59 protein-coding genes (1 of these 59 only partly in view) are annotated in these 55,197 nt (G+C 67.8%); 26 read left to right on the top strand and 33 right to left on the bottom strand.

The genetic code is table 11. The annotated features are described in order from the left end of the window. Window positions 1-1,163, bottom strand: the 5' portion of a protein-coding gene (locus AB0M24_RS22970) for a LuxR C-terminal-related transcriptional regulator (protein ID WP_363771163.1). The gene continues 73 nt to the left of window position 1, outside the view; only the first 1,163 of its 1,236 coding nucleotides appear in the window; its start codon is at window positions 1,161-1,163; its stop codon lies off the left edge, out of view. Window positions 1,164-1,302: 139 nt separating this feature from the next. On the opposite strand from AB0M24_RS22970, the gene AB0M24_RS22965 reads away from it, so the two are divergent. Together AB0M24_RS22965 and AB0M24_RS22960 are read left to right on the top strand one after the other, a co-directional pair. Further along, window positions 1,303-2,208 carry an NADP-dependent oxidoreductase gene (locus tag AB0M24_RS22965; RefSeq protein WP_363771160.1) on the top strand — a complete coding sequence of 302 codons (906 nt, stop codon included), beginning with the start codon at window positions 1,303-1,305 and terminating at the stop codon, window positions 2,206-2,208. 16 nt (window positions 2,209-2,224) lie between these two features. Continuing rightward, a complete protein-coding gene (locus AB0M24_RS22960; protein WP_363771157.1) occupies window positions 2,225-3,076 on the top strand; it encodes an NAD(P)-dependent oxidoreductase in 852 nt (283 codons plus the stop codon). On the opposite strand, the gene AB0M24_RS22955 is transcribed toward AB0M24_RS22960, so the two are convergent. After that, entirely contained in the window at window positions 2,982-3,986 is a 1,005-nt protein-coding gene (locus AB0M24_RS22955; protein ID WP_363771154.1) for a polyprenyl synthetase family protein, read from the bottom strand. The genes AB0M24_RS22960 and AB0M24_RS22955 overlap by 95 nt on opposite strands. Before the next feature lie 155 nt (window positions 3,987-4,141). Here AB0M24_RS22955 and AB0M24_RS22950 point away from each other — a divergent pair, with 155 nt between their 5' ends. After that, window positions 4,142-5,107 carry an aldo/keto reductase gene (locus AB0M24_RS22950; RefSeq protein WP_363771151.1) on the top strand — a complete coding sequence of 322 codons (966 nt, stop codon included), beginning with the start codon at window positions 4,142-4,144 and terminating at the stop codon, window positions 5,105-5,107. Here the strand turns inward: AB0M24_RS22950 and AB0M24_RS22945 are convergent. The 13 genes from AB0M24_RS22945 to AB0M24_RS22885 form a co-directional block, all read right to left on the bottom strand. Continuing rightward, window positions 5,104-5,430, bottom strand: a complete 327-nt coding sequence (locus AB0M24_RS22945) for a metalloregulator ArsR/SmtB family transcription factor (protein ID WP_363771148.1) — start codon at window positions 5,428-5,430, stop codon at window positions 5,104-5,106. The genes AB0M24_RS22950 and AB0M24_RS22945 overlap by 4 nt on opposite strands. A gap of 5 nt (window positions 5,431-5,435) precedes the next feature. Beyond that, on the bottom strand, window positions 5,436-5,591 hold the full coding sequence (locus AB0M24_RS22940; RefSeq protein WP_363771146.1) for a hypothetical protein: 156 nt from the start codon (window positions 5,589-5,591) through the stop codon (window positions 5,436-5,438). A gap of 44 nt (window positions 5,592-5,635) precedes the next feature. After that, the gene (locus tag AB0M24_RS22935) at window positions 5,636-6,784 is read right to left on the bottom strand and encodes an ABC transporter substrate-binding protein (protein ID WP_363771143.1); all 1,149 of its coding nucleotides are present in this window, start codon (window positions 6,782-6,784) and stop codon (window positions 5,636-5,638) included. 94 nt (window positions 6,785-6,878) lie between these two features. Next, window positions 6,879-8,069, bottom strand: coding sequence for an acyl-CoA dehydrogenase family protein (locus tag AB0M24_RS22930; protein WP_363771140.1), 1,191 nt, complete (start codon window positions 8,067-8,069; stop codon window positions 6,879-6,881). A 2-nt stretch (window positions 8,070-8,071) separates the two neighbouring features. After that, complete coding sequence (locus tag AB0M24_RS22925) at window positions 8,072-8,908, bottom strand: 3-hydroxyacyl-CoA dehydrogenase NAD-binding domain-containing protein (RefSeq protein WP_363771137.1); 837 nt, start codon at window positions 8,906-8,908, stop codon at window positions 8,072-8,074. Continuing rightward, window positions 8,905-9,624: an acetoacetate decarboxylase gene (locus AB0M24_RS22920; RefSeq protein WP_363771134.1), complete on the bottom strand. Its 720-nt coding sequence runs from the start codon at window positions 9,622-9,624 to the stop codon at window positions 8,905-8,907. The genes AB0M24_RS22925 and AB0M24_RS22920 overlap by 4 nt, the downstream gene beginning before the upstream one ends. A 3-nt stretch (window positions 9,625-9,627) precedes the next feature. Then, on the bottom strand, window positions 9,628-10,368 hold the full coding sequence (locus tag AB0M24_RS22915) for a crotonase/enoyl-CoA hydratase family protein (protein ID WP_363771131.1): 741 nt from the start codon (window positions 10,366-10,368) through the stop codon (window positions 9,628-9,630). Beyond that, a complete protein-coding gene (locus AB0M24_RS22910) occupies window positions 10,365-11,513 on the bottom strand; it encodes a CoA transferase (protein WP_363771128.1) in 1,149 nt (382 codons plus the stop codon). The genes AB0M24_RS22915 and AB0M24_RS22910 overlap by 4 nt, the downstream gene beginning before the upstream one ends. A 115-nt stretch (window positions 11,514-11,628) precedes the next feature. Beyond that, entirely contained in the window at window positions 11,629-12,534 is a 906-nt protein-coding gene (locus AB0M24_RS22905) for a LysR family transcriptional regulator (protein WP_363771125.1), read from the bottom strand. A gap of 16 nt (window positions 12,535-12,550) precedes the next feature. Then, window positions 12,551-13,483, bottom strand: a complete 933-nt coding sequence (locus AB0M24_RS22900) for a hypothetical protein (RefSeq protein WP_363771122.1) — start codon at window positions 13,481-13,483, stop codon at window positions 12,551-12,553. A gap of 147 nt (window positions 13,484-13,630) precedes the next feature. Next, a complete protein-coding gene (locus AB0M24_RS22895) occupies window positions 13,631-13,843 on the bottom strand; it encodes a methyltransferase (protein WP_363771120.1) in 213 nt (70 codons plus the stop codon). Next, the gene (locus tag AB0M24_RS22890; RefSeq protein ID WP_363771117.1) at window positions 13,840-14,106 is read right to left on the bottom strand and encodes a methyltransferase; all 267 of its coding nucleotides are present in this window, start codon (window positions 14,104-14,106) and stop codon (window positions 13,840-13,842) included. Before AB0M24_RS22890 ends, AB0M24_RS22895 begins: the two co-directional genes overlap by 4 nt. Window positions 14,107-14,535: 429 nt before the next feature. After that, the gene (locus tag AB0M24_RS22885; protein ID WP_363771114.1) at window positions 14,536-17,082 is read right to left on the bottom strand and encodes a BTAD domain-containing putative transcriptional regulator; all 2,547 of its coding nucleotides are present in this window, start codon (window positions 17,080-17,082) and stop codon (window positions 14,536-14,538) included. Between the two features lie 63 nt (window positions 17,083-17,145). Here AB0M24_RS22885 and AB0M24_RS22880 point away from each other — a divergent pair, with 63 nt between their 5' ends. From AB0M24_RS22880 to AB0M24_RS22870, 3 genes are read left to right on the top strand one after another with little or no spacing between them, the layout of a single operon-like run. Then, window positions 17,146-18,804 carry a C39 family peptidase gene (locus AB0M24_RS22880; RefSeq protein WP_363771112.1) on the top strand — a complete coding sequence of 553 codons (1,659 nt, stop codon included), beginning with the start codon at window positions 17,146-17,148 and terminating at the stop codon, window positions 18,802-18,804. Window positions 18,805-18,863: 59 nt separating this feature from the next. Then, window positions 18,864-19,328, top strand: a complete 465-nt coding sequence (locus AB0M24_RS22875; RefSeq protein ID WP_363771109.1) for a hypothetical protein — start codon at window positions 18,864-18,866, stop codon at window positions 19,326-19,328. Next, window positions 19,325-20,047, top strand: a complete 723-nt coding sequence (locus AB0M24_RS22870; RefSeq protein ID WP_363771107.1) for an alpha/beta hydrolase — start codon at window positions 19,325-19,327, stop codon at window positions 20,045-20,047. Before AB0M24_RS22875 ends, AB0M24_RS22870 begins: the two co-directional genes overlap by 4 nt. Here AB0M24_RS22870 and AB0M24_RS22865 read toward each other — a convergent pair. Then, complete coding sequence (locus AB0M24_RS22865) at window positions 20,028-20,624, bottom strand: TetR/AcrR family transcriptional regulator (RefSeq protein WP_363771104.1); 597 nt, start codon at window positions 20,622-20,624, stop codon at window positions 20,028-20,030. The two genes, AB0M24_RS22870 and AB0M24_RS22865, sit on opposite strands and share 20 nt — an antisense overlap. A 78-nt stretch (window positions 20,625-20,702) precedes the next feature. On the opposite strand from AB0M24_RS22865, the gene AB0M24_RS22860 reads away from it, so the two are divergent. Together AB0M24_RS22860 and AB0M24_RS22855 are read left to right on the top strand one after the other, a co-directional pair. Next, entirely contained in the window at window positions 20,703-21,647 is a 945-nt protein-coding gene (locus AB0M24_RS22860; RefSeq protein ID WP_363771101.1) for a beta-ketoacyl-ACP synthase III, read from the top strand. A 398-nt stretch (window positions 21,648-22,045) separates the two neighbouring features. Beyond that, entirely contained in the window at window positions 22,046-23,245 is a 1,200-nt protein-coding gene (locus AB0M24_RS22855) for a DUF222 domain-containing protein (protein ID WP_363771099.1), read from the top strand. A 752-nt stretch (window positions 23,246-23,997) separates the two neighbouring features. Here AB0M24_RS22855 and AB0M24_RS22850 read toward each other — a convergent pair. The 4 genes from AB0M24_RS22850 to AB0M24_RS22835 form a co-directional block, all read right to left on the bottom strand. Then, window positions 23,998-25,383 carry an FAD-dependent oxidoreductase gene (locus AB0M24_RS22850; protein ID WP_363771096.1) on the bottom strand — a complete coding sequence of 462 codons (1,386 nt, stop codon included), beginning with the start codon at window positions 25,381-25,383 and terminating at the stop codon, window positions 23,998-24,000. Then, complete coding sequence (locus AB0M24_RS22845) at window positions 25,380-26,204, bottom strand: ferredoxin (RefSeq protein WP_363771093.1); 825 nt, start codon at window positions 26,202-26,204, stop codon at window positions 25,380-25,382. Before AB0M24_RS22845 ends, AB0M24_RS22850 begins: the two co-directional genes overlap by 4 nt. Before the next feature lie 163 nt (window positions 26,205-26,367). Then, window positions 26,368-27,078: a DUF4142 domain-containing protein gene (locus AB0M24_RS22840; protein WP_363771091.1), complete on the bottom strand. Its 711-nt coding sequence runs from the start codon at window positions 27,076-27,078 to the stop codon at window positions 26,368-26,370. Window positions 27,079-27,137: 59 nt separating this feature from the next. Beyond that, window positions 27,138-27,737: a hypothetical protein gene (locus tag AB0M24_RS22835; protein WP_363771088.1), complete on the bottom strand. Its 600-nt coding sequence runs from the start codon at window positions 27,735-27,737 to the stop codon at window positions 27,138-27,140. A 114-nt stretch (window positions 27,738-27,851) separates the two neighbouring features. Here AB0M24_RS22835 and AB0M24_RS22830 point away from each other — a divergent pair, with 114 nt between their 5' ends. The 4 genes from AB0M24_RS22830 (at window position 27,852) to AB0M24_RS22815 (ending at window position 30,197) form a co-directional block, all read left to right on the top strand. Further along, window positions 27,852-28,421, top strand: coding sequence for a sigma-70 family RNA polymerase sigma factor (locus AB0M24_RS22830; RefSeq protein ID WP_030468711.1), 570 nt, complete (start codon window positions 27,852-27,854; stop codon window positions 28,419-28,421). Further along, window positions 28,418-29,161 (top strand): zf-HC2 domain-containing protein, encoded by a 744-nt coding sequence (locus tag AB0M24_RS22825; protein ID WP_363771084.1) that lies wholly within the window; start codon window positions 28,418-28,420, stop codon window positions 29,159-29,161. Before AB0M24_RS22830 ends, AB0M24_RS22825 begins: the two co-directional genes overlap by 4 nt. 82 nt (window positions 29,162-29,243) lie before the next feature. After that, window positions 29,244-29,657: a hypothetical protein gene (locus AB0M24_RS22820; protein WP_363771081.1), complete on the top strand. Its 414-nt coding sequence runs from the start codon at window positions 29,244-29,246 to the stop codon at window positions 29,655-29,657. 15 nt (window positions 29,658-29,672) lie between these two features. Continuing rightward, a complete protein-coding gene (locus AB0M24_RS22815; RefSeq protein ID WP_363771078.1) occupies window positions 29,673-30,197 on the top strand; it encodes a DUF1232 domain-containing protein in 525 nt (174 codons plus the stop codon). On the opposite strand, the gene AB0M24_RS22810 is transcribed toward AB0M24_RS22815, so the two are convergent. Beyond that, window positions 30,132-30,617: a GNAT family N-acetyltransferase gene (locus AB0M24_RS22810; protein WP_363771596.1), complete on the bottom strand. Its 486-nt coding sequence runs from the start codon at window positions 30,615-30,617 to the stop codon at window positions 30,132-30,134. The two genes, AB0M24_RS22815 and AB0M24_RS22810, sit on opposite strands and share 66 nt — an antisense overlap. Window positions 30,618-30,682: 65 nt before the next feature. Between AB0M24_RS22810 and AB0M24_RS22805 the strand changes: the two genes are divergently transcribed. The 3 genes from AB0M24_RS22805 to AB0M24_RS22795 are packed head-to-tail and all read left to right on the top strand — an operon-like array spanning window position 30,683 to window position 33,790. Continuing rightward, entirely contained in the window at window positions 30,683-31,828 is a 1,146-nt protein-coding gene (locus AB0M24_RS22805; protein WP_363771075.1) for a SpoIIE family protein phosphatase, read from the top strand. Beyond that, a complete protein-coding gene (locus tag AB0M24_RS22800) occupies window positions 31,825-33,357 on the top strand; it encodes an ATP-binding protein (RefSeq protein WP_363771072.1) in 1,533 nt (510 codons plus the stop codon). Before AB0M24_RS22805 ends, AB0M24_RS22800 begins: the two co-directional genes overlap by 4 nt. Continuing rightward, window positions 33,350-33,790, top strand: a complete 441-nt coding sequence (locus tag AB0M24_RS22795) for a response regulator (RefSeq protein WP_363771069.1) — start codon at window positions 33,350-33,352, stop codon at window positions 33,788-33,790. The genes AB0M24_RS22800 and AB0M24_RS22795 overlap by 8 nt, the downstream gene beginning before the upstream one ends. On the opposite strand, the gene AB0M24_RS22790 is transcribed toward AB0M24_RS22795, so the two are convergent. The 4 genes from AB0M24_RS22790 to AB0M24_RS22775 all read right to left on the bottom strand — a co-directional run bounded on the left by AB0M24_RS22790 (window position 33,765) and on the right by AB0M24_RS22775 (window position 36,413). Continuing rightward, entirely contained in the window at window positions 33,765-34,205 is a 441-nt protein-coding gene (locus AB0M24_RS22790) for a ClpX C4-type zinc finger protein (protein WP_363771067.1), read from the bottom strand. The two genes, AB0M24_RS22795 and AB0M24_RS22790, sit on opposite strands and share 26 nt — an antisense overlap. A 180-nt stretch (window positions 34,206-34,385) precedes the next feature. Further along, window positions 34,386-35,111, bottom strand: coding sequence for a lysophospholipid acyltransferase family protein (locus AB0M24_RS22785; protein WP_363771064.1), 726 nt, complete (start codon window positions 35,109-35,111; stop codon window positions 34,386-34,388). Beyond that, window positions 35,108-36,112: an MBL fold metallo-hydrolase gene (locus AB0M24_RS22780; RefSeq protein WP_363771061.1), complete on the bottom strand. Its 1,005-nt coding sequence runs from the start codon at window positions 36,110-36,112 to the stop codon at window positions 35,108-35,110. Before AB0M24_RS22780 ends, AB0M24_RS22785 begins: the two co-directional genes overlap by 4 nt. Before the next feature lie 19 nt (window positions 36,113-36,131). Beyond that, window positions 36,132-36,413: a GNAT family N-acetyltransferase gene (locus AB0M24_RS22775; protein ID WP_363771058.1), complete on the bottom strand. Its 282-nt coding sequence runs from the start codon at window positions 36,411-36,413 to the stop codon at window positions 36,132-36,134. A 38-nt stretch (window positions 36,414-36,451) separates the two neighbouring features. On the opposite strand from AB0M24_RS22775, the gene AB0M24_RS22770 reads away from it, so the two are divergent. The 4 genes from AB0M24_RS22770 to AB0M24_RS22755 all read left to right on the top strand — a co-directional run bounded on the left by AB0M24_RS22770 (window position 36,452) and on the right by AB0M24_RS22755 (window position 41,434). Further along, window positions 36,452-37,429, top strand: coding sequence for an LLM class flavin-dependent oxidoreductase (locus AB0M24_RS22770; RefSeq protein WP_363771055.1), 978 nt, complete (start codon window positions 36,452-36,454; stop codon window positions 37,427-37,429). Window positions 37,430-37,474: 45 nt separating this feature from the next. Then, window positions 37,475-37,903, top strand: a complete 429-nt coding sequence (locus AB0M24_RS22765; protein ID WP_363771052.1) for a hypothetical protein — start codon at window positions 37,475-37,477, stop codon at window positions 37,901-37,903. Window positions 37,904-38,166: 263 nt separating this feature from the next. Further along, window positions 38,167-38,922: an ABC transporter ATP-binding protein gene (locus tag AB0M24_RS22760; RefSeq protein ID WP_363771049.1), complete on the top strand. Its 756-nt coding sequence runs from the start codon at window positions 38,167-38,169 to the stop codon at window positions 38,920-38,922. Further along, window positions 38,915-41,434 (top strand): FtsX-like permease family protein, encoded by a 2,520-nt coding sequence (locus AB0M24_RS22755; RefSeq protein WP_363771046.1) that lies wholly within the window; start codon window positions 38,915-38,917, stop codon window positions 41,432-41,434. The genes AB0M24_RS22760 and AB0M24_RS22755 overlap by 8 nt, the downstream gene beginning before the upstream one ends. On the opposite strand, the gene AB0M24_RS22750 is transcribed toward AB0M24_RS22755, so the two are convergent. Continuing rightward, complete coding sequence (locus AB0M24_RS22750; protein ID WP_363771043.1) at window positions 41,425-42,057, bottom strand: helix-turn-helix domain-containing protein; 633 nt, start codon at window positions 42,055-42,057, stop codon at window positions 41,425-41,427. The two genes, AB0M24_RS22755 and AB0M24_RS22750, sit on opposite strands and share 10 nt — an antisense overlap. Window positions 42,058-42,113: 56 nt before the next feature. Between AB0M24_RS22750 and AB0M24_RS22745 the strand changes: the two genes are divergently transcribed. Further along, a complete protein-coding gene (locus tag AB0M24_RS22745; RefSeq protein WP_363771040.1) occupies window positions 42,114-42,548 on the top strand; it encodes a VOC family protein in 435 nt (144 codons plus the stop codon). A 48-nt stretch (window positions 42,549-42,596) separates the two neighbouring features. On the opposite strand, the gene AB0M24_RS22740 is transcribed toward AB0M24_RS22745, so the two are convergent. Next, complete coding sequence (locus AB0M24_RS22740; RefSeq protein WP_363771593.1) at window positions 42,597-43,430, bottom strand: dienelactone hydrolase family protein; 834 nt, start codon at window positions 43,428-43,430, stop codon at window positions 42,597-42,599. A 100-nt stretch (window positions 43,431-43,530) separates the two neighbouring features. Between AB0M24_RS22740 and AB0M24_RS22735 the strand changes: the two genes are divergently transcribed. Together AB0M24_RS22735 and AB0M24_RS22730 are read left to right on the top strand one after the other, a co-directional pair. Then, entirely contained in the window at window positions 43,531-44,718 is a 1,188-nt protein-coding gene (locus tag AB0M24_RS22735) for a CoA transferase (protein ID WP_363771037.1), read from the top strand. 4 nt (window positions 44,719-44,722) lie between these two features. Beyond that, window positions 44,723-46,657, top strand: coding sequence for a hypothetical protein (locus AB0M24_RS22730; protein WP_363771034.1), 1,935 nt, complete (start codon window positions 44,723-44,725; stop codon window positions 46,655-46,657). Here AB0M24_RS22730 and AB0M24_RS22725 read toward each other — a convergent pair. Further along, window positions 46,641-48,341, bottom strand: coding sequence for a discoidin domain-containing protein (locus AB0M24_RS22725; protein WP_363771031.1), 1,701 nt, complete (start codon window positions 48,339-48,341; stop codon window positions 46,641-46,643). The genes AB0M24_RS22730 and AB0M24_RS22725 overlap by 17 nt on opposite strands. 240 nt (window positions 48,342-48,581) lie before the next feature. Here AB0M24_RS22725 and AB0M24_RS22720 point away from each other — a divergent pair, with 240 nt between their 5' ends. Next, window positions 48,582-49,418 (top strand): DUF1996 domain-containing protein, encoded by an 837-nt coding sequence (locus AB0M24_RS22720; RefSeq protein ID WP_363771028.1) that lies wholly within the window; start codon window positions 48,582-48,584, stop codon window positions 49,416-49,418. After that, entirely contained in the window at window positions 49,391-49,870 is a 480-nt protein-coding gene (locus AB0M24_RS22715; RefSeq protein WP_363771025.1) for a hypothetical protein, read from the top strand. Before AB0M24_RS22720 ends, AB0M24_RS22715 begins: the two co-directional genes overlap by 28 nt. Here AB0M24_RS22715 and AB0M24_RS22710 read toward each other — a convergent pair whose 3' ends face one another. From AB0M24_RS22710 to AB0M24_RS22700, 3 genes are read right to left on the bottom strand one after another with little or no spacing between them, the layout of a single operon-like run. Continuing rightward, on the bottom strand, window positions 49,871-50,527 hold the full coding sequence (locus AB0M24_RS22710) for a hypothetical protein (RefSeq protein WP_363771022.1): 657 nt from the start codon (window positions 50,525-50,527) through the stop codon (window positions 49,871-49,873). After that, a complete protein-coding gene (locus AB0M24_RS22705) occupies window positions 50,524-51,399 on the bottom strand; it encodes an ABC transporter ATP-binding protein (RefSeq protein ID WP_363771019.1) in 876 nt (291 codons plus the stop codon). The genes AB0M24_RS22710 and AB0M24_RS22705 overlap by 4 nt, the downstream gene beginning before the upstream one ends. Beyond that, window positions 51,399-51,764: a GntR family transcriptional regulator gene (locus AB0M24_RS22700; RefSeq protein ID WP_363771016.1), complete on the bottom strand. Its 366-nt coding sequence runs from the start codon at window positions 51,762-51,764 to the stop codon at window positions 51,399-51,401. Before AB0M24_RS22700 ends, AB0M24_RS22705 begins: the two co-directional genes overlap by 1 nt. Window positions 51,765-51,829: 65 nt before the next feature. Between AB0M24_RS22700 and AB0M24_RS22695 the strand changes: the two genes are divergently transcribed. Next, window positions 51,830-52,648 carry a hypothetical protein gene (locus tag AB0M24_RS22695; protein WP_363771012.1) on the top strand — a complete coding sequence of 273 codons (819 nt, stop codon included), beginning with the start codon at window positions 51,830-51,832 and terminating at the stop codon, window positions 52,646-52,648. After that, window positions 52,645-53,325, top strand: coding sequence for an SDR family oxidoreductase (locus AB0M24_RS22690; protein WP_363771009.1), 681 nt, complete (start codon window positions 52,645-52,647; stop codon window positions 53,323-53,325). Before AB0M24_RS22695 ends, AB0M24_RS22690 begins: the two co-directional genes overlap by 4 nt. On the opposite strand, the gene AB0M24_RS22685 is transcribed toward AB0M24_RS22690, so the two are convergent. Then, window positions 53,315-53,509: an MbtH family protein gene (locus tag AB0M24_RS22685; protein ID WP_363771007.1), complete on the bottom strand. Its 195-nt coding sequence runs from the start codon at window positions 53,507-53,509 to the stop codon at window positions 53,315-53,317. The genes AB0M24_RS22690 and AB0M24_RS22685 overlap by 11 nt on opposite strands. A gap of 16 nt (window positions 53,510-53,525) precedes the next feature. After that, window positions 53,526-54,773 (bottom strand): SidA/IucD/PvdA family monooxygenase, encoded by a 1,248-nt coding sequence (locus tag AB0M24_RS22680; RefSeq protein WP_363771004.1) that lies wholly within the window; start codon window positions 54,771-54,773, stop codon window positions 53,526-53,528. Window positions 54,774-55,197 lie beyond the last annotated feature (424 nt).

Here is a 55,197-nt window from a genome sequence, read left to right as displayed (position 1 = left end):
ATCTTCGCCACGTGGAACTTCACCGTCGACTCGCTGATGTGGAGCTCCCCCGCGATGTCGCGGTTGCGGCGGCCGCGGGCGAGCTGCCCCAGCACCTCCAGCTCGCGCGCGCCCAGCACGGTCAACGGGTCCTCGCGCGGGCTCTCCGGCGGCCCGAGCGGCACCTCGATCGTCACGGTCGAACCCCAGCCCGGCACCGCGTCGACCTCCACCCGTCCACCGAGCGGTCCGAGGCGTTCGGCGACGCGGCGGGTGTCGAGACTTCCGCACGACAGCGTGCCCGGACCGTCATCCCGCACGGTCGCCCTGAGCACGGTCGCGACGACCTTCCACGCGATGTGGATGCGCCGCACACCCCGTTGGTCGTCGAGCATCGCGTGCACGGCGGACCTGGCCACCGCACTGGCCGTGTACGCGACCTCGGTCGGCAGGACGCGGTCCGCGCCCTCCTCCGCGCCGGGCGTGCCCAGGTCGAGTCGCACGTCGCGGCCGCGCAGCACCCGGCGCAACGACTCGGCGAGCCGCTCGAACGCGTCACCCGCCCGTTCCTCGGTCTGCGCCCGGTCGAGATCGGCCCGCGACCGCAGGTCGACCAGCGCGGTGACGGCGAGGTCGACCGCACGCGACCGGGCCGACTCGTCGTCCACGTCGCGGTCGCGCAGCACGCCGAGCAGGGCGGTCAGCACGGATCCGTACGCGTCACCGAGATCGGAAATCGCCACCGCACGGGCTGCCGCAGCCGCCCGCGACACCGCGAGGGTGGCTGGCACCGCCTCGTTGCGCAGGCCTTCCATGTGCGCGGTCACGACGTCCCACAACTCGTTCGCCGAGGCCAGAACCTCCTGCGGCACAGGCGTGTCGTCGGCACGGAGGAGCACCAGCAACGCGGTCGGTTCGGAGAAGTCGCTCGCCAGCACGACCACCGGCACCTCGACTCCGGCCATGACCGCCCTGCCCTGCCAGGGGCCGTCCACCGGCCGGAGCGCGGCGAGATCCGCGATCGTCACCGGCGCCTCACCGCGGAACTTGAACGGCGCGAACGTGCAGTTGGACAGCTCACCGACCGCCCGGTGCGGAATGGCCTCGGCGAGCGCGGCGGAGAGCTGCGGCAGCGTCTCGCTCAGCGGTGCCTGGATCACTCGGGCGGCCGTCGACAGGTCCATGGTTCGAGCGTAGCCCGCCCAGACGCGTGATCGGCTGGTCTTTCGGCCAGTGGGAACTAGCCGAAGTACGGGCTGGGGAAGACCAGGTTCAGCGCTACGGTTGATGTGTCAACCAAACGACGAACATCCGGAGCAAGAGATGAAGGCGATCACCTACAGCACCTTCGGCGGTCCTGAAGTGCTGGAACTGACGGAGGCCGACGAGCCGCACGCCGGACCGGGCCAGGTGCGGCTGAAGGTCGTGGCCGCGGCGGTCAACCCGCTGGACCACAAGATCCGCAACGGCTGGATGCCGCACTTCGCACCCGCCTTCCCCGCGACTCCCGGCCTGGAAGCGGCCGGGATCGTGGACGAGGTCGGCGAGGGCGTCACCGGGGTCGCGGTCGGCGACGAGGTCCTGGCCTGGACCGTCACCGGCGCCTACGCCGAGTACGCGCTGGCCACCGACTTCGCCGTCAAGCCGGCGAACCTCGACTGGGACACCGCGGCGGCACTGCCCGTGGCCGTCGAGACCTCGGTCCGCGTCCTCGACACCCTCAAGGTCGGCGAGGGCGACACGCTGCTGCTGCACGGCGCCGCCGGTGTCGTCGGCGCGGTCGCGGTCCAGCTCGCGGTGGCCCGCGGCGCCACGATCATCGGCACCGCGTCCGAACGCAACCACGACTACCTGCGCTCGCTCGGCGCCGTCCCGGTCGCTTACGGAGACGGTCTCGCCGACCGGGTCCGCGCCGCCGCACCGCAGGGCGTCGACGCGGTGTTCGACGCCGCCGGTCAGGGTGACCTGCCGGTGTCGATCGAGCTCCGCGGCGGCACCGACCGGATCGTCACCATCGCCGACCCCCAGGCCGCGGACCTGGGTGTGACGTTCTCCGGTGGCGGCGGTCCGTTCGGCGACCGGCTCACCGAGTACGCGAAGCTCGCCGCCGACGGCAAGCTGACCGTGCGGGTGGCGCAGAGCCTGCCGCTGGCCGACGCCGGCAAGGCGCAGGAACTGAGCGCGACCGGTCACGCCGGAGGCAAGGTCGTGCTGCACCCGTCATCGTGAGGCAATAATTTGACTCATGACTCAACGTGTCGCGGTGACCGGAGGAAGCGGCAAGCTCGGGCGAGCCGTCGTGACTCACCTGCTGGAGCACGGCTGGGAGGTCCACAACCTCGACCAGGCCGCTCCCCCGGTCGCGCAGGGGTGCGAGTTCACCCGCGTCGACCTGACCGACTACGGCCAGGTCGTGGAGGCGATCAGCGGGATCGACGACAGGTACGCCGGGCTCGACGCCGTGGTGCACCTGGCCGCGATTCCAGGGCCGGGCGTGGCACCCAACGCAAAGACGTTCCACAACAACGTGACCAGCACCTACAACGTGTTCGCCGCAGCACGGCTCGCGGGCGTGCGCAACGTCGTGTGGGCGTCGAGCGAGACGGTGCTGGGGCTGCCGTTCGACACTCCGCCGCCGTACATCCCGATCGACGAGGAGTACGCGGGCCGGCCGGAGACCTCGTACTCGCTCGGCAAGCTCGTCGACGAGACGCTCGCCCAGCAGTTCTGCCGCTGGGAACCGGAGATGAAGATCATCGGGTTGCGGTTCTCGAACGTGATGGAGCCGCACGACTACGAACGCTTCCCGTTCGACGCCGACCCGTTGGCGCGCAAGTGGAACCTCTGGTCCTACATCGACGCACGCGACGGTGCCCAGGCCGTGCGCAAGGCATTGGAACACGACGCGACGGGCTTCGACGTGTTCATCATCGCCAACGCCGACACGTGCATGACGACGCCGAACGACGAGCTGGTCGCGAAGGTCTATCCGGGCGTGCCGCTCAAGAGGGAGTTCGGTCCTCACGAGACGCTGCTGTCGATTGAGAAGGCACGGAGGGTGCTGGGGTTCGAGCCGGAGCACACCTGGCGGTCGTGACCTCCCTGGCGAGCCCGAACAGCTCGTCCGCCGCCCGTGCCCTCGGCCCTGACTGACGCAGGTGGTCGAGGGCGCGGGCGAGCAGCAGTTCAGCCTGCTGCTCGCACCACTTCCGGCCACCCGCCTCGGCGATCAGCTCCGCCAGCTCGCGCGGCTCGGCGTCCGTTGCGTAGACGTCGGTGCCGAAGTGGATCGCGGCGACGACGGGCAGCGTGCGGCGCTGGTGCAGCAGGTCGTCGTAGAGCGGGCGGCCGCTGACCGTCGCGCCGCCCCAGATCGCGAGAACGTCGTCGACGTGCTTGCGCGCCAGGCCGATGTCGTCGCCGAACTCCCTGAGGTGGTCGGCCTGGCTCCGCGACCCGCCCGCCGACAACGCGCCGAGCTCGCACGCGCAGGCCGTCAACGCGGAGTGCTTCGCCGCCGCCACGCCCAGGTACTCGGCGATGTCGACGTCGTCCCGCTCGTCCATCTCGACTTCCTGGACGTAACCGTCCACAACGGACAGCAGTGCCGCGTTGAGGATCATCACCTCGGACTTGGCGAGCTGCCCGAACGCGAGGGTGATCAGCGCGTCTGCGGCCGAGACCACCCTGTCGTCGCCGAACTCGACCCACGCGCTCGGCTGGTGGCCGCGGCTGACCGCGCGGGTCATCAGGTCCGCGTGCAGCTGTTCGTGCAGGAACGCGAGCTCCAGCGCGGTCGCGACCCGGATCGCCTGCGTCGCGTCGCCGATGCAGTCCGCGCAGAGCAGCGCGAGCGCGGACGTGGAGAAGTCCGGCCGGTGGTACTCGACGACCTCTCGCGTTTCGTCCGGCAGCGTGGCGATCGCCGCCTTCCAGGGGGTGTCGATCATGGCGCGGCTCCACGCCAGCACGTCCCGCGGCGGCGCGACCACCTCGATGCTCGTCACAGGAGGAAGCTAAACCCGCAGGTCAACCGAAGCGGCCCGGTTACCACTGTCGTGTTCAAGAGGGGCACGATCCGGCGAGCGGGACTACGTTGATGTTGAACGGGTTGTTGCCGCCATCACCCGACCGTGATCGCCGTTTTCCTGAGGGGCTGACCGTGCGCTACACCAAGCTCGCCGGCATGGACGTGTCCGAGATCTGTCTCGGCATGATGAGTTACGGAGAACCGTCGCGCGGAGGACATCCGTGGTCGAAGACGGAGGAGGAGTCGCGGCCGTTCATCAAGGCCGCCCTCGACGCCGGGATCAACTTCTTCGACACCGCGAACGTCTACTCGGCCGGTTCCTCGGAGGAGATCACCGGACGTGCGCTGACGGACCTCGCCCGGCGCGACGAGATCGTGCTGGCGACGAAGGTCAACGGCCGCATGCACGCCGGTTCGAACGGCGCCGGCCTGTCCCGCAAGGCGATCTTCGCCGAGATCGACAACTCGTTGCGGCGACTGGGAACGGACTACGTCGACCTCTACCAGATCCACCGCTTCGACTCCTCCGTGCCGCTGGAGGAGACCCTGGAAGCGCTGCACGACGTGGTGAAGTCCGGCAAGGCGCGCTACATCGGCGCGTCGTCGATGTTCGCGTGGCAGTTCGCGAAGTCGTTGTTCACGCAGCGGCAGAACGGTTGGACGCGGTTCGTGTCGATGCAGAACCACTACAACCTCCTCTACCGCGAGGAGGAGCGCGAGATGCTGCCGTTGTGCGCGGACCAGGACGTCGCCGTGATCCCGTGGAGCCCGCTGGCCCGCGGTCGCCTGACCCGTGACTGGGACTCGGTCACCGCGCGCACCGAGACCGACGAGTTCGGGTCCACCCTGTACACCGAGTCGGACAGCGCGACCGTCGCGCGGGTGGCCGAGGTGGCCGCGGCTCGTGGCGTGTCACGGGCGCAGGTCGCGCTCGCCTGGATGCACCGCAACCCCGTGATCACCGCGCCGATCGTCGGCGTGACCAAGCCCGAACACCTGGACGACGCGGTGGCGTCGCTGGACGTCGAGCTGACCGACGACGAGGTGGCGTTGCTGGAGTCGGCGTACGAGCCGCACCGCATCGCCGGCCACAGCTAGCTCTCCTGCAGCTGGGCCAGCAGTTCGTTCTGTCCCACCAGCAGCTCCGTCAGGATGCGTCTGGCGGCTCTGAGCAGGTCGGCGACGTCGGCACCCGCGAGGGCGTAGACCACTGTCGAGCCCTCGCGGGTGGCCGTGACGATCCCCGATCTGCGCAGCACGGCGAGCTGCGCGGAGAGGTTCGAGGCCTCGACCTCGATCTCCGCGAGCAGCTCGCGCACGGCTTTCGGCCCGTCCTGCAGCAGCTCGAGCACCCGGATGCGCACCGGGTGCCCGAGCATGCGGAAGAAGTCGGCCTTGGCCTGGTACAGCGGGACGGGCACCGCTCTCACTTCACCCCGTGCTCTGCGGCGAGGCGCCGGAGGTTGGCGAGGTCGGCACCGTGCGTCTCGGCGGCGTAGGAGTCCTGCTGCTCCTCCGCCTTGCGCACGGCTTCCTCCGCCTGCGAGATGCGGGCGAGGAGGTTGTCCCTGAACTCGTTCACGACACCACAACCTGTCGAATTGAAGAATTCTTCAAGTCGACAGGCTAACCCAGTTTGGCGACCTCGATGAAGTCCGGAATCTGGGCTTTCAGTGCTCCGTTCGGCTGAAATCGGTAGAAGAGCACGGCCGTGCTGCACGCCGAGTTGCCGAACCACGCGTGGTCGCAGGTGATCTGCGGGCCGAGGAAGCTGTCGAGGTTCTTGACGGCTTTGAGCGCCTGCTCCGGTGATCCGTCCGAAGTGGACAGCACCCGCGCGAGGGTCATCATGTCCGCGAACGACACCACCGCGCCCGCGACCGGTTCGTCGTGGCCCGCAGCCTTCATCGCGTCGCGGTACTCCTCGATCTCGTCCTGGTTGGCGGGCGGTGCGGACAGCGGGTCCGTCGGGTGCCAGAAGTCCGACGACAGCTCGACGCCGATCGACTGGTTCCCCACGGACTTCAGCAGACCGGTGCAGGACGCGGCGAGGATCCGGCCTTCGTAGCTGGCTTCCCGGAGTGCTCGAACGAGGTGTGTGCACTGCTCCTCGGTCGCCGCGATGCTGCCGGACGCCTCCGCGGTGTGCACCTGCCGGGCGAGACTGTCCCAACCTGGGTTGTCCGCCGGGTAGTAGACCGAGCGGTAGGCGAGCCCGAACCGCGTCGCCGCCGGGGTGAGCACGGTGTCGGTGAAGGCGTGGGTGGTCGGCGACTCGGGCAGCAGCCACGCGACCGTTTTCACGCCCTGGTCGGCGTAGTACTTGAGCGCCGCAGTGCCGTAGGCAACGGCCGCGGCGCCGAAGAAGTAGGCGTTCTTGTGGTTCATCAGGCCGGGCGTGAACTGGACGTGCCCGACCAGCGGGATCGCGGCGTCGGCGAGCTTGGGCATGGCGGCGTCGGCTCCGGTGTCGACACCCAGCACGACGACGGCGACCTTGTCGTCGACGAATCTCTGCGCACAGGCCGCGGACTGCTCGGGCGTGCCGTCCGTGGGGCAGGTGACGAGCTCGAACGGGCGGTTGCGGACGCCGCCCTTGCGGTTGAGGTGGGCGACGGCGACCTCGGCGCCGGTCTGCAGCTCCGGCACGGCGAACGCGCCGGACGCGTTGTTGAGGTATCCGACCTTGATGGGTTCGCCGCTGGGCCCTCTCTCCGGCTCCGCGGCGCACCCGGTGGCGAGCAGGAGGACAGCGGCCACGACCCGTAAATGCATGACTCCCCTTGTGAGCATCGGCGGTGATGCGAAGCGCCGATGGTCACGAGGGGAGCAGCCACCGTTAAGTCGGGTTTCCCTCAACAGTTAGGACTCAGACGAACGCGCTCTGGCCCGTGATCGCCTTGCCGACGATCAACGTGTTCATCTCGCGGGTGCCTTCGAACGAGTAGATCGCCTCGGCGTCGGCGAAGAACCGCGCGACGTCGTAGCCGAGCACGATGCCGTTGCCGCCGAGGATCTCCCGGCTCCAGGCCACGACCTCGCGCATGCGGGACGTGACGAACGCCTTGGCGAGCGACGAGTGCTCGTCCTGGAAGATGCCCGCGTCCTGCAGCTTCGCGAGCTGCACGAGCATGCCCCACGACGCGGTGATGTTGCCGAGCGACTTCACCAGCAGGTCCTGCACCATCTGGAACCGGGCGATGGGGCGGCCGAACTGCCGGCGCTCCTTCGCGTAGGCCAGGGCGAGCTCGTAGGCGCCGATCATCACGCCGAGCGCCTGCCAGGCGACACCGCCGCGGGTGGCGCGCAGGATCTCGGCCACGTCGCGGAACGAGTTGATGCGCTGCAACCGGTTGGCCTCCGGGACGCGGACGTCGGTCAGGGTGATCTCGGCGTTCTCCACGATCCGGAACGCGATCTTGCCCTCGATCTTGGTGGCGACGAAGCCGGGCGTGCCCTTCTCGACCACGAAGCCTTTGACCTGGTTGTCCTCCTCGTCGCGGGCCCACACGACCACGTAGTCGGCGAAGGTGGCGTTGCCGATCCACTTCTTGGCGCCGTTGAGGATCCAGGTGTCGCCGTCGCGGCGCGCGGTGGTGCGCATGCCGCCCGCGACGTCGGAGCCGCCGAGCGGTTCGGTCATGGCGAACGCGCCGATCTTGTCCATCGCGGCCATCGCCGGCAGCCAGCGGTCGCGCTGTTCCTGCGAGCCGCCCGCGTAGATCGAGTACATCGCGAGTCCGTTGTGGACACCGAAGAACGTGGCGACCGACGCGTCCGTGCGGGTCATCTCCATGGCCAGCATGCCGGTGAGCAGGTTGCTGACGGCCTCCGGGTGCTCGCCGTAGCCCTCGTAGGACAACGCGGTGAGGCCGGCGCCCCGGAACTTCCCGATCAGCTCGTGCGGGAACTCGCCCTTCGCCCAGTACTCGTTGACCATCGGCTTGATCTCGGTGGTCATGAACTCGCGGGCGCTCAGCAGGATCTTGCGCTCTTCGTCGCTGAGCAGCGCCTCGTAGTTGTAGAAGTCGGCAACGAGCTGGTCTTCAAGACGTTCCATGACTAGTTCTCCTCCAATGCCGTCAGAACGGCGAGCTGCTTGCGGTCGCGCGCCTCGGCCAGTGCCGAGTACGTGGAGGAGCCGTAAGCGTCTTCGACTGCTTCGATGAGCTTTTCGGGGTTGTCGGACGGGGTGCCGAGCTGCAAGCCCTGCATGGACTTGCCGATGTGTTCGGCGAGGTGCCGGTAGCCGCCGGGGCCGCCACCGAGGTGGGCGCCGAGGAACGGTCCGACGGTCGCCCAGCGGATGCCGAGCGAGTTGGTCACCACGGCGTCGAGGTCTTCGGGGCTGACGACGCCCTGTTCGACGAGGTAGGCGGCTTCCCGGGACAGCGCGGCCTGCAGCCGGTTGCCGACGAAACCGGGGATCTCCTTGCGTTCCACGACCGGCGTGCGGCCGAGGGAGCGGTAGAACACGACGGCCTTCTGGATCGACTCCTCGCTCGTCTGCTCACCCGGCACGACCTCGACCAGCGGGATCAGGTGCGGCGGGTTGAACGGGTGTCCGATGAGGACTCGTTCGCCGTCGATGCCCTTCGTGAACGCGGTGGACGGGATCGCGGACGACGAGCTCAGCAGCAGAGCGTGTTCCGGGGCCTCGCGGACGATCTCAGCGAAGAGGTTCTTCTTGAACTCCAGGTTCTCCGGGCCGTTCTCCTGCACGAAGTCCGCGTCCCGCACGGCTTCCGCGACGCTCCGCGCGATCTCCACGCCGTCCGGAACGACCTCCGCGAGGTCCGGCCGAGGGTCGGTGATCTTGACGGTCATGCCGTGCTCGGCGAACAAGCGGGCCCACGACAGGCCGATTACACCGGCACCGATCACTGCGACGTTCGTCATGACGCCTCCAAGTAGTTGTGAACCGGCTTGGCGGGAGCGAGCGTCAGGTCGGTGATGAGGTGGCTGGCGGACACGACCTCCAGCACGGGGAGGTCGGCGAGCGGCGCGAGGACGTGCTGGAACAGCTGCAACCGCGCGGGCCCGGTGTAGGCCTGCTTGACCACGACGTCGGTGATCTCGGTGCGCACGAGCTCCTGCACCCGCAGCGTTCCGTCGTAGTCCGGGATCGTCTTGAGCATGAACGTAGGGACGGTGATCTCGCGCTCGGCTTCCCGGCGGTCCAGCTCGAAGTGCTTGTAGCCCATGGTCGCGGTGGCGACCCGCAGCGTGCCGTAGTCGAGAGTGCCGACCAGGGCGCCGTTGTCGGCGTAGAGGTTCGGACTCGCCATCACTTTCGGGTAGGCGCTGACCTCGCGGCCGGACGCGGTGGCGGCGAAGCTGTCGAGGTACATGGCGTGCAGGTACTCGCCGCGCTCGCCGTCGAAGACGACCTGGATCGCCTGACCCGCCTCGGTGTACGGGCCGTAGCCGGTGACGTCGTTCATCTTCATGACCTCGAACCGGACGAGCGGTTCGTCGATCTCCAGCGGCGCCGGGACGACGGCTCGCAGCGCCTCAGGATCGGTCCGGTAGACGATGTTCAGGTACTCGCGGTCGTAGAACCGAGGCTGCACCGCGGGAAACGCGGGAGCGGTGAGTGGTGTGACTCCCAGCATCGTTCAGCGTCCTGTCCACTGTGGAGCGCGGCGCTCGGCGAAAGCGGTCATGCCTTCGCGGACGTCGGCCGTGGTCATCAACTTGGTGGATTCGGCGCGCTGGGCGGCCCAACGGTCGTCCGCACGCTGCACGGCCTTCACGGCGGCGAGCGCGAGCGGGGCGTTCTCGGCGATCTTCTCGGCCAGCTGCAACGCGACCGCGGCGGTCTCGCCGTTCGGCACGACCCTGTTGGCGAGGCCCAGTTCGGCGGCGCGACGGCCGTCGATCGGCTCGCCGGTCAGCAGCATCTCCATCGCGAGGTGGTGCGGAATCCGTTGCGGCAGGCGGACAACTCCCCCACCGGCGGCGATCAGGCCGCGCTTCACCTCGGGCAGACCGAACTTCGCGTCCTCGGCGGCGACGATCAGGTCGCAGCCCAGCGCCATCTCGAACCCGCCGCCCATCGCGAACCCCTCGACCGCGGCGATCAGCGGCTTGCTGAGCTCCGCCTCGGTGAGCCCGCCGAACCCGCGGCCGCCGATCTCCGGCGACTCGCCCTTGAGCGCGGCCTTGAGGTCCATGCCGGCGCTGAACGTGCCACCGGCTCCGGTGAGCACGCCGACGCGCAGCTCAGGGGTGTTCTCCAACTCGTCCAGGGCATTGCTCAGTCCCTGGGCGACAGCGGCGTTGACCGCGTTGCGCGCCTCGGGCCGGTCGATCGTGATCAGCAGCGCCGAGCCGACGCGTTCGGTGCGGACAGTCATGACAGCTCCTCGAGAACCTCGGCGGTGTGCTGCCCCGGCAGCGGGGCCAGGCGGCGGACGGTGGCGGGCGTGCGGGAGAACCGGACGGGGATGCCGATCGAGCGGACCTCGCCCTCGGTGGGGTGCCGCACGACGTCGAGCAGGTGGCCGTCGCGGACGTAGTCGTCCTCGTGCGCCTTGTCGAGCTCCAGCACCGGTCCGAACGGGATGCTGTGCTTCGCGCACACCTCGGCCCATTCCTCGGTGGTCAGGGCGGGCGCGCACTCGTCGGCCAGGGTCATCAGATCGTCGGTGTCGGCGGGGTCGATCCGCTCCCCCGCGACGCGCGGGTCCTCGACGAGGTCCGGACGTCCCGCGGCGGCGAAGAAGTCGCGGAAGTTCTGCGGGTTGTAGGGCACGACGCAGGCCAGGCCGTCCTTGGTGTGCACGGCGTGGTGGCCCTTGGCCATCGAGAGGTTGAAGCCGGTCGGCCCCTCCTCCGGCACGAACGCGTGCCCCGCGAGGTGCTCGACCAGGTTGAACGCGATCATCGTGTCCGCCATGGGAATCTCGACCCGCTGGCCCTCGCCGGTGCGGTTCCGGTGCACCAGCGCGGCGAGCACGCTGTAGGCGATGGTCAGCGAGCTGACCTTGTCGCCGATGATCGTCGGCAGGTAGACGGGCCTGCCGATGGCCCGGTTCGCGATGTCGACCAGTCCGGACGCGCCCTGGATCGTCTCGTCGTAGGCGGCGATGCCGGCCCGGTCGGAGTCGTTCCGGAACCCCTGCGCGTGGGCGTAGATCAGGCCTGGGTTGCGCTCGGCGACGTCGGCGTAGTTGAGGCCGAGCCTGCTGAGAGCGCCGGGCCGCATGTTGGTGATCAGCACGTCGGCCGTGTCGATCAGCTTGAGGGCGGTCTCGCGGTCGTCCTCGTCCTTGAGGTTGAGGGCGACACTGCGCTTGTTCCGGTTGACGTTGAGGCTGAGCGGCGTCATGCCCGGCGTGGTGCGGTAGCGGCCGTTGCGGACGGTGTCCACAGGCGACTCGATCTTGATCACGTCGGCGCCGAGGTCTCCGAGGATCTGGGCCGCGTACGGGCCCATGACCACGGTCGAGAGGTCGATCACCCGCACGCCGTCCAGTGGACCGGTGGTGATGTCCATCATCGTTCGTCCTTTCGCACCTTGCTTCGTTCTGCACATCCGAAGCTAGTGGCGAATTCAGCGAAAGGGAACGATCATGTAGCTCATAATGGTATGACCACAGCGGTCACACCATTGTTCATTTCTCGATGGGCTCCGCGAAAACGATCCTGGCGGCTTCGACGAGATCCTCGAGGTCGGCCGCGCCCCGGTCGTGCCGCCACAGCAGCCCGGTGTCGAGCTGCGCGCGGAAGTCCTCGAACGGCAGCACAGCCATGTTCTCCAGCTGGTAGCCGCGCATCGCGCTGTCCTCGTCGAGCATCGAGACGGAGAACCCGAGCCCGCTGGAGACGATCTCCGACGTGCCCTGGTAGCCGGTGTTGCTCAGCCGGATGCGCTTTTTGATGCCCAGCTCGTCCAATTGCCGGTCGAGCTGCTCGAAATACGCGGGCATCATTTCTTCCGGCGACTTCGCATAGGCGAGATCGGTCAGATCGGCCAATTTGACCGATTCGCGCCCCTTGAACAGGTCGGCCGGAACCACGGCGCCGAGGCGTTCCGTCATCACGTGCAGGGTGTCGAGAGAGGCTTCCTGCACGGGCAGCCGCGCCAACGTGAGCGCGAGCCTGCCGTCCTTCACCGCCTCGACGAGATCCGTGGTCGTGCCGGGCCACCGCTTGACCTCGAACCGCTCGTGAACCCGGTCGGCCAGCAGGTTCAGCCGTTCCCGCAGAGCCGGGTGGACTCCGGCGGGCATGCCGACGAACACGGTGGTGCGCACGGGTTTCGTGGCCTGGTCGAGCCGCCACCTGATCGACCCGACGCGGTCCAGCACGTCCCGCGCGATCGGCAGCAGAGCCGTACCGGCGTCGGTGAGGGCGACGTGGTGGGTGCTGCGGTCGAAGAGCTTGCGGCCCAGTTCGTGTTCGAGGTCCTTGATCCGCTGGCTCAGCGGGGAGGCGGCCATGTGCAACTTCCGCGCGGCCGCCGAGAAGTTGAGCTCCTCGGCGACCGCGACGAAGTACCTGAGGTGCAGCAGTTCCACCTGGTCAAGCCTAGGGTCAGACCTTCCTCAGCACGAACTCGTCGCTGCGGCCACCGCTCAGGAGCACGTCCAACCTGCCGGCGACGGCGTACGCGCCACACGGGGTCCGCGTGAGCGTGGTGGGTGCCTTGTCCGGCCACTTGGTCTCGTTCACGACCTCGACGGTCTGCCAGTTGTCGGTCGTGCGGACCTCGACCACGCGGTTCGCGGCGGTGTTGTCGACGAGCAGAAGCCTGGTGCGCCCCAACGCGAGCAGGCCGTCCGGAGCGCCGATCGCCGCCGAGATCGTGGTGACGTTCCGAGGGTTGGCGAGCGGGATCACGGCGAGCTTCCTCGCGCCGGACAACGCCGCGACGAGCTTGTCACCCAGGTAGGCGATGCCGTTGAGCCCCCAGCCGCCCGTCGACGGCTGGGCGAGATCCGGGTGCTGGACGAGGGTGGTGGCGTTCCCGTCGGGGGTGATTTTGTAGATCGTGCCGGAGATGGAGTCGGTGACGTAGGCGGTGCCGTCCGGGGCGAGCGCGACGTCGTTGGCGAAGTGGCCTGGGCCGGTGGCGAGGGTGACGCGGTGGATCGCCTTGCCGGTGCGCAGGTCGTAGATGCCGAGGCCCGCGAACGCCCTGGTGGTCTCGGGTTTGCTGCGGTCCGCGAGGCCCAGGTCGGCGTTGGTGACCAGCAGGCGGCCCCGGTACGGGTCGACGGTCAGGCCCATCGTGGTGATCAGCCACGGGTCGTCGACCAGGGTCTTGGCCTTGTCGCCTTCCACGCGCGACACCGTGCCGTGGGTGACCGAGCCGACGAGGAAGCGGTGCCGGATCGGGTCGTACGTGACGCCCTCCGGGTGGAGGGACGCGCCGGTGCCCATGACAACAGGAGGGCAAGCAGCGGCATGAGCAGGATTCGCCGCGAGAAGCAGCAGGGCGAGCAGCGAGATCAGGATTCTCGTCATCCTCCCGATCCTCACCGCGCGGCCCGCCCCCGACTACCGACTTCAGTCGCTACTTGCCGGTCGCGAGACGGGCTCGCGCAACTCCCGGCCACCGGCTCCTGGCGTTGCTTCTGCGGCGTGAGTCCCAATCCCGCCCTCGCTCCGCCCCTACTTGCGCCCCACGATCGCCGCGTTCGCCCCTGCCGCGTCGAGCCGAACCCGTTGCACGTCCCGGAAACCCGCGCCGGTGAGCCACTCCCGGTACTCGCCCTCGGTCCAGTTGTGGCCGCCCTCGGTCTCCACGAGCATGTTGAGCCCCATCATCGCGGCGGGCAGCGGGCCGGTCTCGTCGTCGTCCAGCACCAGCTCGCAGATGATCACGGCGCACCACCGGAAGGCAGTGCGGCCCAGCACTTCCGCAGGATCTCGCGCGAGGTCTGCTCGTCCCAGTCGTGCAGGATCATGCTGAGCAGAATCACGTCGTGTCCCGCGGGGAACTCGGTGTCGACGAGGAAGTCGCCGCCCTGAGCGGAGATCCGGTCGGCCAGACCGAGAGCCTCCGCCTTCGCGCGGGCCTGCTCGGCGATGGGCGGGAGGTCGTACACCGTCGCGCGCAGGTGCGGGTAGCGGCGGCAGAGGCCCACGGGTTCTCCAGGATCACAGGATCCGCGGTGGCGAAGAAGTTGTCCTGAGTGGAGGGATCCCAGCTCGTGGGCGTGTTGTCGCGCAACGCTTCCTGCAGCCTGCCCCACGCCGGGTAGCCCGCACGGTCGCAGTACTGGACGAACCCGCCGAAGTAGTGCTCCCCGCCGGGAACCAGGAACTCCGCCGCGAGGCCGGTGTTGCGGTAGTCGTCGCCGTCCTTCATCAGCAACTCCAGCGCCGTGCAACAGCGGGCGTGGGTGCAGGCCGAGGTCGGCGGCGAGGTCCTTGAAGGTCGCCGTGCCGCGCCGGTCAACGGCGGTGAACAGTCCGAAGTCGATGGCGGCGGCCATCGTCTTGAAGCGCCAGAAGCCGGTCGTCAGTTCCATCAGGGGCAGCGGAGAAACCACGAGGTCCTCACTTTCGGGTGGTCACGGGGACATGGCTGTCAGGCGGCGTAACGCCTCTGACTCGCCCCACCGGAACCCGATCCGCCGCGAGAGCTCGACGGCCTCTGTGTACGACGACTTCGCCTGCTCGGTGCGACCCGCCAGCTCGTGCACGATGCCGCGGTCGAGCAGCACGCCTGCCTCGATCTGCCTGTCCCCCACCGATCGTGCTAGCTGCAGCGCCTCCTCCGACAGCGCGAAAGCACGGTCCAGCGACCCCATCTGGCGGTGCGCGTCGGCCATGTTCGCGAGCGCGTGCAGCTCGCCGGAACGGTCACCGCACGCCCGGAACGTCGTCAAAGTCTCCTCGTAGCAAGCCAGAGCGGCGGGCAGATCGCCGAGCGCCGCGTGCACCAGGCCCAGGTTCGTGCGCACGTAGGCGGCGCCTTGGGAGTCGGTGAGCTCCTCTCGCAACGCCAGCGACGCCTCCAGCGAGGTGACCGCGGCGGGCAGGTCGCGGCGGCGCCAGTGCACGATGCCGAGGTTGTTGAGCGTCACGGCTTCGAGCTGCCGGTCGCCCAGCGAGCGGGCGAGGTCGAGCGCCGCCGTCCAGTGCTGCTGGGCCTCGGCGAACTTGAAGCCGCGCTCGCAGGCCGCGCCGAGTTCCTTCAACGCCAACGCTTCCGCGCGGATGTCGCCCAGTGTTCTCGCCGCCTCCAGGGCGAGGGTGTTGAGCGCCGCCCAGTCCGCCACCTCGGAGCGGCGGCGGAAGTACCACGACAGACCTGCCGCGAACGCGATCGCGTCGGCGGGTGAGGCCTGGTGCGCGGCGGCGATCAGGTTGTCGCGCTCCTCGGCCAGCCAGAGGTCTGCCGGGTTGTCCGCCAGGGCTTCCAGGTAGTGCTTGTGCAGGCGTTCCAGCGCGAGCGAGCGTTCGGCGGACGACTCCGAACCGCGGCAGCGCTCCCGGGCGAACAACCGCAGCAGGTCGTGCAGCGCGAACCGGCCGGGCACCGGTTCCTCGACGAGGTGGGCGTCCGCGAGCTCGCCGAGCAGTTCCTCGACGTCCGGCACGTCCGTGAGCGCCCTCGCGGCCGCCACGGCGAAATCCGGGCCGTCCAGCAGGCCGAGCAGGCGGAAAACCCTGGCCACCGCGGTGGATCCGAGCTCGGCGTAGCTGACCTCGAACGCCGACCGCACCGCGACGTCGCCTGCCTTGAGTTCGTCGAGGCGGCGCGTCTCGTCGGCCAGTCGCGCGGCCAGCAGCTGTGCCGTCCACTGTGGACGAGCGGCGAGCCTGGCTCCGGCAATGCGCAGTGCGAGCGGGAATCCACCGCACCAGCGCACGAGCTCCGCCGCGTCGTCGACCTTGCCCGCGACTCCCTGCAGCAGCTGGAAGGCGTCCTCCAGCGGCAGTGCGCCGAGCTTGACGTAGGAGGCGCCGTGCAGCGATGTGAGCGGGCGGCGGGACGTGATGAGCACCGCCGACCCGGGACCGGTGGGCAGCAGGCGTTTGACCTGGGACGCCGTGGCCACGTTGTCCAGCACCACGAGCAGTCTGCGCGATGCCGTCAACGACCGGTAGCGCAAGGCTTCCTCGTCGCCGGGTCGTTCACCGAGCGCGCGCAGGAACTGGCTCAGGACGCGTTCGGACGCACCGTCGGAGAGGTCGGCGTAGAGCTGGCCGTCCGGGAACCGCGCGGCGATCTCGTGCGCCGCCCTGACCGCGAGCGCCGACTTGCCGATACCCGCCTGACCGGTGATCACGCACACGGCGACCCGGTCCTGCTTCGTCTGGGCCTTGAGCAGGTTCAGCTCGCGCGCCCGGCCCGCGAACGTGACCACGTCCGGCGGCAGCTGCCGGATCGCCGACACCCCAACGGGTTTCGCACGCAGGATCTCGGCCTGGAGCCTTCTGAGCGACTCCCCCGGCTCGACGCCCAGCTCGTCCATGAGCACGCGGCGGCACTCCTGGTACGCGGCCAGCGCCTCGGCCGGGCGTCCGGCGCGGTGCAGGGCGACCATCTGCTGCTCGCGCAGGCGTTCGTTCAACGGGTGCTCGCGCACCCACTCGTTCAGGTCGGCGACGATCTCGACGTGCCGGCCCAGGTCCAGCTCGGCCTCGGCGCACTCGACGCGGGCGGCCAGCCGCAGCTCCTCCAGCTGTGCCACGACCCCGCGCAGCAGCCCGGCGGCGGCGATGTCGGCGAGGGCGGGACCGCGCCACAACGCGAGCGCCTCGCGGTAGCTCTGCGGGGTGCGTTCCTTGCGGGCCACGTCGAGCAGCGCGGTGAACCGGGTGAGGTCGAGCTCGGCCGGGTCGATCGACATCAGGTAGCCGGGCGCGCGCGACAGCAGCCGCGAGCCGACGATCTTGCGCAGCTGGTAGACGTAGACCTGCAGGTTCTTCAACGCCGTCTTGGGCGGCGCGTCGTCCCACAGCACGCTGATCAACCTGTCGACCGAGAGCACCCTGCCGGGCTGGGCGAGCAGCAGCGCGAGCACCGCCCGTTGCTTGGGTGGGCCCAGGTTCAGGCGCGCGCCGTCATCGGCGTAACACTCCACCGGCCCTAGCACCCGGAACTCCACAACTCCCGATCGTAACTACCGGACGCATACCGGACACATGCCACGCGGCATGACGTTTGACCCATGACGAAAACCTCACTGGCCCCGACGACAGTGGCACTGGCGGTGGCGCTCGGCACTGTGGCCGCAGCCGTGTCCCCCGCCCAGGCTGTCGAGCCCTACTCCGAGAGCCCGTCCAAGTCGTATGCAGTCCGTGCCAGTTCGAACACCGGATACGACGTGATCGTTGGCGGTGTGAAGAGAGCGACGTTCAACGTCAGCGATCCTGCATACACAATCCGGTCTACGTCGACTGCCGACGGTATGCAGTCTGCCGTCATCGCCGACTTCGACGGCACGGTCGGCAGAAGTTTGCATACAGTCGACCGTTATGGCAAGACGCGGTTCGTTGCAGGTGGAGCCATTACATCGGCTGTATACAACGGGTACACACTCGCCTACGTCGACGGTGAGAACGTCGTGGTCGACGGTATGCAGGTCGGCCGACTGAAGGGCCGCGCACCGCAGCTGCTCGGCTTCACCTCCGACGGCACCGGTCTGCTCGCGGTGCAGCACCCGGACGCCGCCGACGACAGCACCTACGTCGGTTCGCTGGTCCGCTTCGACCTCAAGTCCGGCGCCGCGAAGCCGTTGATCACGTCTGACTCCTCGACCTTGTACCGCGACTTCAAGCTCGTCGACGTCAAGGGCGAGCGGCACGTCAGCTTCATCAAGCACAACGAGATCTACCGCTGTGGTGGCGCAGAACCGCAGTACCTGGGCCTGGCGACCGAGCACGGCGAGGTCCGCTCGCTGGTCGGCGAGACCAAGCACCACTACCGCAGCGCCGTGTGGAGCACCGACGGCATGCGCGTCGCCTACGAGGTCATGGGGTGCGTGTCCGACAAGACGCGCGGGCCGAACCAGTTCGACGGCCTCAACGGCGTCTACGTCCAGGAGTTGGGGACCCAGAAGGCTTCCCAGGTCGTCGAGGGCCTGTCGTTCAACTACGCGCTGACCGGCATCGACGGCACCGAGGCCGTCATCGGCAGCCCGCAGAAGGGCTACACCAAGGCGGGCAGCCTCAAGACGGGCGGGCTCAAGGCCGCGACGCTCGACGGCCAGGTGACGACGATGGGCCGGCTGAACCGCGCCGAGTACATCCACCAGCTGTGGGACACCCGCAACGAGTTCAACGGCAACTCCTCCTGCGGCCCGACCAGCGCGGTGATCGACCTCGTCACCTACCAGCTGCCCAACGAGTTCGGAGTCCAGGTCTCGCAGCCGTCGTCGCACTGGTCGAAGTGGGGCCGCTACATCACGGACGAGTTCACCAACCGCGGCACCACCTTCAACCGCACGATGAACGACTGGTCGCGCACCGGAAGCTGGAAGGGCGCGCACGGCTGGATCACTGGCTACTACTGCGGCGGCAACCCGGCCCGCCCCTGCGCCTCCTGGGAGTCCGAGCGCGACTTCCTGGCCCGCAACGGCGCCGCGGTCCAGCAGGGCAACTTCACCCCGGCCCAGGTTCGCGCGTTCATCGACCAGGGCAAGTTCGTGATCATGAGCGGCACGTGGGGCTCGACCGCCGGCCACCTGTCCGTGGTGATCGGCTACCACGACAACGGTTCGTTCTACGTCCACGACACCTACGGCGCGGGCACGGACGGCAGCTACGACGGCGCGAACCAGCTCTACACCTGGGGTTACATCGCGCCCGTCCAGATGTGGGCCGCCTAACTACTTGACGGCCAGCACTACTTGACGACAAGCGTCAAGTACTTGCTATCGTCTGTCAAGTGGCGACCACACAGGAACACGTGGACCTGCGCGACGACCTGATCCGGCTCGTGACGAGCCGGCTGCTCGACCCGCTGGAAGTCCTTCTGCCGCAGGCCGACCTCGTCGGCCTGCGGTCTTCCGTTTCCGCCGACGCCGAGATGTGGGCGGCACAGCTGCTGGGCGACGACCCGTCGCTGGCGCACCAGCTCGCGGTCCGGCTGATGACCGTCCTCTACCCCGGCGACACCCCGTTCGACCCGCCGGACACTTGGTGGGCGACGCCGCTGGGCCGCGTCACCGCGCGCCGAGCCGGACACCCGAGCAAGGAGGGCGTGTCGTTCGGCGTGGCCGGCGCGATGCTCGGCATCACCCGGCAAGGCGTCCACGACCTGGTGAGCCGCAACAAACTCGCGCGCCATCCCGACGGCGGCGTCACCGTCGCCTCGATCCGCGCCCGCCTCGACCACCGGAGAGAACTGTGAAGCTCGCGGCTCACGACCACGGCGGCGACGGCCCGCCCCTGCTGCTCCTGCACGGCGCCGGGGGTGACCTGTCAGCCTGGGAAACGCTTGCGCCACAGCTGAACGCGCGCTGCGTCGCGGTGGACCTGCGCGGCCACGGCAGGTCACCGGACGGCCCGTGGGAGTGGGACGCGGTGCTGGACGACCTGGAGGCCACGACCGTCCAGTTCGGACTCTCGCAGCCCATCGTCGTCGGGCACTCGCTCGGCGGTGCCCTCGCCGGCATGTGGGCGCGGCGGCACCCCGACTGCCCCGCCGCGATCAGCCTGGACGGGCATCGCTCCGGCACCACGAACCCGGAGAACTACGTCCACTACGACCGGCTCGAAGCAGATCTCGCCACGCTCACGTCGATGTTCGACGCACAGCAGGAGACGATCACCCGGCCGAGCCGCGAGATCACCGACGTCTGGCGCCGCTCCCCCGAGTTCGCGGACGCCCTGCCGGTGTTCGCTCGCGTGACGGCACCGTTCCTGCTCGTGCTCGCCACGAAGAACCTGCCGGTGCCACCCGATCTCATCCCGCTGATGGACGCCCACCGCGCGGGCCTGCGACGAGATCTTCCTGTCGTGTGCCCCAACGTCGAAGTTCAGGAGATCGACGCGACGCACGGCATGGTGGCCGAGCAGCCTCTCGAGGTCGCCGCGATCGTGAACGAGTTCATCCGAGCAACCGCGTGAGCGCTTTGCGGGCCCGCGCGGGGGCAGCGTGGTCGTGCTCCAGCTGCAGGAAGTGGTTGAGCGCCAGCATGATCCCGACGATCTCGTAGATCAGCTGGTCGACGTCGGTGTCCTCCGGCAGGTCCCCGTCGCTGACCGCGCGCCGGATGTGGATCCGCAAGTCCCTGCGCCACAACGCGTTCATCCCGGCCAGCGCGTCCCTGACCCGCCCGCTGCGCCCGTCGAACTCGGTCGTCGCCGCCGTGAAGAAGCAGCCGCCGGGCAGCACCTCGCGTTCGAGGTAGGAAACCCACGCCTCTGCGACCGCCTTCAGCCGCGGCATTCCCGACGGCAACTGCTTGACGCGCTGCGGCACCTCGCGCGAGAACACCGCCGCCGCCTCGTCCACGACCGCGAGCTGAAGGCCTTCCTTCGTCCCGAAGTGCCCCAGCAACCCGGCCTTGCTCATCCCCATCTCGTCGGCGAGCCGGCCGATCGTCAACCCCTCCAACCCTTCCGCCGAGGCGATGGCGAGGCTCCGTTCGAGGATGCGCTGCCGCGTCTCGAGCGTGTCGGCAACAGATCGGCGCGGGCTCATCGTCACAGTCTACGACCCTTTAGCTACCGACCGATCGGTTGCTATATTCGCCCGGTCGCCTCGCCTAAGGAGCACACCTTGTCCGGATCCCGCGTCGTCGCGCTCGGCCACCACCAGCCGGAGCGCGTGCTGACCAACGCCGACCTGGAGAAGATGGTCGACACCAACGACGAGTGGATCCGCCAGCGCACGGGCATCGCGACCCGCCACATCGCGGGCGAGTCGGAATCCGTGGCGGACATGGCCTCCGGCGCTGCAGCGAAGGCCCTCGCCTCGTCCGGCCTCTCCCCGGCCGAAATCGGCCAGGTGATCGTGGCGACGTGCTCGGCCATCGACCGCTCCCCGTCGATCGCCGCCCAGGTCGCAGCCCGCCTGAACATTCCTTCCGCGGTCTGCTTCGACCTGAACAACGCCTGCGCCGGCTTCTGCACGGCCCTCGCCACCGCCGACCACACCCTCCGCGCCGGCGCAGCACAGCACGCCCTCGTCATCGGCGCCGAGAAGATGTCCGACCTCACCGACTGGACCGACCGCGCAAGCTGCATCCTGCTGGGCGACGGCGCGGGCGCAGCCGTGATCAGCACCTCCTCCTCGGTCGACGTCAGCCCGGTCACCTGGGGCTCCGACCCGTCCCGAGGCAACGCCGTCCGCCTGGTCGACGACTGGCAGCCCCGCTTCGCCCAGGAAGGCCAGTCCGTCTTCCGCTGGGCCACCAGCGAGTTGCCTTCGGTTGCGGCCCAGGCCTGCGAACGCGCGGGCATCACCACCCGCGACCTGGCCGCCGTGGTCACGCACCAGGCCAACCTGCGCATCATCGAAGCCATGACCCGCAAACTCGACCTGCGCGACGACGTGATCATCGCCCGCGACGTCGTCGACTCGGGCAACACCTCGGCCGCGTCGGTCCCGCTCGCGCTCTCCAAGATGTCCGAACGGGGAGAGCTCCCCTCGGGCCAGCCGGTACTGATCTTCGCCTTCGGTGGCGGCCTCTCCTGGGCGGGCCAAGTGATCACCGCCCCCTGACCCCGGCGGTTCCAGCGTGGGCGCGCGGGTCAAAGACCTGACGAGCTTTGGTTTCGTCATCGCCGCTTCGCGACGATTGCGATTGGGGCTTGACTTCGGGTCCCTTGCGAGGCGCTTGTTCGGGCGGAAAAGGTCGGATGCTTCGCACCCGCCCGATCCGAAAAGGGTAGCACCTCGCACCCAAAGTCAAGCCCCAATCGCTTCGCGTGCGTGGGCGCGTTTTGTTGTTCGGACGGCGGTCATTACCGGTGCCTCTCGTTGTTAGCCCGCATTCGGCTCGGCTTCGCCATCGCCGCTTGCCTTCGGCTTCGCGGGGGGTGTGTTTGTTTAGGCGGTTCACACGATGGTGTTTTGTTTTTCGCGTTATCTGGTCGTGATCTTGCGGTAGGATCGAACATGTGAGCGACCCCCGACTTCTTTCCTCCGACGAGCTCTTGCAGAGCATCGCCGATGATGTGAAGGAAATGCGGGTGCGCGAAAACTCGGCGATGCGAAAGATCGCCGAGCTGGAGCGGCGTGGGGCGGCGGCCGAGTTCGGTTACAAGAAGCTGGCGCAGGTTCTGCGGGACGCGGTCCGCTGGGACATTCACGTCGCCCAGCAGTGGGTGGCGAATGCCGGTTTGTTGAGCAGTGAGATCACTCCGACCGGCAGCGAGTTGGCCCCGGAGCTTCCGCTGACTGCCGAGGCCGCCGCTGAAGGCGAGTTGTCGATCGCGCATGTCGTGGAGATCGCCAAGGCGATGAAGAAGCTGCCCGCCGAGCACGAGGCCACGGTCGTGGACTACGCGAGGCAGTTCGAGCCCACCACGGTCCGCAAGCTGGGCGCCAGGCTCGCCTACTCGCTGCACCAGGACGACCCAGAGCCCGCCGAGCCGAAGCCGGAGCGGCTGGTCAACCGGCACTACAGCCGCCGACGCAAAGACGGCTACCTGGAGGTCAAGGCGCTGCTGGACACGGCGACCGGCGCCGCCTACGAGGCCGCCCTGGCCCCGCTGGCCAAGCCCCGCCCCGACACCGGCGAAGGCCCGGACCAGCGCGACCGCTCCGAACGCGAAGGCGAGGCCTTCGCCGATCTGATCAACCTGATGGTCCGCGCCGACCAACTCCCCGAGCACGGCGGCGAGCCAGTCACCCTCACGCTGACGATGAGCTACGACGACCTGGCCAACCAGACCGGCCAGGCCCTGCTCGACAACGGCGAGCGCATCCCGGCCGCCCAAGTCCGCCAACTCGCCTGCAACGCCGGAGTCATCCCGCTGGTGCTGGGCGGCCACTCCCAGCCGATGGACATCGGCCGCAAAACCCGGACCTTCCCGGCGGGAATCCGCAGGATCCTGGTCGCCAGGGACCGAGGCTGCGCCTTCCCCGGATGCTCAAGACCACCCCGGCACTGCGATGCCCACCATGTTCGCTACTGGGCCGACGGCGGCGACACCTCAGTCGACAACGCCGTCCTGCTCTGCCGACATCACCACACGCTGATCCACCAAAGCGAGTGGGAAGTAAAACTCGTCCACGGCATACCGACGTTCTATCCACCACCATGGCTGGACCCAGAACGAAAACCCAGACGCAACCAACTCCACACCGCCGCCTGAACCGAAGGACGAGTGGTTATTGCGAGGCGGGTCGTTGTCAGCCGGACCATTGTTGGCTGCGTCGTTGTGCGCCGAGACATTGTGTGCCGAGCCACGAGCGGACAACGTCCCGCGCGGCACGCGCGGCACTCCCGCAAAGCCGAAGGCAAGCGGCGATGGCGAAGCCGAGCCGAATGAGAGCAGAACAACGAGAGGCACCGGTAATGACCGCCGCCCGAACAACCAAACGCAACCACGCACGCAAAGCGATTGGAGCTTGACTTTGGGTGCGAGGTGCTACCCTTTTTGGATCGGGCGGGTGCGGAGCATCCGACCTTTTCCGCCCGAACAAGCGCCTCGCAAGGGACCCGAAGTCAAGCCCCAATCGCAATCGTCGCGAAGCGGCGATGACGAAACCAAAGCTCGTCAGGTCTTTGAACCCGCGCGCCCACGCTGGAACCGCAACCCAACCACAAAACGCGACCAACCCCCGCTGGAACCACAGCGTCCGGTGTCAACAGCACCAGCCGAGGCGAGCCAGTCTCCGAAGCCAGGACCGAGCAAGGTCCACAAAATAGGCCGGTGTGGCGGCTCGGGAGCCCGCCGAGCCGCCACACCGTTGGTGACGCACGAGAAGAAGGTCAGCCTGCCGGCGCGGGATCCAGCGCATCGCCGCGTGGCGTCATCGGTCCGCCACCTGGCCAACGCGGCGACGTCGGAGTTCGCCGTTCCCGCTTGCCCTGTGCCGACAAGCTGATACCTCCTCGACCGGGTTAAGGCCTCGCGCGTCCTCCGCCCACTCGCACCATCTCCGGCCTCGAACGTGAATGCCGCCGCCGCTGCAAAGGCGGGGACATCGACGACGAGACGGACGGGGGAACGGATGATGCGCGGGCGGCGACTGGTTCGGGAACTGGAATCTGGGTGGTGGGGAGAACTTCCGGGACGGGAGAGGCTGCGGGCTCGGAGGGGGCCGGCTGGGTCCACACCGTCTGGTTGTGCTCCACCTGGTTCTGCCGGAAGAGTTCCGGGGTTTCGGTGATGATGCGGCCCGGCTGTTCCAGGCCCACGATGCCGACGAGTTTGCCGTTGGCGATGAAGCCGGTCAGGCCGTTGACGTCGGTGGTGTCGGTGCCCAGGACGGGCAGGCCGGCGCCTTGGACGCGCATGCCGTACTGCTCGGTCCAGAAGCGCGGGACCGGGGTGTATGCCTTGGCGTGGTTGCGGCCGACCAGCAGGTTCTCGGCGGCGGCGCGGCCACCTTCGACCGCGTTGAGCCAGTGCTCGACTCGGCGCACGGCGCCGTTGAAGCGCATGTTGGGCCAGCGGGCGACGTCACCGCAGGCGACGAGGTTCTCGGCGCCGATCACGTGGTTGGTCTCGTCGCACAGCACGCCGTCCGAGATGTCGAGGCCGGAGCCGCGCATCCAGTCGGTGGCGGGCGAGGCACCGACGGCCAGGACCACACAGGAGGCGAAGAAGACCTGGCCATCGGACAGATGAATGCCGATGCCGCCGGGCTGGCGCACCCAGTGCTTGATGCCGACACCGGTCGCCAGCCGCACGCCGTGGTGCACGTGCGCCTCGGTGATCTTCTTGCCGATGTCGTCACCGACGATGCCGCCCAGCAACGCGGGCGAGCGGACGATCAGGGCCACGTCGCGGCCCATGTGACGAATCGAGCAGGCGAGCTCGCAGCCGATGAACCCGCCGCCGATGACAGCGACGAGGCCCTGCGACTGACGGATGTTCTTGCGGATCGCGACCGCGTCGTCCAGCGTCCGCAGCACGTGCACGCGCGGGTCGTGGCGCGGAGCCCCGCCCATCGCACGAGCATCGACGCCGGTGGCGATGATCATGCCGTCGTACTTGATCTCCTGGCCGCCGGGCACCCAGACCGACTGCTTCTTCGGGTCCAGGTGCAGGGCCGGGGAGTTCAACATCCATTCGGCGTCGAGGTCACCCGAGAACGACAGCAACGAGTCGTCCGGGGTCCACTCACCGGTGATGATCTGCTTCGACAGGCACGGGCGGTGGTAGGGGAGGTGCCGTTCGGCGGACAGGATCGTGATCTGCCCGTCGAAACCCATCTCCCGCAGCCGTTCCGCGGAACGGACTCCTCCGAGCCCGCCGCCGACGACCACGATCCGTTCGCTCACTTCACTCGCTCCCTGATCTCGATCGCGCGCATCGGACACGCGCGCTGTGCCGCTCGGGCCTGAGCGAAGTGCTCCTCTGGCGGCCGGCGGTTGTAGGTCAGGCGGTTGTCCTCGATCAACTGGAAGACATCCGGCGCCTCCGCCTGGCACGTGCCGTAGCGGTGGCATTTCTCGTTGTTGACGCTCACGTCCATCGCGTCGCCCTCGCCGACGCCGGGTTCCTTGCCGCGCTCGGAGTCGAGCATGCCGATGCGCATCAGCACCTCGGCCGGCAGGAATCGGGCCAGTGCCAGGGTCGCGGTCGGGACGAGAATGGTGAGGCCGGCGAGCCAGAGAACGGACAGGTTGCCGTTCGCGATCGCGCCGAACCAGGAGTGGACCACGGTGATGCCCACCGCGATGTAGGCGGTTTGGTGGAACCGCAACCACTTGCGGTAGAAGACTTTGTGCCTCATCGACGCCAGCACGGCGATCGCGAGCATGACCTCCAGGCCGAGGATGCCCAGCGCGTGCCGGAACAGGCCGCCGTCGACGAACGGCAGAATGAGCTTGATCACGCTGAGCGGTGCTCCCTGCAGCAAGGAGAACGCGAACGCGTGCAGCGTACCGAATGCGATGGCCAGCGAGGCGAGCACCATGTGCCCGTTCTTCAGGCCCTCACGGCCGGTGAGCTTCTCGGCCCACCCGGTAGCGATCAGCACACCCCAGGACAAGGTGGCGCACATCAGGACGTAAGCCAGCCTGGCGGACATCTGCGCCATCTTCTTGACGCCCGAGTCGAACTCGGCCTGTGCCACCAGGAGCGGAATCTGGCTCGACAACAACTCTTCCTCCGGAAAGTACTACTCGCGGGAACCCGCCCGGTCCTGTCGTGCAGGAGTGGACACATCAGGGCCGGGCGGGTGGGAACAGGTCCGCGTTGGAGTGCCTCTGACCTTGGGACACCACCTCCGTTTCCCGTTGTTCAAACGGGGTCTTGCAGACTCACCGCACCGCTCGTCGCGGGCGGAGTACTCGGAGCAGGAGCACCGTGAGAACGGCTCCCGCCGCGGTGACCGTGAGGATCACCCACATGTTCGGCCCCTCACCGGAGGCCAGGCTGGCGTTGATGATGCCGCCGGCGGGCTGGGGTTCCGCGAACGACGAGTCGGCCGCGAGACCGGTGCTCTCCAGCAACGTCATGTGCTTCATCACGACGTCGATACCCGCCTGTGCGAACCCGCGGATGACATCGTTGCGGGTGCCCGAGCGGACCTTCGCGATGAAGGGGAAGATCTGGCCGTGTGCGGCGCGCAGCCGGGCGACGAAAGCGTTGTCGAACGCGTCTCCCTCGAGACCGTTCAGCTCGTCCATCCACGACTGCTGTGCCGGGTTCGGCACGTCCGGGGTGGTGAGTCCGAACCCGGCGGCCGTCTTCTTCGTCAGGGCGTCCAGCATCATGTGGTCGCCCATGATCATCTTACCGATCTGCTTGACCCTGGCGTTCGACGCCTTGGTGGCCGTGAGCTCGCCCATGGGCATCTCCCACAGGCCTGCCAGGCGCACCCTGTTCAGCAGTTCGCGGTCGTTCGCGGTGATCGGTCCGGTCGGGGTGTCCATCACTCCCCCGGTGTCCGCGGGCTGCGCTGCAGCCGTGGCGGCCAGGCCGGAGAAGAGGAACAACATCGCCAAGACGGTGGCGAGGGCTCTGGTCATCGTCTTGATGTCCTCGTTGTTCGGGGAGTCGGTAGGGGGTCTGGTGAAGAGCAGTGGGCTCAGTAGCCGGGCGCTGCCGGCGGCGGGCCAGACTGCGGTGTCTGTCCTGCCGGCGAGCTGGGGGACGTGCTCGGCGTGCTGCTGCTCTTGTTGCTGTTGTTCTGGGCTTTCGCGCCGGTGATCTTGGCGCCGTTCGGAGCGGTGACCCACCAGGTCCCGCCCTTCCCCTGCCCCTTCATGTCACCGGACACCTTGTCCTCGGCATACGTGTACTGCGGGTACCCCGCGATGGTGAGCTGCTTGGTGCCGTCCGGCCTGGTCAGGACCCCCATGGTGATCGGGTCGATCCCGGTCGCCATCGGCGTCTTGTCCGCGAGGACCGGCTTCCACGCCTTCGCGCACTCGCCCTCGCAGTTCGACTTGGACGGCTTCGGGACGTCCTTGTCGAAGCGGTAGAGCGGCAGGCCGTCGGCGTCGATGACGAACCACCCCATCTGCTCGGTGTTCGCGATGAAGTAGAGGTTCGCACCGCCCAGATCAGCGTTTTTGGCCTGGAGGGCGCCAGGAGCGGCCTCTCCACCAGGAGCCGTCTGGCTGCCGCACGCCGTGAGGGAGATAGCCAGTGCCGCCAGGGCGGTGATGGCTGGTCCACGTCGCATCGGCAGGTCCTTTCTCAGCGGGGGTACCGAGGAGTACGGACACGATCCGGCAACGGTTCACGGACTTCGTGAGGAATATTTGCCTCTCGACTTAAGACGGTTGATGGGGCAAGGATGTCCCCCGTGGCGCGGCATAGACGTCAACGTGAGTTAGACGAACAATCACCAAGACCGGGGTCGCTCGAAGAAGAGCTGATCCGCCGGCTGTACGAGGAATTCGGCAGCGCCCTGCTGGGACACTGCATGAGGTTGACTGGCCATGATCGTCAATGGGCAGAGGACATCGTGCAGGAAACCCTGGTCAGGGCATGGCGCAACGCCGAGAAACTCGAACGTGACCCCGTGCTCTTGCGGTCGTGGTTGTTCACGGTGGCAAGGCGGTTGGTCATTGACGACAGACGAAAGAGAAGCGTCCGTCCGCAGGAGTTCGAACTGACCCCTTCGGACGAGTCGCCTTCGGGCGGCGAGGAGGATCGCACCCTCGCGGCGATCGTCGTCGCCGAGGCGATGAACGGTCTCTCAGAGGAGCACAGGGAGGCTATTCTCGAGACATACCTGCGGGATCGCACCGTCGGTGAGGCCGCGGCGGCACTGGGTGTGCCACCGGGAACGGTCAAGTCGCGGGTGTACTACGCGCTCCGTGCGCTGCGGCGCGCGTTGCACGATCGGGGAGAGACGCGGTGACAACGGCACCAGATCACCTCGACGTCGCCGCCTACGTGCTCGGCATCCTCGATGCCGATGAGGTGGAGGCGTTCGAGAACCACCTGACGGAATGTCGCAGGTGTGCCCTTGACCTGCGCGACTTCGCGGTGGTGCCGGACCTCATCGACGAGGCCGACGCGGGCGGGATGCTGCGCGGAACAGCTCCGGAACGCCCGGACGGCAAGTCGGTGCGCGTCATGCTCGACGCGGTCGCGGCAAGAAGGAAGCGCAGAAGGTGGTTCGTCGCCCAGGGTGTCGCGGCCGCCGCCGCCGGCATCGTGGCGGTGACGGCCGTGGTCACCACGCTCGTCGTGCGCAGCGGCGAGGACGGGTCGAACCAGGCAGCACCTCCGAACGCGAACACGACGACGTCGCAGACCCCGGTGGCGAACAACTCCACCGACTCGTCGATGAAGGTGCAGCAGCAGGACCCGAACAGCGGGGTCTTCACGAAGATCACCGCGTCGGACGAGGCGTGGGGCACCTCGATGGACATCGAGGTCAGCGGCATGACCGGCCCCAGCAAGGGAACGCTCGTCGCCGTCGGCCGCACGGGCCGCGTCGCCCAGGTGACGTCCTGGTACGCGCCGGAACCCGTGGCCGGGGACAAGAAGACCATCCGTCTCCAGGCGAACGTGGCCATGCGCTGGCACGAGATCGCGACGTTCCGGATCCAGGACGAGAACGGCAAGATCCTGCTCGAAGCCGTCGCGACCTGACCCCTTCCCGACACCAGCCCACTGCCCCCGCCGGATCCGTGAGATCCTGTGGGGGCAGTTGTCGTTTTGGGGAGGCTTGCACGTGGCGATAGGCCCGTCAGCGGTCGAGCGCTGGCTCGATCTGTCCACAGAGGAGCTGCGCGCTCAGGTCAAGCAGCTCGTGTCCGCCCGGCTACCGGGTGATCACGCTGTGTGGCAGGCGATCCGGCGCCATCCAGCTCTCGTTCCGCGCATCCGCGGTGTCCTCTCCGGACTCGCGGCGACAGCGGCGGGGAGCAAGGACGAGGCCATGCAGAAGGTGTGGATCTCCAAGGCGCGGGCCGCTTTGGACGTCGCCGCGCCGGCACCGGTGAAGACCGCGCGCAAACCCGTGGCGAAGGAAGTACCGGCACCTGTGCCCGAGCCGGAACCGGTGATCGACCTGAAGGAACCGGAGCCGCAGCAGAAGCAGCCGCCGAAAGCGATTCCGACGATGCTGTTCCAGGAACCGAGTTAGCGGGCAGTCTCAGGGGTGGACTCGTCCGAGACCACCGGTACACGAGGCAAAGCAGGGGGCGCGGCACTCATGGTCGTCTTCGGGTCACTCATCTCGCTGTCCGGATTAGCGGTCCTGCTGCTGCGCACCGCCGACATCGGCGGCCTCAGCCCGTCGCTCGTCGGCTGGGTGATGATCCCGCTCGGACTGGTGTTCGCCGGACTGGGCGTGCTGCGCAACCGTCGCAAGCGCGCCCAGAAGGGCCCCGGCCCTGTCGGCAACCCGATCCAGCGCCTGAAGGCGTTGCCGCGCCTGTGGAAGGCGTGGCGCGGCGGTCAGTACCCGGAACTGCCGCGCAGCCAGGTGCTGCTGTGGGTGGTGTCGCTGGTCTACCTCGTGTCGCCGATCGACGTCCTGCCCGAGTTCCTGCCGATCATCGGCGTCACCGACGACGCGGGTGTGCTGGTGTGGCTGCTCAGCAGTGTGTCGATCGCGTCAGGGTCGTACCTGCGCTGGGAGAAGGATCATCGCGACCCGGTTCGCGGGATCGAGTCCCCTTGAGGCCTCCTCGCGCATGATTTCGGCCAGTTCCGGCGAAATCTCGCTCACCTCCTGAAAACCCAGGCGCGCGTAGTAGGGCTCGTTCCACGGCACGTCGCGGAACGTCGTCAGCGTCACGGCGCGCCCGGCCGGGGTCACGTGCTCGATCAACGCCGCGCCGATTCCCCGGCGCGCGTGCGAGGGGTGCACGCTGACCTGGTGGATGTGCACGGCACCGTCCACATCGCCGACCGCGATGAACGCCAAAGGCACGCCATCGGATCCCACGGCGACCCAGACTTCGTTTTCTGCCAGTGCTTCCAGCGACATCGGGTCGTCGTCGGCGATCTCGGGCATGCCGATGTCCCTGAACGGTTCACCGGAGGCGTTCTCGATCTCCTGGAGGTACGGGAGTTCGGCTGGTTGGGCGAGGCGGATCAACACGCGCACAATCCTGGTAGGTCGGGCGCGAACCCCGCACCTGAATAACGTTAAAGTCCGACCTGATGCGAACGAAGACCGTGCGCGTCCTCCTGGTCGAGGACGACGATGGCGACGCCCTGCTCGTCGAGGCGCTGCTCGAAGAGGCGAGGGCGCCGTTCGTCCTGTCGCGCGCCCGCACCCTGGCGGAGGCGGAGCGCATGCTGAGCGACGCCGAGTGCGTGCTGCTCGACCTCGGCCTGCCCGACTCGCAGGGGCTCGACGGTCTGCACCGTCTGCTGAAGAAGCCGCACGCGCCCGCGATCCTGGTGCTGACCGGTCTGGACGACGAACGCGAAGGCATCGACGCGGTCGCCACCGGTGCCGAGGACTATCTGATCAAGGGCCAGGTCGACGGCGAGCTGCTGCTGCGCGGTGTCCGGTACGCGGTCGAACGCCGCCGCGCCGACGACGCCCAGTTCCAGCTGCGCGAGGCCGAGCTGCTCGCCGCGGAACGGTCCCGCCTCGAACGCGGCCTGCTGCCTCCCCCGCTGCTGCAGAACTCGGACGTGAACCTCGAGGTCCGCTACCAGCCCGGTGGCCAGCGGATGCTGCTGGGCGGCGACTTCTACGACGCCGTGGGCATGCCGGACGGCACGGTGTACGCGATCATCGGCGACGTCTGCGGGCACGGTCCGGACGAGGCCGCGCTGGGCGTCTGCCTGCGGATCGCGTGGCGTGCGCTGGTGCTCGCCGGCGAGCCACCGGAGAAGGTGCTGCGGACACTCGACCAGGTGCTGGTCGCGGAACGGCACGGCGAGGGCATCTTCACCACCGCCTGCATGGTCACGGTGGCGCCGGACCGGCGTTCGGCGCGCTACTTCCTCGCCGGGCACCCCGAACCGCTGATGGTGGTGGGCGCGCAGATCGTCGACCTGCCGCAGTCCAAGGTCGGCGTCCCGCTCGGCGTGCTGCCCGACTACGCGTGGACCGGGGTGGACGTGCAGCTGCCGTCCGGCTGGTCACTCGCTTGCTACACGGATGGACTGATCGAGGGGCGGGTACCCGACGACACCGACCGGCTCGGGGTCGAGCGGCTGTGCGACATCCTGCGCAGACGCCTGCAGGACGGCCCGGACTGGATGGACTCCGTCATCGCGGAGGTGACGGAGCTCAACGGAGGCGCGCTCGACGACGACGTCGCCATCCTGCTGCTGAGGGACGGAACGTGAAACTGCCCGACCGGTTGCCCGCTGGCAGGGTGCTCATCGGCGTCGTGACGATCCTGCTGGCGATGACCGCTGTGGCGATCGCGTCGACGGTTCTCGCACTGGACTCGCTCGGCGACGCGCGGGCGCGGTCGGTCGACCAGGTCGAGCCGTCCGGGCGCCGCGCGAAGGACCTGAACCGCGCGCTGCTCGACCAGGAGACCGGTGTCCGCGGTTTCGTGCTCACCGGCGAGAACGACTTCCTCCAGCCCTATCTGGACGGCCGCGAAGCCGAGACGGAGGCGGCGGACGGCGTGCGGAACCTCGTCGGTGACGTCAACGGCCGCGTCAGCCGCATCGAGCAGCTGGCCGGGCAGTGGCGCGAGCAGTACGCGGAGCCCACGATCACGGGCATCCGGCAGTCCGGCCCCGTCAGCACGCCCGTGCAGGACATCGACCGCGGCAAGCTGCTGTTCGACCGGATCCGCGGTGAGGCCGCCGCGCTGCAGAGCGACATCGGCGAGCTCGGCAGGAAGTCTCGCGACGACCTCAGCCACGCGGCGAACGTCGTGCTGTGGCTGGTGATCGGCATGGGTGTGCTGCTGGTCGCGGTGATCGGCGGCCTGTCGTTGTTGTTGTACCGCCTGCTGATCACGCCGCTGGAGGGTCTCGCCGAGCAGGTCCGGCAGGTCGCGTCCGGCGACTTCCGGCACGAGATCGACGCGCACGGTCCACGCGAGACGGTCATGCTCGGCGAGGACGTCGACCTGATGCGCCACCGGATCGTGCAGGAGCTCGCGACGCTGGACGAGGCGAAGACCGAGCTGCAGCGGTCGAACTCGGAGCTGGAGCAGTTCGCCTACGTCGCCTCGCACGACCTGCAGGAGCCGTTGCGCAAGGTGGCGTCGTTCTGCCAGCTGCTGCAACGACGGTACGGCGGGCAGCTCGACGAACGCGCCGACCAGTACATCGAGTTCGCCGTGGACGGCGCGAAACGCATGCAGGTGCTGATCAACGACCTGCTGGCGTTCTCCCGCGTCGGCCGGATCACCCGCGAGCAGACCGTGATCGACCTCAACGAGCTCGTGCGGCAGGTCGTCGAGAGCTACTCCGAGCGGATCGAGGAGACCGGCGCCCGCGTGGAGATCGCCGATCTTCCTTCCGTGCGAGGTGAGGCGTCGCTGCTCAGCGCCGTGTTCCAGAACCTCCTCGGCAACGCGTTGAAGTTCAAGGGCGACGAGGCACCGGTCATCCACCTCGACGTCGAGCGCGACGGCGAGATGTGGAAGTTCTCCGTGCACGACAACGGCATCGGGATCGAACCGGAGTACGCTGACCGGATCTTCGTCATCTTCCAGCGCCTGCACCCGAAGGACGCCTATCCGGGCACGGGCATCGGACTGGCGATGTGCCGGAAGATCGTCGAGTACCACGGCGGCACGATCTGGCTGAAGACCGATGTGGACTCAGGATCGAGCACTGGCACGAGGTTCGAGTTCACCCTTCCCGTGGTACCCGAGCTTGTTGCCGACGTTGAGGAAGTAGATGTCTGAGTCACCGCTGAACGTGATCGACGTCCTGCTCGTCGAGGACGATCCCGGCGACGCCCTGATGACGCAGGAGGCGTTCGAGCACCACAAGATCCGCAACACCCTGCACGTGGTGAAGGACGGTGTGGAGGCGCTGGAGTTCCTGCGCCGCGAGGGCCAGTACGAGAACGCGCCGCGGCCTGGCCTGATCCTGCTGGACCTCAACCTGCCCCGCAAGGACGGGCGCGAGGTGCTCAGCGAGGTCAAGGGAGACCCGGAGCTGCGGCACATTCCCGTTGTCGTGCTGACGACTTCCGAGGCGGAGGAAGACATCCTGCGCAGCTACAGCCTGCACGCCAACGCCTACGTCACCAAGCCAGTCGACTTCGACCGCTTCATCGAAGTGGTGCGTCAGATCGACGACTTCTTCGTCACCGTAGTGAAGCTGCCCCGCTGATCACTGCCGCGCTGAAGTCCACGCACGACTGGCAGATCTTCGCTTCTGCCCCTTCGTGGACGGGCTTGGTCTCGCTGCAGAACGAGCAGTCGCCCACCTCGGCGACCTGAGCCTCGGCCACGCAGATGTCGCAGATGAGCGCGACCGGGCCGGCCATCATCTTGTCGACGTCGCCGGCGGTACGTCCGCAGAACCAGCACTTCTCGGTGCGCTTGGACTGTTCGACGATCTGGTGCACGCGCTGGTGGCTCATCTTCAGCGCCTCGGCGATCTCGCGCATCGACCCGCCGGCGCGGTGCAGGCGCAGCACGCTGTGGTGGTACACGGCTTTCGCGATGTCGGCCTGGTCCTGTGCGGCGGCCGAGAGCGTGCCCGCCTTGCGTGCCGTGGCCAGCAGTTCCTCATCGAGAGTCATGCCGTCTACGGTAGCTAGACGCGTCTAGCGTGTCTAGACATCAGTCGACACTGCGGACGATCACCGCTTCGTCGCCGGCTTGCTCGACCCACTCCTGGGGTTCGCGGGGCTCAGGGATGACAGGAGCCCAGACTCCGGTTCCACCAGGACGCTTCGGTAACTCGGTTTCCACTCGTGCGGTCATGGTTTTGGGCTACCCGTTTGTTCCGAACGTATGCCCGACAGCATGGTCGTGATGGCTTCCATGACGCGCTTGGTGGCCTCTTCCAGCACATCCGCGGTCAACTCGCGGTCGTAGAGGTCGGACAGGTCGACGGGCGCGCCTGCCACGACCTCGACTCTCTTGCGCGGCAACAACCTCGGCAGGATCGTGCCCTTCGGCAGCAGGTCCTGCGTGCCCCATTCGGCGACCGGCACGACCGGCACGCGGGCTTCGAGGGCCATCCGCGCGACACCGGACTTGCCCTTCATCGGCCAGTTGTCGGGGTCGTCGGTGAACGTGCCCTCGGGGAACACCATCACGCACTCCCCCGCCTGCAAGGCTTCCACCGCGGGCCGCAGGGCTTCAGCGGCCTTGACCGTGCCGCGTTCGACGGGGATGTGCCCGCCGGACCGCATGACCCAGCCGATCACCGGGGTGCGCCACAGCGACGCCTTCGCGAGCACGCGCGGCACCCTGTTCGACATCAGCGCGAACACGACGGCCGCCACGGTGTCCGCATTGGACAGGTGGTTGAACGCGAGGATCACGCCGCCGTTGCCCGGCACGTGCTGCTTGCCGCGCACGCGCAGCCTGACGAACAGCACGACGATCGGCCACAACACGTCGATCGCCAGCGAGAACCAGAATCCCCTGCCTCTGCGGGGCATCTTCCAGGTCCACGCGGCCAGCTCAAGCGGTGTCACGTCTGGTATTCGAGCACGCCGGCGTTCACCGTTCGGGTCAATTCACCACGTTCGACCAGAACGTCGAGGTGCGCGGCCGTCTCGCCGATCGCCAGCACCTGGTTGAACATGTCGAGGTCGTCGAACCGGCGCTGGCGGCGGGTCCAGCCGATCTTGCGGGCGGTCTCGAACGCGCTGCCGCTGACCGCCTTCAGGATCTCCTCCAGGCGCTGTTCGTGGTGGTGCAGCAGTTCGTCCACGCGGGCGTGCGAGCTGTCCGTCACGGGCCCGTGAGCGGGCAGCAACCTCAGGTCCGGGAGCTCGCGGGTGAGCCGGAGCGACGTCATGTAGTCGCCGAGGGGCAGTTCTGGCCGCAGCGGCTCGAACCCGATCGACGGCGTGATGTGCGGCAGCACGTGGTCGCCCGAGAACAGCACCTTCGCGGTGTGGTCGACGAACACGACGTGCCCGCGGGTGTGGCCGGGCGTCGGGATGACCTCGAGCTTGCGGTGCTCGAGGTCGAGCGTGCAGCGCTCAAGCCACTCGTCGGGCTCCTCGTAGTCGCGCAGGGCGTCGTCGCGGTTGACGTGGTGCATGATCTTGATCCACGTCTCCGCCAGCTCGGACGCACCCCATTTGCGCAGGTCGTCGACGTGCTGGTCCTCCTGCCCGTGCAGGATGTGCCGCAACGACGGCTGCTCGCCGAGACCGAGCGCGATCTTGCTGCCGAACGTCTTGCGCAACGCCACGGCCATGGTGAAGTGGTCGCGGTGGACGTGCGTGACGAGGAACTTCCTGATGTCCTCGAAGCCCTTGTTCAAGGTGCCGAGCGCGGCTTCGAGCAGGTCGCGCGCCTCGTCCAGCGCCCAGCCCGAGTCGACGAGGACGAGCCCGTCGCCGTCCTCGATCGCGTACACGTTGACCGCGCGCAGGCCGTCGTTCGGCAGCGGCAGCGGAATCCGGTGCACCCCTGGTGCCACCTCGAACGCGCCCGGCTCACTCCACACGCTCGCCCACCTCATTGTTAGCGCTCGCAACTATCTACCGGACGGTAACACGGTATTCAGGGTGCTTGTCGATGTACTTCGCCACGAACGGGCACAACGGGGAAATCTTGACATCCCGGGCGATGGCGTCGTCCAGCGCGTACTTCGCGAGCCGGGCTCCGAGCCCCTGCCCGGCGTAGGCCTCGTCGACCTCGGTGTGCACGAGCGCGAGGACGGTGCCGACGGTGCGGTACTCCAGGAACCCCGCCAGCGCGCCGTCGACGTGAACCTCGTACCGGCTCTCGGCCGCGTTGTTCGTTACAGCGTTAGTGACCACGTCAACCATCTTGCCTCGGAAGATGGAAAATGGCCCGCATGGACGTCTACCTCCTGATCCTGGGTGACCACCTGCCCAACCCGTGCACGGGCGAGGAGGTGTCCCAGGCCGCGAGGCTGCGGGCGATGGTGGAGCAGGCGGTCGTGGCGGAGGAGGCGGGGTTCGCGGGTGTCGCGATCGGCGAGCACCACTTCACGCGCTACATCGTGTCGGCACCGGAGCTGTTGCTCGCGGGCGTGGCGGCGCGGACGTCCACGTTGAAGCTCTCCACCGGCGTGACGCTGCTGGCCCACCGCGACCCCGTTCTCGTGGCCGAGTCGCTGGCCACTCTGGACGTCCTGTCCGACGGCCGGGCCGAGCTGATCGTGGCGCGCGGCGTCGACCAGCAGACCGACGCGGCGTTCGGGGTGCAGCCGGGCCAGCTGCGCGAGCGGTTCGAGGAACACCTGCGGTTGCTGATCAAGCTGCTGGAGGAGCCGGAGGTGAGCTGGGACGGCCGGTTCCGCGGCCCGCTCTCCCACGTCACCACGACCCCGCGCCCGGTGCAGGCGCCGCGGCCGACCGTGTGGATCGGGTCGGGGTCGGCGGTGTCTGCCGATCTCGGCGCGGAGTTGCGAATGCCGCTGATGCTGCCGTCGACGTTGCGCGATCCGTCGATCTACGCGGAAGTCGTGCGGCGGTACCGGGAACGGTTTCCTCTTGGCCGCGTCGGCGTGCCGAGTCACGTGTTCGTGGCGCACGACAACGCGCGCGAACGCTGGCGGCCGCACCTCGCCGAGTACGCGCGGTTCGCGGACCCGTGGCGCGGCGACGGCGACATCGACGTGGACGCGATCATGGACGGCGCGGCGATCTGCGGGACGCCGGACGAGGTCGCGGCGCGGCTCAACTCGTTGGCGGAACTGCTGACCATCGACACGCACCTGGTGATGGTGGACATCGGCGGCATGCCACCCGAATCGGTCACCGAGACGATCCGCCTCTTCGGCTCGGAAGTACTTCCGAAACTTGTTTAACGCCAGCGCTGCCAAGGGTTAACACACGTCCGCCAGGATCGACCTGTGGGCATCAACGTCATCGGCATCACGCATCCTGGGCAGGTCGGGGCGCTCCCCGGCGGCACGAACGTGCTGGTGCTGGCCGATGACGGCACGTACGCCGATGAGTTCCTCGACACCGACTTCCGTGCGCACCAGCTGGTGGTGCGCGCACACGGGCGCGGGTCGGCTTTCTTCGGGGTGGCGGACAAAGCCCGTGAGTTGGGTGCGAGCAGGGTCTTCTTCGGTGGCTTCCGGGAGATAGCCGCCGCGGAGGACCCTGTGCTCGTGCTCGACGACGTGATCGCGTTCAACTCCTCGTTCGCACGGCGGATGTACGACTGGATCCGGCCGGCGAGCGCGTACGGTGACGGACTCGTCACGTGGCTCACCGAAAACGCCGCCAAAGCGGGCCTTCGCGTGGTGCAGCCCACCCGTCTTGGAATCCATTGAGGACTGATGTTCCTCCGATCGCGACGGAAGTCGACGCGATCGTTCTCCAAAGGCGGAAGACTCCAGTTACGTCAGTGAATTACGGTTCCCTCGCGGCCACAGCGATGACGCACACGCGCTGAAGCTGAGAGGTTTCTCAGCGTGCCCACTCGGGGGTAGGGGCACACTGGTTTCAGGGTTCTCTCAGGGGAGATCCTGACCCTTCGGTGCGTTCGTGTCGCCGAAGATGGTGCGCACAAAAGGCCACAGGAGGGGACTGACAGGTGAGCGCGTCCGAAGGTGTCGCGGCGAGAGCCGTCGACGTGTGGAAGGAATACGGGTCCGGCGACGCTGCCGTGACCGCGCTCGCGGGGGTGAGCGTCGATCTGGAGAGGGCCCGCTTCACTGCGATCATGGGACCTTCGGGTTCGGGCAAGTCGACGTTGATGCACTGCCTCGCGGGCCTCGACGACGTGACCCGTGGCGAGGTGTTCATCGGGGACACGAAGGTCACCGGGCTGAAGGACCGCGGGCTCACGGAGCTGCGCCGCGACAAGGTCGGGTTCATCTTCCAGCAGTTCAACCTGCTGCCGACGCTGACGGCGGAGGAGAACATCACGCTGCCGCTGGCGATCGGCGGCAAGAAGGTCGACAAGGCGTGGTTCGACGTCGTCGTCGACACGGTGGGTCTGAGGGACAGGCTGACCCACCGGCCGACGCAGCTCTCGGGTGGTCAGCAGCAGCGCGTGGCTTGTGCGCGTGCGCTGGTTTCGCGGCCTGACGTCGTGTTCGCGGACGAGCCGACCGGCAACCTGGACTCGCAGTCCGGTGCCGAGGTTCTGGGGTTCCTGCAGCGGTCCGCTCGTGAGTTCGGGCAGACGATCGTGATGGTCACGCACGACCCGAACGCCGCTTCGTACGCCGACCGCGTCATCTTCCTCAAGGACGGGCTCATCGTCCGCGAACTGCTGTCGCCGTCGTCCGAAGAGGTCCTCGAGACCATGAAGCACCTCGACGACGTCGCGGTGCCGCATGTTTAAGGCGACTATCAAGAGCTTGCTGTCGCGCAAGCTCCGGCTGGTGCTGTCCGCGCTCGCGGTGGTGCTGGGCGTGATGTTCGTGTCCGGTTCGTTCGTGCTGACCGACACGCTTCAGCGTTCGTTCACCGACCTGTTCTCGTCGGCTTACGCCAATGTGGACGTTTCGGTGATCCCGAAGGCGGAGAAGGGCAAGCAGCCGGAACTGCTGACGCCCCAGGCCCTCACCGATCTCAAGTCCGTCAACGGCGTGGCGAAGGTCGTCGGCGACGTGCAGGGCTCGGCGCGGCCGATCGGCAAGAACGGCAAGGTCATGACGACGTCCGGGGCTCCGCGCCTCGGGTTCTCGTGGGCCAGCACGACGAACGAGAAGATCCGCGACGGCAAGCCACCGTCAGCGGACGACGAGGTCGCGGTCGGCGCTTATCTGGCGTCCACCGGTGGTTTCAAGGTGGGCGACGAGATCGGGCTGCTCACCCTGGAGCCCAAGAAGACCTTCAAGATCTCCGGAATCTACGGCTACGGCGGCGATCGCGACTCGCTGGGCGGCGAGCTGTCGGTGGCGTTCACCGAGCCGGTGGCGCAACAGTTGTTGCTGGGCAAGAAGGACGCCTTCAGCTCAGCCACGCTGACGGCGGCGCAGGGCACGACGGACGACGCGTTGCGCGACGCCGTGGCGGCCAAGATGGGCTCCGGCTACGACGTGAAGACCGGTGCCACGCTGGCGAAGGAGCAGGCCGACCAGATCAACGAGGGCCTGAAGTTCTTCAACTACGTGCTGCTCGGGTTCGCCGGCATCGCGTTGTTCGTCGGCATCTTCATCATCCTCAACACGTTCTCCATCATCGTCGCCCAGCGCACGCGTGAGCTCGCGCTGCTGCGGTCGATGGGCGCCTCACGCGGCCAGGTCATCGGGTCCGTCGTGCTCGAAGCGCTGGTGATCGGGTTGATCGCGTCGATCGTCGGCCTCGGGGCGGGTATCGGCGTAGGAGCGTTGCTGGCCAACATCTTCAGCACGGTCGGCGGCGGCAACCTGCACCTGGCGGGCATCGGTGTACCGATGTCGGCGATCATCTCGTCGTTCGCGGTGGGCATGATCGTCACCGTGATCGCGGCCGTGATGCCGGCACTGCGGGCGTCGCGGATCGCGCCGGTCGCGGCGATGCGGGAGGCGGCGACGCCGGACCGCCCGCTGACGAAGATCACGATCATCGGTGCGGCCGTCGTGGCGTTGGGCGGCACCGGTTTGGGCTTCGGGTTCAAGCAGGCGTCCCTGCCGTTGATCTTCGGCGGCATCCTGGTGGCGTTCGTCGGTGTCGCGTTGCTGACGCCGATGCTGTCCAAGCCGATGGTGTCGCTGATCGGCCGCCTGCTGTCGTGGTCGATGCCAGGACTGCTGGGACGCAGGAACTCCGCTCGCAACCCGCGCCGCACGGCGATCACCGCGGCCGCGCTGATGGTCGGCATCTCGCTGATCACCGGCGTGAGCGTGGTGCTGACGTCGGCGACCAAGTCGATCGAGAAGCTCGCCTCCGGTCAGCTGCAGACCGACCTGATCATCTCCGGCGAGGGCCAGATGGAGGGCCAGCCGGCGACGTTCAAGCGGGACGTGTTCACCCAGGTCGAGAAGACCGACGGCGTGAAGTCCGCGGTCGGCTGGTCGCAGGACGGCGTGCTGCAGGGCGACAACCAGATGTTCGCGGTGTCCGTCACGGACATGCCGGCGATGGCCTCGATGTTCGCGTTGAAGCCGAAGTCCGGTGCTGTCGCGCCGCTCAAGGACAACGAGCTCGCGCTGCCCGAGGACATGGCGGCCGAGAAGGGGTGGTCGCTCGGCAGCAAGGTCACGCTGCAACTGGCCAAGGGTGACGCCCAGACGTTCACCGTCGGGTTCATCTGGGCCAAGTCGCAGGTGCTGCAGGGTGCTCTGGTGCTGCCGGAGTCGGCTGGCCGCAACTTCCGGTCCGACCAGATCGGCCAGGCGTTCGTGCAGGTCAACGCTGGTGTATCGGCCGCGGACGTGCAGAAGAAGATCGAGCCGCTGTTCGCGGACAACCCGGAGATCACCGTCCAGGACCGCAGCGCGTTCGTGAAGCAGACGACGTCGCAGTTCGACACGGTCCTGCTGATGATCCAGATCCTGCTGGCGCTCGCGATCCTGATCGCGGTCCTCGGCGTCATCAACACCCTGGCGCTGTCGGTGATCGAGCGGACCCGCGAGCTGGGTCTGCTGCGGGCCATCGGCATGCGGCGGTCGCAGGTGATGCGGATGATCACCGTCGAGTCCGTGGTGATCTCGGTGTTCGGCGCGGTGCTCGGCCTCGCGGTCGGCGTGGCGCTGGGCCTCGCGACCGTGCAGGCGTTGAAGGACCAGGGCATCTCCGAGATCGGGTTCCCCTGGGTCACCATGGTCCAGTACCTGGTGGTGGCGGCGTTCGTCGGCGTGATCGCGGCGATCCTGCCCGCGATCCGCGCCGCGCGGTTGAACGTCCTGGACGCGATCGCCTACGAGTGAGTGCGTACGAGTCGTGACCAGGTTTCGACCAGCCACGACTCGTACTGCTCGATGCTCCACCCCGTGGTCTTGGTGAGCAGCAGGTAGGTCTCGGCCTGGCCGAGCACCGCACCGGTCTCCGCGACCCAGTCCACGTTCGTCTCCGACATCAGGCCATCGGCGGCCAGCTTCCGGAAGAAGCCGCCGATGGCCTGATGTGTCATCTCGCGGGCCGCCTGGGCACGTTCGGCGATCTCCGGTTCGAGCGCCTCCGCCTGCTGCGAGACCTTCAGCAACGGCCCGGTGCGCCCCATCAGCTGCCGGCTGATCCCGGCCATGCGTTCGAGCCGTTCCTCGGCCGTCGGCGCGTTCATCGCCTGCTGGAACCAGTCCCGGTCGGGTACCGCGACCCGGTGGTAGTCCCCCGCGATCGCCACGTCGAGACAGCGCTGCAGCAGCGCGGCCTTCGAGTCGAACCGCACGTACACCGTGCGAGCCCCCACACCCGCGTGTTTCGCTACGTCCGCGAGCGTCGTGGCGACGTAGCCGCGTTCGGTGAACAGCTCGGTGGCCGCCTCGATGATCCGGACCTCGGTGTCCGCCCGGCGCGCCGCTCGCAAATCCCTGTTGACGTCTTCTGGCACATGTTGCAGCCTAACTGCATAAGTGCAGTCCGACTGCAAACAAAGGGGTAACGATCATGACCGCACCGCTGCTGGACGGCATCCACCATCTGAAGCTGCCCGTGTCCGACCTGGACAAGTCGCTGGACTGGTACACGACGAACCTCGGCTACGAGCTGATGGTGAACTTCGTCGAGGAGGGCGTGCGCATGGGAGTGTCCATGGACCACTCCAGAGGCGGGCCACCGCTGGCGCTCAGGCTCAACCCGGAGCTCGCGGCCGTCGCGGCCGGGTTCGACTACTTCGCCATCGGGGTGCCCGGCCAGGAAGCCATCGAGGCACTCGCGGACCACCTCACCGAGTGCGGTGTCGAGCACGGCGAGGTCTTCCGGACGCCGGTCGGCTGGGTGCTGCCGGGCGTGCACGACCCGGACGGGCACGAGGTCCGCTTCTACTCCGTGCCGCTGGAGGTGCCGGAGGGCATGCCCCGCCCGTTCACCAGGGAGTCGTGAAGGGGTGCTGTGCCAGGCTGCCGCGCGCTGGCACAGCACCCGCTCGGATCACGCGTGCGGACAGGTGTCCCGGTACGCCGAGATGAGCGTGTTCGGCGCCGGGGCCGGGCAGAGGAACTGGTCGTAGCGCAGGTCGTCGTCGACGAACCGCTTGAGCCACGACAGCGTGTACTTCCGCACGGTGATGTTGTCGCTGCGCGGCGCCGAGTGGTCACCGCCGCGCAGTTCGAGGAACGCCTTGTCGGGCGCGGCCGTGATCGAGTTGTAGAACGGGATCGAGTGCTGCGAGTCGGGAGCGGTGGGGTCGCTCTGGCCGCCGAGGAGCATGGTCGGCACCTTGACTCCCGGCCAGCTCTTGGTGCTGTGCCAGCCGGCCAGCGGCAGTGCGGCCTGCAGCGTCGGACGGCTGGTGGCGGCGCGCAACGCACCGCCGCCGCCCATCGAGTGGCCCATCACGGCGAGGCGTGACGCGTCGACGCGGGGGTTGGTGCGGGCCACGTAGTCGAGGGCGGCGAGCAGCTGGGCGCCCCGGCTGTCCGGGTCGTCCCAGGTGGACAGGGTGTTGATGGTGATCACCACGAACCCGTAGGACGCCAGGCGCGGGCCGAAGTGCGCGACGGACGACTGGGTGGCGGTGAAACCGGGCGAGATGGCGACCGCGCCGAACGTGAGGTCGCTGGTCGGGGTGTAGACGGTGCCGCCGCCGAAGTTCGACTGGCGGGCGACCGCGGCGGACGTGACGGCGAACGTGCCCCTGGCGGCTTCCACCGATGCGGCAGTGGGTGCCGGGCCTCGCTCGTAGGGGTTGGCTGCGGCGTTGGCGGTGCCTGGGATCAGGACCAGGACCAGGGCTGCGAGGGCTGCTTTTATGCGCACGACGATGTACACCTCAATTGGTTGCAGGGTGACCAATTGCTGCCAAAACTCGACATAACAGCGGTGTTAACGCTACCGCTCAGTAGCCTCAGTAGGGTTCGGCCACATGGATGGTGCTCTTGACGGGATCCGTGTTATCGATTTTTCGACGGTCGTGATGGGGCCGTACGCGACACAGATCCTGGGTGACCTCGGTGCCGACGTGATCAAGGTGGAGTCGCTGTCGGGCGACTCGTTGCGAGTGCCTCCCCCTTACCAGCACGTCGGCATGAGCTCCCTGACCTTGGCGTTGAACCGCAACAAGCGCTCGATCGCTGTCGATCTGAAGGATGAACGCGGGAAGAAGATCTTCCGCGAACTCGTGGCGTCGGCCGACGTGCTCGTGACGAACCTGAGGCCGCAAGCGTTGGAACGGCTCGGGCTCGACTACGAATCGGTCAAGCACGATCGCCTCGTCTACTGCCAGGCACAGGGATTCTCGGGAGAACTGCGGGACCGGGCCGCCTACGACGAGATCGTCCAGGGCGCGTCCGGAACTGTGGACCTGATGATGCGGGCCACGGGTTCGCCGGACTACGTGCCGACCGTGCTCGCGGACAAGGTCAGCTCGCTGACGATCGCGTACTCGGTCCTCGCGGCGTTGATGCACCGGGAACGATCCGGGCTCGGCCAGCACGTCGAGGTACCGATGACCGACACCATGCTGGCGTTCAACCTCCTCGAACACCTCGGCGGCGAGACGTTCGTGCCGGCGCACGGGCCGTTGGGGTTCGCGCGGTCGTTGCAGCCCAACCACCGCGCGGTTCGCACCAAGGACGGGTACGCGTGCATCGCCACCTACGGGGCGCGCAACGTCGCGGACTTCTTCACCGTTGCCGGACGTCCGGATCTCGCCGTGGATCCGCGGTTCGACTCCCCCGACGCGCTGTACGAGCACTTCGAGGAGTTCTACGACCTGATGGCGAAGCTCGCTCTCGAGAAGACCACCGACGAGTGGGAGGAGCTGTGTTCCCGGCACAGCATCCCGTTCGGCCGCGTGACCTCCTTGGAGGACGCGGTGTCTCGATTGGACACCGCGGAGCACCCCACCGAGGGCACGATCCGGCTCGTGCCGCAACCGGTCCGGTTCTCGGCAACGCCTGCGTCCGTTCGGCGGCATTCCCCGTGCCTGGGCGAGCACAACGCGGAGATCCTGGCCGAACTCGGTTACACAGAGCAGCAGATCAGCGAATTGTCGTCCGATCTAGTCACCGTAGAGGCGGTATACGGCGAATCTGGTGGCCAACAAGGGTGATCGCGTGGCCACTCGGAGACAGTTCCTCGTGCTGAGCTCGACGGCGGCTTTGACCAGCCTGCTGTCCGAGACCCCTGCCTCAGCCGTCGAAGCTGAGGCTGTCGTCCAGCCGTACGCGTCCTATTGGCACCCCGCCACGATCCTGAACTGGGATCCGGCGACGGACCGGGACGCACGGTACAACCGCAGCACCGTACCGCTTGCCAGAAGGGTTGTTCCGGCTCGTCCGGCCAACGCTCACGCGCACGTGGGCGAAGCTCGTGTGCAGGCCTTGGTGGCGTACGCGCCGACGAGCAACAACCCCGCACAGGGCTCGCTCGACATGAACTACTACGCCACGAACTACTGGCAGTACATCGACGAGCTGGTGTTCTGGGGCGGTTCCGCGTCCGAGGGTCTGATCCTCGCGCCGAACCCGACCGTCACCGATGCCGCGCACCGCAACGGTGTCCGCGTGATCGGCAACGTGTTCCTGCCGCCGACCGCGTACGGCGGCCAGATCCAGTGGGTCCGCGACTTCGTCAAGCGCGAGGGCGACCGGTTCCCGGTGGCGGACAAGATGATCCAGGTCGCGCGGCACTACGGGTTCGACGGCTGGTTCCTCAACCAGGAGACCGCGGGCGGCAACACGCAGCTGGCCAACGACATGCGCGACTTCATCGTCTACATGCGCAAGAGCGGGCTGCGGGTCATCTGGTACGACGCGATGACCGACTCCGGCAGCGTCTCGTGGCAGAACGCGTTGACCGCGCGGAACAAGATGTTCTTCGAGCAGTCGGACGAGATGTTCCTCAACTTCTGGTGGAGCACGCAGGGTCTGGCGAACTCGGCCGCGATGGCTCGCTCGATGAACCGCAGCCCGTACGACCTCGCGTCCGGTGTGGACGTCGAGGCGAACGGCTACAACACGAGCGTCGGCTGGGCCTCGGTGTTCCCCGAGGGCAAGCCGCACACGACCTCGCTCGGCTTCTACCGTCCGGAGTGGACGTTCAAGTCGTCGACCAGCCCCGCCGACTTCTACGTGCGCGACAACCGGTTCTGGGTCGGTCCGAACGGTGACCCGTCGAACACCACCTCGACGGCGAACTGGAAGGGCATGGCGCACTACATCACCGAGCTGACGCCGATCACGTCACTCCCGTTCGTCACGAACTTCAACACCGGGCACGGCAAGAAGTTCGCGATCGGCGGCGCGGTCCGGTCCACCCAGGCGTGGAACAACCTGTCGTTGCAGGACGTCCTGCCGACGTGGCGGTGGAGCGTCTCCGGCACCGGTGCCAAGGTGACCCCGTCGCTCGACTGGGACGACCCGTACGACGGCGGCACGGCGTTGAAGATCACCGGCACTCCCCTGTCCGCCAACGACGTCCGGCTGTTCGCGACGTCGTTGAAACTGACCGGCAACAGCCAGTTCGAGATCGTGCACCGCACCGGTGTCGGCCCGTCGCGGCTGCAGGCGATCCTGCGCATCGGCACCACCGAGAAGGTCCTCGACCTCGGCGGCGTCTCGGGTGCCTGGCGGCGCAGCGTCTTCCCGCTCGGCGAGCACTCCGGCGCGACTCTGACCGAGATCTCGTTGCGCGTGCTGCCCGGTGCCGCGGTCACGGCGATGATCGGCCGGATCGGCGTCACGGACCCGGTGCTGACTCCTCCGGCGGCTCCGTCGAACGTGCAGGTCGAGCAGGTGAGCCGCACCAACGCCACGACGGTGTCGGCACGGCTCACCTGGACACGCGCGTCCGGTTCGGTCCGGCAGTACCGGGTCTACAAGTGGACCGGCACCGAGCGGATCTTCCTCGGCGGCACGACGAACGACGCGTACTTCGTGCCCGCGATCCCGTTGGGTTCAGGGGAAACCGCGAGCATCGAGGTGGAAGCCGTCAGCGAGGGGTTCGACGTCTCGCCGCCGGCTCGCTTGTCCATCACTGGTACACCCTGACGTAGTCGAGAACCATGTCCTGCGGCAACTGCGTCCCGGCCCCCGGCGGGCCGGGCCAGTCGCCGCCGACCGCGTTGTTGATGATGATGAAGACCGGGTGGTCGTACACCCACGGTCCGCGAGCCGACTCCAGCTGCGCCTTGTCCACGGTGAAGAACCTGTTGCCGTCGACGCTGAACGTCATGTGGCTGGAGTCCCACTCGACCGCGAACGTCCGGAACTGCGCCGACGCCGGTTGCCCGAGGTCGAGCGGGGACCCGGCTCCGCCCGCGCCGAAGTACGCGGGTGCGTGCAGCGTCGAGTAGACCCGGTTCGGTTCTTTGCCGACGTGCTCCATGACGTCGATCTCACCGCAGTTGGGCCACGGCCTGCGCTGGTCGAAGAAGTCCGCGCCCAGCAACCAGAACGCGGGCCACAGCCCTTGCGTCGACGACACCTTGATCCGCGCCTCGACCCGGCCGTAGGTGAAGCTGAACTTGCCGTGCGTGTTGAGCCGCGCCGACGTGTACTGACAGGTGCCGCTGCCGCTGACCGGGTCCACCGGACAGGCGCTGCCCGGCGTGACCTCCCTCCTGGCCTGGAGAACCAGGTTGCCGTTGCCGTCGTGCCGGGCGTTGTTGTTGTTCGTGTAGTACTGCAGCTCGTTGTTCACACCCGGCCCGATCTCCGGCTGCCACTTCGCGGCGTCCGGCCCGGTACCCGCGGGTGCGTTGAACTCGTCCGCCCAGACCAGCCTGCCGGGGAACGTCGGGTTCGGCGGCAGCGGCGGAGCGGGCGTCGGGTTGCCGCCGGTGCCGTAGACCTGGAACTCCCACAACGAGTAGCCGTACCCGTTCGACCTGGCCGTGCCGTACATCCGCACGTACCGGCCGGTGCCGCTGACCGTCAGCGTCTCCTTGAAGCCGCGACTGGTCGTGGTCGAGTAGATCTCGCGCCACGACGTGTTGTTGTCCGAGACCTCGATCTTGTACGCCGTCGCGAAGGCCGGATCCCACTGCAGCACGACCTTCGAGATCGTGGCGGGTGCGCCGAGGTCGACGGAGATCCAGCCGGGGTCCACCCAGCCGTTCGTCGCGCTGGTGGCCCACCGGGTCGCGGGGTCGCGGTCGAACGCCTTGGCCGGGGTGCACTGCGGGCACGCGCCGTCGTCCTGGAACGTCGATGCGGAACCGGTTTTGCCGTACGAGAGCAGAGTTTCACCGTCGCTCCCGCGAGTCCCGAAGACCTGGAACTCCCACAGCGAATAACCCCACTGCGTGGCGCGCTGGGTCAGGTCCAGCCGCACGTACCGGCCGGTGCCGTTGACCGCGAGTGTCTCGGTGCCGCCCGGTCCGGTGGTCGTCCGGCGCAGTTCCTGCCAGGTGTTGCCGTCCGGGGAGATGCTGAGCGTGTACGCCCTCGCGCTCGCGGTCTCCCAGGCGAGCGTCACCTGGTCGACCTTCGCCGTGCTGCCGAGATCGATCTGGATCCATTGAGGATCGCGGAACTCGCTGGACCAGCGGGTTCCCAGGTCACCGTCGACGGCCGCGGTCGCCGCGAACACGGCGTTCTCGCTGGACGACGCGGTGACCGGACGGCCTTGGGAAATCAGCGGCCCGGCGGCGTGCGCCTGGACCGGGACGATCAGAGCGGCGGCGACCAGTGCCGCGACGACGAGTCTTCCTCGTTGAAGCCTTCCGGACATGGATGCTCCTGGGGCCGGAGAACGGATGAGCCCGTGCCGGAACACGGGTGCGTGAGGCGCCCTCCGGTTCTGAGAGTCAGTCTCGTGGCACGCCGGTGTCAAGAAAACCGGTACTGGAGTCAAGAAAACCGGTACTACTGAACGTTTCTTGCGGATTGACGACGGTTTACGCCTGCGCGATGCTCAAACGGCGTGAGAGCGCTCTCCTAGCCCCTGCCCCGCTGCGGAGAGGAAGCTTCAATGAAGAAGCCCTTGTTCCACCTGGCCACAGTTCTCGCTCTGGCCGCAGGCGTCCTCAGCATTCCCGTTGCCGCCCAAGGAGAACCGGTTCGCGTCGCCGAGTTCGTCGCGGACTGCGGGCTCAGCCACCGCCTCGCCGACGACCCGATCGTCCTGCCGAACCTGGCCGGCGCCTCGCACTTCCACGACTTCTTCGGCAACCACTCGACGAACGCCCGTTCCACCCAGCAGTCGCTGGAAGGCCAGACGGGCAACTGCAACCCGGCCGTCGACATCTCCTCGTACTGGGTGCCGACGATGTACCGGAACAACACGGCGGTCGCCCCGTCCATCATCACCTTCTACTACCTGGGCGAGGGCGTGAACAACCCAGCCGCGATCCAGCCGACCCCGTACGGGCTGAAGATCGTGGCGGGCAACGCGAAGGCGACCGGGGACGCGGACAGCATCGCCCGCTGGTCGTGCCTGCACGCGGGCCACGTCAACCCGTCCAAGAACTTCGTGGAATGCCCGGCCGGCACGATGCTCGAGACCTACCTGGACTTCCCGCAGTGCTGGAACGGCCGCGACCTCGACTCGGCCGACCACAAGTCGCACATGGCGTACCCGGTCGCGGGCGGCTGCCCGTCGAGCCACCCGGTCTCGGTGCCGAAGCTGCGGATGGTCCTGCGCTACCCCGTCAACGGCAGCACCGCCGGTTTGAGGCTCTCCTCCGGCACAGGACAGACGATGCACGGCGACTTCTTCAACGTGTGGCCGCGCGCCGAGATGGAACGCCGCGTCCGCAACTGCATCAACGTGGTGATGAAGTGCGACACCGCCGGCAACCACGGATAGCAGCGCTCCTGCTGGCAGGCCTTCTCACAGCGGCCTGCCAGCAGGAACCCCCTCCACCCCCGGCGCCACCCCAGAACGGTTACGGCGCAACGGAACGCGCGTTCGTCGAGCTCGCGATCGCCACAGACGAGCAGGCGCTCAAACTCGTGGCGCTCGACGACAACCCCTCGCTGGTCGAGAACCGCGAAACCGAGCTCGCCGAGCTCCGCAAACTGCTGGACGCGCCGTACGTCAACAACCACGCCGGGCACGACATGCCAGGCATGCCAACGGATGCCGAGATCCAGCTCGCCTCCGACAGCCCGGACGCGCGCAAGCAGTTCGTACACGCGCACCTCACCGAGTCGCTGGAGGTGCTGCGCTCGGCCGGCAGCGCGATCACCCACCCGCCGACGGCCGAGGTCGTCAAGCTGATGGAACGCCACCGCACCGCCGAGCTGGCCGCCGGGTGATCAAGCCCGCGCGCGCACCGGCATGGCCCGCGCGATCGCCCAGGTGACTGCCACCGCGACGACCCAGGCGAACACCGAGACCACGTGCCAGCCGTCGCCGAGCACGAGCGGGAGGTCCCGGACGAACGGCATGTCCCCGGTGCCCGGCATCGTGACCCCCGGTACGAGCGCCAGCGCCAGTCCGACGGGCAGCACGAAGACCACGCCGAGACCCCAGCGGTGGTACGCCGCGCCGATGATCATGCCGACCCCGCACCACACCAGGAACATCAGGAAGTAGGCGAGGATCGACCCGTGCGGAGTGGTTCGCCAGTCCATCACGTCGTAGACGAACCCTTCGACGAGGAACCCGAGCCACGCCGACAACGCCATCGCCAAGGCGAAGACCACGGTGAAACCCGTTGCCGCCACCAGGAACTCGCGACGCGTGCGGCCGTGCGCGACCGCGATCGGCAGCACGTTGTGGATCGCGTACACACCGACCCACAGCACGAACCAGCGCGCGATCTGCACGGTGACGAGCATCCACCCGCTGAACACGACCTCGCCGACCAGCGAGAGGGTGAACTCGGCGGCGAGAACCACCAGGAACACGCTGGCCGCCACGATCGCGCCGAACGACACCAGCGTCGTCGTGAGGTGCCGGAAGATCCTCACAGCTTCCCTCCCACCGGTTCGGTGAGGTGGACGAACAGGTCCTGCAACGCGATCGGCCCCAGCTCCAGCCCGAGCTGCCGCGCCCGGACCAGCTGCGCGTCGTCCAACGCGCCGTACACCATCGCCGCTTTGGTGCGCCCCAACGACTTCTCGCTCAGCACCGTCAGCCCGGCGGTGAACTCGTCGACGTCCGAGGCGTTTCCGGTGACCTCCGTGCCGCGCGACCGCAGCACGTCCGCCTCCTCCCGCAGCACCAGCCTGCCGGAGTCGATGATCACGACCTCCTCCAGCAACGAGGCCAGCTCCTCGATCAGGTGCGTGGAGATGACGATCGTGCGCGGGTGCGCCATGAAGTCGTTGAGCAGCGTGTCGTAGAACGCGTACCGGGTCGGCGTGTCCATGCCGAGGTGCGACTCGTCGAGCATCGTCAACGGCGACCGGCTCGCCAGCCCGATCACCACGCCCAGCGCCGACCGCTGCCCCAGCGACAACGAACCGACCTTGCTCCTCAGCGGAATCTTGAACAACTCGACCAGCTCGAGGGCATAGGAGTTGTCCCACGTGTCACGCCACGCCGCGCCGTACTCCAGCACGTGCGAGACCTTGTCGCTCTTGTCCGCGGCATCGGCCGTGTGCCGCACCAGGCACACCTGGCGCATCGCCGCGGCGTTCTCGAACACCGGCTCCCCGTCGAGCAGAACCGATCCCAGCGGCTCGCGGTACCCGGCCAGCGCCGACATCAGGCTCGTCTTGCCCGATCCGTTGCGCCCGAGCAGCCCGTAGATCTTGTTGCCGCTCAAGGAGAAGCTCATGTCGTCGACCGCCGTCAGCGACCCGTACCGCACGGTCAAGCCCTGCACGTCGACCCGCATCACACGCCCCCGTTCTCGTGCTGCTCGATCCGCCGGATGACGTCGGCGAGCGGAATGCCGATCGCCAGCGCCTCGACGACCATCGGGTCCACGACCTCGCCGAAGAAGGTCTCCCGCCCCTGTGTCCGCAGCATGTCGCGAGCCTCCGCACTCACGAACATCCCGATCCCCCTCTTCTTGTAGAGCACCTTCTCGTCCACGAGCTGCTGAAAGGCCTTCGCGGCGGTCGCGGGGTTGATCCGGTAGTACGCGGCGTACTGGTTGGTCGACATGACCTGCTCGTCCGCCTTCAACGCCCCGCTGAGCACGTCCGCCTTGATCCGGTCGGCTATCTGCCGGTAGATCGGGCTCCGGTCGTCGAACATGGGCTTACTTCCTTGGTTCGTTACTCATGTAATGAACCATAGCAGTGTCAGCGTACGATTGGCACGTGGTCGGGGTCGCGATCGTGTGCGCGGTGCTCGCCGCCGCGTGCAGCGCACTCGGCGCGCTGCTGCAGCACGCCGGCATCCGCGAGCTCCCGAACCTCAAGCTGACCTCGGCGCACCGCCTGGTCTCGTCCCGCCGATGGGTCTACGGCTTCCTGATCCTCTTCGCCTGCGCGATCCTCCAGGTGATCGCACTGGCGCTGGCGCCGGTCTCCGTGGTGGCTCCACTCAACGCCCTGGCGATCCCGATCATCGCCGTGGCCCGCGCGCACAAACTGACCGGCCTCCTGGCCCTGGCCGTAGTCGTGACCACCGCGGGAATCGTCGTCTTCGTGTCCATCACCGCGGGCCAGGCCGTCCCCACCTCGATCACGCCGAAGGTGGCGCTCCAAGCAGGCCAGCTGGTGCTCGCCGGCGTCCTGGTCTGCATCGTCGCCGCCACGTTCACCGAAGGCGCGGTACGAGCACTGGCCCTGGCGATCGGCGCCGGCGTCCTCTACGGCCTGGTAGCCGTCCTGGTCAGAGACGTGACCACAGCCCTGCCCACGATCGAATGGTTCTCCCTGCTGGGCCTGGTCGTGGCGTTCCTGACCGGCGCCTGGTTCATCCAGCTCGGCTACGCGGCCGGCCCACCAGACCTCGTCGTAGCGGGCCAAACCGTCGTCAACCCGATCGTCGCCGCGTGGATCGGCATCAAGCTGGTCGGCGAAGGCACGGGCATGAGCGCCCTCTCCCAAGCGGGCCTGATCGTCAGCGCCATCGCCGCGGTCTCCGGCACCATCGTGCTGGCCTACTACCACCGTGTCAGGGTGAAGGCATGACCTTCGCAGTAACCGGCGGCACCGGCGCCCTGGGCCGTCACGTGGTAGCCGCTCTCCCCGGCGCCCGCTCGGTCTCCCGCTCCTCGGGCACAGACCTGGTGCGAGGCAAGGGCTTGGGCGCCCTACGAGCAGACGTCGTGGTCCACTGCGCCACCTCGTTCCGCCACGAGGTCGACATGGCTCGCGCGGTACTCGCGTCCAAGCCCGCCCACCTGGTCTACATCTCGATCGTCGGCTGCAACGAGGTACCGCTGCCCTACTACAAGCAGAAGCTCGCGGCCGAACGCCTGATCATCAACTCCGGCACCCCGTACACCATCCTGCGCGCCACCCAGTTCCACTCGTTGCTGCGCAAGATGTTCGACAACCTCTCCAAGCTGCCACTCATGCTCGTGCCGGCGTTCCGGTTCCAGCCGATAGACGAAGCCGAGGTGGGCCTGGAGCTGGCAGCGCTGGCGCAGTCGGCCCCGACGGGCCTGGCACCGGAAATGGGCGGCCCTGAGGTCCGCGAGGCAGCCGATTTCGCCCGGACGTACCTGGCCGCAACGGGAAAGAAGCGCACCCTGGTGCCGCTCAAGACACCGGGAGCGACCTATCGCGCCTACCGCGCGGGCGGAAACCTGACGCCCGGCCGCGCGGTAGGCACCCGCACCTTCGCGGACTACCTCACCGGATAGACGCGGGCCGCAGGTCCGTCCAGTTCTCCTCCACGTAAGCCAGGCACGCCTCGCGGTCGTCCTCTCCGAAGACTTTCGTCCACCCGGCGGGCACCTCCGCGAACGCAGGCCACAGCGAGTGCTGCTGCTCGTCGTTGACGAGCACGAAGAACCGGCCCTGCGGGTCCTCGAACGGGTTGGTCATGACGGCCCTTCCTCTCCTACTGCACTGCCTGAAGCTTCGGCTCGGCGGTCTGCCGCACCCGCCGCAACACCGACTCGAGAATCTCCCCCACCCGCACCGCCGTGTTGGACAACAACGACGACGTGATCCCATGCGTGTGCTCGGTCCCACCCTGCAAATAGATCCCGCCCCGGATCCCATCCCCGGTGACCACCCGGTAGTCCCGCGTGACCTTCAACCGCCCACGCTCATCCCGCTCGCAATGCTCAGCAAGCCCCCCGAGCACCCGAACAGGATCAGCAGGCCGATACCCAGTCGCATACACGATCACGTCAGCATCAACCGGCAACTGCCCACCATCGGCCAACGACTCGATCACGCACTTGCCGTCCGAGTTCACCTCAGTCAGCCGCGACGTGTTGTGCAGCAACAACCTCTGCCGCCCAACAACCTTCTCCCGGTAAACCCGCCGATACAGCTCCTCGATGAGGTCCCCGTCCACCACTCCATAATTGGTATTGGCGTGGTACCCCATCAGCCGCTGCTTGACCTCCTCCGGCGCCCCGTAAAAGTCATCCACAGCAGCAGGATCAAAGATCCGGTTCGCAAACGAGCTGTCATCAGCCGGGCTGTACCCGTACCGCGCGAACACCCCGTGCACCTCAGCCGCAGGGAACCGCTCGTGGAAGAACGCCACAGCCTCAGCCGCACTCTGCCCGGCCCCCACCACAACGACCTGCCGGGGATCCTTCAACCCCTCAACCCGAGTCAGCAGATCCTTGTTGTGCCAAATCCGCTCACCAGCCTCAACCCCCTCCGGCAAGTTGGCCTCAAGCCCAGTCGCCAACACCAGATTGCGGGCCCGAACCGTCTCCTCCCCAGCCACGAACTCGAACCCGTCCCCATCCACCTGCACCATCCCGGCCTCAACGCCGTACGACACGTGGTGCGCCACCCGCTCAGCCGCCCACTCGAAGTAGTCGTGGAACTCCCGACGCAGCGGAAACAGGTTCTTGCCGTTGACAAAATCAACCAAACGCCCACGATCCCGCAGATAACACAGGAAGCTGAACGTGCTCGTGGGGTTGCGCAACGTGACAAGATCCTTGAGGAACGACACCTGCATGGTCGCGTCCTCGAGCAACATCCCCCGATGCCACCCGAACCGCGCCTGCCGCTCGAAGAACCGCGCCCGAACGGGCCTGGCATGCTCCTCAACCGCGATGGCAAGGGCGAGGTTGGACGGCCCGAAGCCGATTCCGGCCAGGTCTAACACCGGTTCCATCGCGGTCCTCTCGCAGCACCCCTGAGCATCGTAAAGTAACCCTAACTTAACTAAGGCATACCTTAGCTAGTGCATTCGGACGTGATCTACGCCCTAGGGCCCAACGCGACCAGCTCTCAAGCCAAGACAGGGGGCAAATGGCGAAGGCGGGCACTGGCGAAGGGGCAGAGGGCGAAAGGGCAGGGGCCAAGGGGCGAAGGGAGCAGGGCGAAGGGGCCCTAGGACCAGGAGCGAAGGCGAAGCCGAGCTGGGCGATGCCGAAGGCGAGCTGCAGTGGCGATGGCGAAGCCGAGCTGCCCTAGGCGATGCCGAAGGCGAGCTTGCTTTTCCGTGCGCTCCGGCGGGCCCCGTCACGAGTCGTGCCTGATCGTTGGCCGCGCCAGAGGGGTTGGGTCAAGTCGACACGCTTTTCGTCGACTTGACC

The sequence above is a fragment of the Lentzea sp. NPDC051838 genome (genome assembly GCF_040681245.1).
Taxonomy (GTDB): domain Bacteria; phylum Actinomycetota; class Actinomycetes; order Mycobacteriales; family Pseudonocardiaceae; genus Lentzea.
Note: the sequence above shows the minus strand (reverse complement) of the source record. Positions and strands in the feature narration are given on the sequence as shown.

Excerpts from the sequence above, each read along its gene's own strand:
- AB0M24_RS22965 (WP_363771160.1), top strand. The coding sequence starts at position 1,303 with ATGAAGGCGATCACCTACAGCACCTTCGGCGGTCCTGAAGTGCTGGAA.
- AB0M24_RS22960 (WP_363771157.1), top strand. The coding sequence starts at position 2,225 with ATGACTCAACGTGTCGCGGTGACCGGAGGAAGCGGCAAGCTCGGGCGA.
- AB0M24_RS22935 (WP_363771143.1), bottom strand. The coding sequence starts at position 6,784 with ATGCATTTACGGGTCGTGGCCGCTGTCCTCCTGCTCGCCACCGGGTGC.
- AB0M24_RS22930 (WP_363771140.1), bottom strand. The coding sequence starts at position 8,069 with ATGGAACGTCTTGAAGACCAGCTCGTTGCCGACTTCTACAACTACGAG.
- AB0M24_RS22925 (WP_363771137.1), bottom strand. The coding sequence starts at position 8,908 with ATGACGAACGTCGCAGTGATCGGTGCCGGTGTAATCGGCCTGTCGTGG.
- AB0M24_RS22920 (WP_363771134.1), bottom strand. The coding sequence starts at position 9,624 with ATGCTGGGAGTCACACCACTCACCGCTCCCGCGTTTCCCGCGGTGCAG.
- AB0M24_RS22915 (WP_363771131.1), bottom strand. The coding sequence starts at position 10,368 with ATGACTGTCCGCACCGAACGCGTCGGCTCGGCGCTGCTGATCACGATC.
- AB0M24_RS22910 (WP_363771128.1), bottom strand. The coding sequence starts at position 11,513 with ATGATGGACATCACCACCGGTCCACTGGACGGCGTGCGGGTGATCGAC.
- AB0M24_RS22900 (WP_363771122.1), bottom strand. The coding sequence starts at position 13,483 with ATGACGAGAATCCTGATCTCGCTGCTCGCCCTGCTGCTTCTCGCGGCG.
- AB0M24_RS22880 (WP_363771112.1), top strand. The coding sequence starts at position 17,146 with ATGACGAAAACCTCACTGGCCCCGACGACAGTGGCACTGGCGGTGGCG.
- AB0M24_RS22865 (WP_363771104.1), bottom strand. The coding sequence starts at position 20,624 with ATGAGCCCGCGCCGATCTGTTGCCGACACGCTCGAGACGCGGCAGCGC.
- AB0M24_RS22840 (WP_363771091.1), bottom strand. The coding sequence starts at position 27,078 with ATGACCAGAGCCCTCGCCACCGTCTTGGCGATGTTGTTCCTCTTCTCC.
- AB0M24_RS22835 (WP_363771088.1), bottom strand. The coding sequence starts at position 27,737 with ATGCGACGTGGACCAGCCATCACCGCCCTGGCGGCACTGGCTATCTCC.
- AB0M24_RS22830 (WP_030468711.1), top strand. The coding sequence starts at position 27,852 with ATGTCCCCCGTGGCGCGGCATAGACGTCAACGTGAGTTAGACGAACAA.
- AB0M24_RS22805 (WP_363771075.1), top strand. The coding sequence starts at position 30,683 with ATGCGAACGAAGACCGTGCGCGTCCTCCTGGTCGAGGACGACGATGGC.
- AB0M24_RS22795 (WP_363771069.1), top strand. The coding sequence starts at position 33,350 with ATGTCTGAGTCACCGCTGAACGTGATCGACGTCCTGCTCGTCGAGGAC.
- AB0M24_RS22790 (WP_363771067.1), bottom strand. The coding sequence starts at position 34,205 with ATGACTCTCGATGAGGAACTGCTGGCCACGGCACGCAAGGCGGGCACG.
- AB0M24_RS22780 (WP_363771061.1), bottom strand. The coding sequence starts at position 36,112 with ATGAGGTGGGCGAGCGTGTGGAGTGAGCCGGGCGCGTTCGAGGTGGCA.
- AB0M24_RS22770 (WP_363771055.1), top strand. The coding sequence starts at position 36,452 with ATGGACGTCTACCTCCTGATCCTGGGTGACCACCTGCCCAACCCGTGC.
- AB0M24_RS22755 (WP_363771046.1), top strand. The coding sequence starts at position 38,915 with ATGTTTAAGGCGACTATCAAGAGCTTGCTGTCGCGCAAGCTCCGGCTG.
- AB0M24_RS22745 (WP_363771040.1), top strand. The coding sequence starts at position 42,114 with ATGACCGCACCGCTGCTGGACGGCATCCACCATCTGAAGCTGCCCGTG.
- AB0M24_RS22735 (WP_363771037.1), top strand. The coding sequence starts at position 43,531 with ATGGATGGTGCTCTTGACGGGATCCGTGTTATCGATTTTTCGACGGTC.
- AB0M24_RS22725 (WP_363771031.1), bottom strand. The coding sequence starts at position 48,341 with ATGTCCGGAAGGCTTCAACGAGGAAGACTCGTCGTCGCGGCACTGGTC.
- AB0M24_RS22720 (WP_363771028.1), top strand. The coding sequence starts at position 48,582 with ATGAAGAAGCCCTTGTTCCACCTGGCCACAGTTCTCGCTCTGGCCGCA.
- AB0M24_RS22705 (WP_363771019.1), bottom strand. The coding sequence starts at position 51,399 with ATGCGGGTCGACGTGCAGGGCTTGACCGTGCGGTACGGGTCGCTGACG.
- AB0M24_RS22700 (WP_363771016.1), bottom strand. The coding sequence starts at position 51,764 with ATGTTCGACGACCGGAGCCCGATCTACCGGCAGATAGCCGACCGGATC.
- AB0M24_RS22690 (WP_363771009.1), top strand. The coding sequence starts at position 52,645 with ATGACCTTCGCAGTAACCGGCGGCACCGGCGCCCTGGGCCGTCACGTG.
- AB0M24_RS22685 (WP_363771007.1), bottom strand. The coding sequence starts at position 53,509 with ATGACCAACCCGTTCGAGGACCCGCAGGGCCGGTTCTTCGTGCTCGTC.
- AB0M24_RS22680 (WP_363771004.1), bottom strand. The coding sequence starts at position 54,773 with ATGGAACCGGTGTTAGACCTGGCCGGAATCGGCTTCGGGCCGTCCAAC.